Origin of the sequence: Arthrobacter sp. B6 (assembly GCF_001663775.1) — a bacterium.
Lineage (GTDB): Bacteria > Actinomycetota > Actinomycetes > Actinomycetales > Micrococcaceae > Arthrobacter.
In genome coordinates this window covers 2,718,780-2,776,450 of sequence record NZ_KV467168.1, presented here as the reverse complement: position 1 = coordinate 2,776,450, position 57,671 = coordinate 2,718,780, and the positions used below count along the sequence as shown (strand labels likewise).

At 65.0% G+C, this 57,671-nt stretch carries 40 protein-coding genes, 1 tRNA gene, 3 rRNA genes and 1 riboswitch (1 of these 45 only partly in view); of the genes, 18 read left to right on the top strand and 26 right to left on the bottom strand.

From position 1 onward, the window contains the following. On the bottom strand, positions 1-991 hold the 5' portion of the coding sequence (locus AU175_RS12255; RefSeq protein ID WP_066289180.1) for an ABC transporter ATP-binding protein. 554 nt of this gene lie to the left of the window's left edge; the window shows 991 of its 1,545 coding nt (coding positions 1-991); it begins with the start codon at positions 989-991; its stop codon lies off the left edge, out of view. Further along, entirely contained in the window at positions 991-1,611 is a 621-nt protein-coding gene (locus tag AU175_RS12250) for an ECF transporter S component (RefSeq protein ID WP_066289178.1), read from the bottom strand. The genes AU175_RS12255 and AU175_RS12250 overlap by 1 nt, the downstream gene beginning before the upstream one ends. 62 nt (positions 1,612-1,673) lie before the next feature. Continuing rightward, positions 1,674-1,816, bottom strand: a riboswitch (TPP riboswitch). A gap of 57 nt (positions 1,817-1,873) precedes the next feature. Here AU175_RS12250 and AU175_RS12245 point away from each other — a divergent pair. The 3 genes from AU175_RS12245 (at position 1,874) to AU175_RS12235 (ending at position 5,061) form a co-directional block, all read left to right on the top strand. After that, entirely contained in the window at positions 1,874-2,416 is a 543-nt protein-coding gene (locus AU175_RS12245) for a heme-degrading domain-containing protein (RefSeq protein WP_066289177.1), read from the top strand. A gap of 147 nt (positions 2,417-2,563) precedes the next feature. Next, the gene (locus AU175_RS12240; RefSeq protein WP_066289174.1) at positions 2,564-4,711 is read left to right on the top strand and encodes a hypothetical protein; all 2,148 of its coding nucleotides are present in this window, start codon (positions 2,564-2,566) and stop codon (positions 4,709-4,711) included. Between the two features lie 86 nt (positions 4,712-4,797). Next, entirely contained in the window at positions 4,798-5,061 is a 264-nt protein-coding gene (locus tag AU175_RS12235) for a DUF4235 domain-containing protein (protein ID WP_066289172.1), read from the top strand. 106 nt (positions 5,062-5,167) lie between these two features. Here AU175_RS12235 and mnhG read toward each other — a convergent pair whose 3' ends face one another. From mnhG to AU175_RS12205, 6 genes are read right to left on the bottom strand one after another with little or no spacing between them, the layout of a single operon-like run. Next, positions 5,168-5,578: a monovalent cation/H(+) antiporter subunit G gene (mnhG, locus tag AU175_RS12230; protein ID WP_066289166.1), complete on the bottom strand. Its 411-nt coding sequence runs from the start codon at positions 5,576-5,578 to the stop codon at positions 5,168-5,170. Continuing rightward, positions 5,568-5,846: a monovalent cation/H+ antiporter complex subunit F gene (locus AU175_RS12225; RefSeq protein ID WP_066289162.1), complete on the bottom strand. Its 279-nt coding sequence runs from the start codon at positions 5,844-5,846 to the stop codon at positions 5,568-5,570. Before AU175_RS12225 ends, mnhG begins: the two co-directional genes overlap by 11 nt. After that, a complete protein-coding gene (locus AU175_RS12220; RefSeq protein ID WP_066289158.1) occupies positions 5,843-6,388 on the bottom strand; it encodes a Na+/H+ antiporter subunit E in 546 nt (181 codons plus the stop codon). The genes AU175_RS12225 and AU175_RS12220 overlap by 4 nt, the downstream gene beginning before the upstream one ends. Next, positions 6,385-7,989: a Na+/H+ antiporter subunit D gene (locus AU175_RS12215; RefSeq protein ID WP_066289154.1), complete on the bottom strand. Its 1,605-nt coding sequence runs from the start codon at positions 7,987-7,989 to the stop codon at positions 6,385-6,387. The genes AU175_RS12220 and AU175_RS12215 overlap by 4 nt, the downstream gene beginning before the upstream one ends. Further along, a complete protein-coding gene (locus tag AU175_RS12210; protein ID WP_066289151.1) occupies positions 7,986-8,594 on the bottom strand; it encodes a Na(+)/H(+) antiporter subunit C in 609 nt (202 codons plus the stop codon). Before AU175_RS12210 ends, AU175_RS12215 begins: the two co-directional genes overlap by 4 nt. After that, complete coding sequence (locus tag AU175_RS12205; protein WP_066289149.1) at positions 8,591-11,596, bottom strand: Na+/H+ antiporter subunit A; 3,006 nt, start codon at positions 11,594-11,596, stop codon at positions 8,591-8,593. The genes AU175_RS12210 and AU175_RS12205 overlap by 4 nt, the downstream gene beginning before the upstream one ends. Before the next feature lie 191 nt (positions 11,597-11,787). Between AU175_RS12205 and AU175_RS12200 the strand changes: the two genes are divergently transcribed. The 3 genes from AU175_RS12200 to AU175_RS12190 all read left to right on the top strand — a co-directional run bounded on the left by AU175_RS12200 (position 11,788) and on the right by AU175_RS12190 (position 14,996). Further along, positions 11,788-13,191: an MFS transporter gene (locus AU175_RS12200; protein WP_066289147.1), complete on the top strand. Its 1,404-nt coding sequence runs from the start codon at positions 11,788-11,790 to the stop codon at positions 13,189-13,191. A gap of 135 nt (positions 13,192-13,326) precedes the next feature. Further along, positions 13,327-13,809, top strand: coding sequence for a cation:proton antiporter regulatory subunit (locus AU175_RS12195; RefSeq protein WP_066289145.1), 483 nt, complete (start codon positions 13,327-13,329; stop codon positions 13,807-13,809). 5 nt (positions 13,810-13,814) lie between these two features. Next, the gene (locus AU175_RS12190) at positions 13,815-14,996 is read left to right on the top strand and encodes a cation:proton antiporter (RefSeq protein ID WP_066289142.1); all 1,182 of its coding nucleotides are present in this window, start codon (positions 13,815-13,817) and stop codon (positions 14,994-14,996) included. A 52-nt stretch (positions 14,997-15,048) separates the two neighbouring features. On the opposite strand, the gene dcd is transcribed toward AU175_RS12190, so the two are convergent. Next, on the bottom strand, positions 15,049-15,624 hold the full coding sequence (dcd, locus tag AU175_RS12185) for a dCTP deaminase (protein WP_066289140.1): 576 nt from the start codon (positions 15,622-15,624) through the stop codon (positions 15,049-15,051). A gap of 248 nt (positions 15,625-15,872) precedes the next feature. Between dcd and AU175_RS12180 the strand changes: the two genes are divergently transcribed. Further along, complete coding sequence (locus AU175_RS12180; RefSeq protein WP_331711945.1) at positions 15,873-17,501, top strand: CAP domain-containing protein; 1,629 nt, start codon at positions 15,873-15,875, stop codon at positions 17,499-17,501. A 50-nt stretch (positions 17,502-17,551) separates the two neighbouring features. Here AU175_RS12180 and AU175_RS12175 read toward each other — a convergent pair whose 3' ends face one another. Next, positions 17,552-17,995, bottom strand: coding sequence for an SRPBCC family protein (locus AU175_RS12175; protein WP_066289137.1), 444 nt, complete (start codon positions 17,993-17,995; stop codon positions 17,552-17,554). Positions 17,996-18,235: 240 nt separating this feature from the next. Here AU175_RS12175 and AU175_RS12170 point away from each other — a divergent pair. Next, positions 18,236-18,309 (top strand) — tRNA-Gly (locus AU175_RS12170). A 41-nt stretch (positions 18,310-18,350) separates the two neighbouring features. On the opposite strand, the gene AU175_RS12165 is transcribed toward AU175_RS12170, so the two are convergent. Continuing rightward, positions 18,351-18,728 (bottom strand): hypothetical protein, encoded by a 378-nt coding sequence (locus AU175_RS12165; RefSeq protein ID WP_066289132.1) that lies wholly within the window; start codon positions 18,726-18,728, stop codon positions 18,351-18,353. Positions 18,729-18,929: 201 nt separating this feature from the next. On the opposite strand from AU175_RS12165, the gene AU175_RS22015 reads away from it, so the two are divergent. After that, a complete protein-coding gene (locus AU175_RS22015; RefSeq protein ID WP_197497090.1) occupies positions 18,930-19,070 on the top strand; it encodes a hypothetical protein in 141 nt (46 codons plus the stop codon). Further along, complete coding sequence (locus AU175_RS12160) at positions 19,067-20,221, top strand: N(5)-(carboxyethyl)ornithine synthase (protein ID WP_066289130.1); 1,155 nt, start codon at positions 19,067-19,069, stop codon at positions 20,219-20,221. The genes AU175_RS22015 and AU175_RS12160 overlap by 4 nt, the downstream gene beginning before the upstream one ends. A 53-nt stretch (positions 20,222-20,274) precedes the next feature. On the opposite strand, the gene AU175_RS12155 is transcribed toward AU175_RS12160, so the two are convergent. Continuing rightward, positions 20,275-21,642: an MFS transporter gene (locus tag AU175_RS12155; protein WP_066289127.1), complete on the bottom strand. Its 1,368-nt coding sequence runs from the start codon at positions 21,640-21,642 to the stop codon at positions 20,275-20,277. Positions 21,643-21,813: 171 nt separating this feature from the next. Here AU175_RS12155 and AU175_RS12150 point away from each other — a divergent pair, with 171 nt between their 5' ends. Together AU175_RS12150 and AU175_RS12145 are read left to right on the top strand one after the other, a co-directional pair. Beyond that, entirely contained in the window at positions 21,814-22,668 is an 855-nt protein-coding gene (locus AU175_RS12150) for a LysR substrate-binding domain-containing protein (protein ID WP_066289124.1), read from the top strand. A gap of 176 nt (positions 22,669-22,844) precedes the next feature. Beyond that, positions 22,845-23,153, top strand: coding sequence for a hypothetical protein (locus tag AU175_RS12145; protein ID WP_066289122.1), 309 nt, complete (start codon positions 22,845-22,847; stop codon positions 23,151-23,153). Positions 23,154-23,284: 131 nt separating this feature from the next. Here the strand turns inward: AU175_RS12145 and AU175_RS12140 are convergent, their stop codons facing one another. Together AU175_RS12140 and AU175_RS12135 are read right to left on the bottom strand one after the other, a co-directional pair. Then, positions 23,285-26,791, bottom strand: coding sequence for a proline dehydrogenase family protein (locus tag AU175_RS12140; RefSeq protein WP_197497089.1), 3,507 nt, complete (start codon positions 26,789-26,791; stop codon positions 23,285-23,287). A gap of 315 nt (positions 26,792-27,106) precedes the next feature. Next, on the bottom strand, positions 27,107-28,570 hold the full coding sequence (locus AU175_RS12135; RefSeq protein WP_066289121.1) for an amino acid permease: 1,464 nt from the start codon (positions 28,568-28,570) through the stop codon (positions 27,107-27,109). A 154-nt stretch (positions 28,571-28,724) separates the two neighbouring features. Here AU175_RS12135 and AU175_RS12130 point away from each other — a divergent pair, with 154 nt between their 5' ends. From AU175_RS12130 to AU175_RS12115, 4 genes are all read left to right on the top strand, one after another. Beyond that, positions 28,725-29,639 (top strand): LysR substrate-binding domain-containing protein, encoded by a 915-nt coding sequence (locus AU175_RS12130; protein WP_066289117.1) that lies wholly within the window; start codon positions 28,725-28,727, stop codon positions 29,637-29,639. Between the two features lie 108 nt (positions 29,640-29,747). Continuing rightward, positions 29,748-30,173, top strand: coding sequence for an aspartate 1-decarboxylase (gene panD / locus AU175_RS12125; RefSeq protein WP_197497088.1), 426 nt, complete (start codon positions 29,748-29,750; stop codon positions 30,171-30,173). A 52-nt stretch (positions 30,174-30,225) separates the two neighbouring features. After that, positions 30,226-31,152, top strand: coding sequence for an AEC family transporter (locus AU175_RS12120; protein WP_066289109.1), 927 nt, complete (start codon positions 30,226-30,228; stop codon positions 31,150-31,152). Positions 31,153-31,172: 20 nt separating this feature from the next. Next, entirely contained in the window at positions 31,173-32,315 is a 1,143-nt protein-coding gene (locus AU175_RS12115) for an FAD-dependent oxidoreductase (RefSeq protein WP_066289106.1), read from the top strand. 77 nt (positions 32,316-32,392) lie between these two features. Here the strand turns inward: AU175_RS12115 and AU175_RS12110 are convergent, their stop codons facing one another. The 3 genes from AU175_RS12110 to AU175_RS12100 form a co-directional block, all read right to left on the bottom strand. Beyond that, positions 32,393-35,032 carry a trehalase-like domain-containing protein gene (locus AU175_RS12110; RefSeq protein WP_066289104.1) on the bottom strand — a complete coding sequence of 880 codons (2,640 nt, stop codon included), beginning with the start codon at positions 35,030-35,032 and terminating at the stop codon, positions 32,393-32,395. A gap of 341 nt (positions 35,033-35,373) precedes the next feature. Then, the gene (locus tag AU175_RS12105) at positions 35,374-36,363 is read right to left on the bottom strand and encodes an LLM class flavin-dependent oxidoreductase (protein ID WP_066289102.1); all 990 of its coding nucleotides are present in this window, start codon (positions 36,361-36,363) and stop codon (positions 35,374-35,376) included. Between the two features lie 205 nt (positions 36,364-36,568). Next, positions 36,569-38,614 (bottom strand): PxKF domain-containing protein, encoded by a 2,046-nt coding sequence (locus AU175_RS12100; protein ID WP_156642288.1) that lies wholly within the window; start codon positions 38,612-38,614, stop codon positions 36,569-36,571. Between the two features lie 335 nt (positions 38,615-38,949). Between AU175_RS12100 and AU175_RS12095 the strand changes: the two genes are divergently transcribed. Then, complete coding sequence (locus tag AU175_RS12095; RefSeq protein WP_066289098.1) at positions 38,950-40,683, top strand: helicase HerA-like domain-containing protein; 1,734 nt, start codon at positions 38,950-38,952, stop codon at positions 40,681-40,683. Between the two features lie 131 nt (positions 40,684-40,814). Next, positions 40,815-41,807, top strand: coding sequence for a hypothetical protein (locus AU175_RS12090; RefSeq protein WP_197497087.1), 993 nt, complete (start codon positions 40,815-40,817; stop codon positions 41,805-41,807). Positions 41,808-41,811: 4 nt separating this feature from the next. Here AU175_RS12090 and AU175_RS12085 read toward each other — a convergent pair whose 3' ends face one another. From AU175_RS12085 to AU175_RS12045, 9 genes are all read right to left on the bottom strand, one after another. Then, entirely contained in the window at positions 41,812-42,072 is a 261-nt protein-coding gene (locus AU175_RS12085; protein ID WP_066289091.1) for a hypothetical protein, read from the bottom strand. 98 nt (positions 42,073-42,170) lie between these two features. Continuing rightward, positions 42,171-44,180: an NHL domain-containing thioredoxin family protein gene (locus AU175_RS12080; protein WP_066289090.1), complete on the bottom strand. Its 2,010-nt coding sequence runs from the start codon at positions 44,178-44,180 to the stop codon at positions 42,171-42,173. Then, positions 44,180-46,321 carry a cytochrome c oxidase assembly protein gene (locus tag AU175_RS12075; RefSeq protein WP_066289086.1) on the bottom strand — a complete coding sequence of 714 codons (2,142 nt, stop codon included), beginning with the start codon at positions 46,319-46,321 and terminating at the stop codon, positions 44,180-44,182. The genes AU175_RS12080 and AU175_RS12075 overlap by 1 nt, the downstream gene beginning before the upstream one ends. A gap of 99 nt (positions 46,322-46,420) precedes the next feature. Beyond that, complete coding sequence (locus AU175_RS12070) at positions 46,421-46,708, bottom strand: HU family DNA-binding protein (RefSeq protein ID WP_056341443.1); 288 nt, start codon at positions 46,706-46,708, stop codon at positions 46,421-46,423. Positions 46,709-47,230: 522 nt separating this feature from the next. Further along, positions 47,231-47,347, bottom strand: a 5S ribosomal RNA gene (gene rrf, locus AU175_RS12065). Between the two features lie 221 nt (positions 47,348-47,568). Further along, positions 47,569-50,707, bottom strand: a 23S ribosomal RNA gene (locus AU175_RS12060). A gap of 501 nt (positions 50,708-51,208) precedes the next feature. Beyond that, a 16S ribosomal RNA gene (locus AU175_RS12055) occupies positions 51,209-52,734 on the bottom strand. Together the 16S, 23S and 5S rRNA genes form the textbook arrangement of a ribosomal RNA operon. Before the next feature lie 592 nt (positions 52,735-53,326). Then, positions 53,327-56,365 (bottom strand): glycoside hydrolase family 2 TIM barrel-domain containing protein, encoded by a 3,039-nt coding sequence (locus AU175_RS12050; protein ID WP_082979129.1) that lies wholly within the window; start codon positions 56,363-56,365, stop codon positions 53,327-53,329. 118 nt (positions 56,366-56,483) lie between these two features. Further along, positions 56,484-57,488, bottom strand: a complete 1,005-nt coding sequence (locus AU175_RS12045) for a LacI family DNA-binding transcriptional regulator (protein ID WP_066289084.1) — start codon at positions 57,486-57,488, stop codon at positions 56,484-56,486. Positions 57,489-57,671: the final 183 nt, after the last annotated feature.

The window sequence follows — 57,671 nt, the reverse complement described above, 5'->3', positions numbered from 1 at the left end:
GACCCGTGATGGTCAGGGCCTGCCCGGCGCGGACCTGGGCTGAAATGCCGTGCTGCACCGGAACTGGAGGGATGGATTTGAAGCGGCGGCGGCGCGGCCGTTCGCGGGAGACGGCAAGTTCCTCAGCCGCAAGCAGCAAGTCGCCGGAGCCGTCGGAAGCGCGGTTCCGGGTGGCGGGAACAAAGCCGGGCACCCAGACGCCGGCAGCGGCCAGCATGTCCCGGGCCTCGGCGAGCACACGGTCCGGCGGTCCGTCCAGCAGCACCGCTGGATCGGACGCGGAGCCTGGCTGCAGCACCACGATCCTGTCCACCAGGTCCTTCCAGACGGACACCCGGTGCTCCACCACAACAAGCGTTGCCCCGGTCTTGTCCAGGCAGCGGCCCACGGCGTCGCGGACCTCGAGCACACCCGCGGGGTCCAGGTTGGCAGTGGGTTCGTCCAGCAGGATCAGCCCCGGCCGCATGGCCAGGATGCCGGCCAGCGCCAGGCGCTGCTTCTGCCCGCCGGACAGGGCCGACGTCGGATGGTCCAGCGGCAGGTGGGAGAGTCCGACGTCGTCCAGCGCCTCATGCACGCGCGCCCAGATCGCATCGCGGGGCACAGCGAGGTTCTCTGCGCCGAAGGCGACGTCGTCGCCGAGCCGGGAGAGGACCACCTGGGTTTCGGGGTCCTGCTGCATCAGACCGGCGCGGCCGCGCCGCTCACGTGGGGCACCGCCGTCGATCAGAAGCGAACCGGACTCGTCCGAATCGCCGGCTTCGCCGTCATCGTTCACATCGCCCAGCACCCCGGCCAGGGCGTGGAGGAGCGTGGACTTGCCGGCCCCCGAGGGGCCGAGCAGGAGCACGCGCTCTCCGGGCCGGATGTCCAGGTCCAGTGCGTGGACCGCAGGCCGGGACCGGCCGGCGTGCCGCCAGCCCCAGCCGCGGGCAGTGACGGCGGCGGGCCGCGTCGGAGAGGAGGCGCCGCCGTCGGAAGCTGCGGGCATCAGGAGAAGACGGGCTCCGCCGCAGCCTTGCGGGACGCGAAGGAGCTCAGCACGCCGGTCCGGGCCAGGCCGCGGGTGGCGATCCAGGACAGGGCACCGGCGATGATCGCTCCGGAGATGGCGGTGAACACGATGTATGCGAGCTTGTCCCCGGCGGCATAGGCGATGTTCCAGCCCCAGGGGGCGAAGGAGTCGTTCAGGCCGCAGAACAGTCCGGCAGCAGCGCCCGCCAGCAGCGCAACGGGCAGGTTGAACTTCTTGTAGACGAAGATCGCGAAAACGATTTCGGCACCAAGGCCCTGGACGAGGCCGGAGAACAACACGGAGGCGCCGTACGGCGAACCCATGATCAGTTCGCCCATGGCGGCCACCGTCTCGCAGAAGAGCGCTGCCCCCGGCTTGCGGATGATAAGCATGCCCAGCACCGCCGGGATCATCCAGCCGCCGGCGATCAGGCCTGTCAGCGGCGGGTAGACGGCGTTAATGGGTGGCGAAACCGCGGCGGCGCCCTGGGACCAGGCCCAGAAGATCACGCCGCCGGCGATGGCGATGAGGGCGGCCACCACGATGTCCACGATGCGCCAGGTGTTGCCGGTCTTTTTGATTGCTGCAGTGCTCATGTGATCCTCCTGAGGAACAGGAGGGGAAAGTGTCCCGGCGATGGGCTGGCCGCCCTGCCGGACACTTCGAGAACTCGACTCCCTTGCGCCGGTACTAACCGGATCAGGTTCGAGGGTCTGCGGCTGTCCCGCACTCTCAGCGCCCACCTGCGGTCCCCTGGCAATGCCAGCGATGCCCGACGGCGGCGCTCCCCTGTCGTTTATTAATCTGCCCTGATGGGCGTGGTCCAGTTTACACCGCAGGGAGAGTAGATTGTGGGCCATGACTGCCAATAACCCGACTGTGACTGTGTTCAACCCCGACTCGAGACTGGCCCAGGGGGAAGGGTTGCTGGAGGCATTGATTGCCCGGATCGAAGCGGAGATCAGCGAGCTGCAGTTTCCGCATTTCACTAAAGACGATTCCCTCAATCTGGGGCTGCTCCTGGTGGAGCTGGGAAAGACCCGCCGGCTTCCCATCGCAATCGACATCACCAAGGGTGAGCAGGTGCTCTTCCACGTTGCCCTGGACGGGGCTACCCCGGACAACGAGCACTGGATCCGGGCGAAGCAGCGCACAGCGGCCAGGTATGAAATCCCGTCGTTGCTGGTGGGACTGCGCGGCAGGCTGCACGGCGGCCGGATCGAGGACCACGGCTGGTTCGACGAGTCCACCTACGCCCCGCACGGCGGCTCCTTCCCTGTATACGTAGCCGGGGTGGGTGCCGTGGCCACTGTGACCGTTTCCGGGCTGCCGCAGCAGCGGGACCACGATCTCGCAGTGGAAGCCCTGCGCGAAATACTGGGCTCCATGCGCACGGGGTGAGCACGGCCGGCGGTCCATCTTTCCCAACTGCCGAGGTTGACACCCTGTCCGGATGCCACAAGGATGATGTCGTTTCGGAAAGCGTTTTCTCGGGCAGCGCCCGCGGGAAGCAGCAGTCAGAGCCGACAGCCTCAGGAGGGCGTGCGCATGCGCAGCCAGCACATCATCGACCGCAAAGCCCTGGTCCGCCGCCACAACGTGGAGCAACGGAGCCTGGACCCGCGCAGCCCCGTTTCCGTGGGCAACGGCGAGTTCTGCTTCACTGTGGACCTTACCGGGCTTCAAACGTTCCCGGCCGGGTATCCCGTGGGAGCGCGCAGCGAACTTCCGCCCGGAACGTTGCTCGGCACACAGTCCCAGTGGGGCTGGCACTCCATTCCCGCGGCAGGGAAGTACAGCCTGGCCGGTTCCACGGTCCTCTACGACTCCCCCCGCGGCCCCGTACCGTATGTGGACATGGTGGGCGACATCGTGGACGGCCGGGAAACCGAAATCTCATCTGCTCAAACCTGGCTCCGGGCCAACCCGCACCGCCTGGACCTGGGCCGGATTGGGTTCGCGTGGGCGGATGCCGGCGGCACTGCCCTCCGCCTCGCCCCGGCTGACGTCGTCGCCCCTGTCCAGACCCTCGACCTCTGGACCGGAACCGTCACCAGCACCTTCAGCCTCCGGGGCCATCCGGTCAAAGTCACCACAGCCTGCCATCCGGACCGGGACCAGCTCGGCCTCATTGTGGAGTCCCCGGCCCTGCACCACGGGCTGGTGATCACGTTCGCCTTCCCCTACGGTTCCGATGCGTGGCACGACGCCGCGGACTGGAACCGTCCAGATGCCCACACCACCACCCTGGCGGGACCTGCAGGGGCCGGGGCCGGACTCGAGTACTGGACGGTGGACCGCAGCCTGGACGGATCGGGTTACCAGGTGACGGTGTCCGGGAAGGACCTCCGGCTGGAACAGCCAGGGGAACACGAGCTGGTGCTGCACGCGGCAGCGGGCCGGGACGTCCTGGACCTGGCAGTCCAGTTCACCAGCACCGGCCAGGGCGAATGCGCAACCCGGGGAACCGGCGGACGGCCGTGCCCTGGCACCGGATCCGGCGTCGCCCAGGCCTCCCGGGCATACTGGCCGGACTTCTGGCAGTCGGGCGGCGCCGTCGAACTGCACGGCACGCCGGACCCGCGGGCGGCTGAACTTGAGCGCAGGATCGTCCTCTCGCAGTACCTTACTGCGATCAACTGTGCCGGCTCCCTGCCGCCGCAGGAGACCGGCCTGGTGTGCAACTCCTGGCGCGGCCGCTTCCACCTGGAGATGCACTGGTGGCACGCCGCGCACTTCGCCCTCTGGAACCGCACGGAACTGCTGCTTCCCAGCCTCCGCTGGTACGCAACCATCCTCGAGTCGGGCCGCCAGACGGCCAAAGCCCAAGGGTTCGACGGCGTCCGCTGGCCCAAGCAGGTAGGCCCGGACGGGCGCGAAAGCCCCAGTCCGATCGGCACCTTCCTGATCTGGCAGCAGCCGCACCCCATCCACCTGGCCGAGCTGGCCTACCGCGCCGAGCCGTCCCGGGATCTGCTGGAGGAATTCGCGGACATCGTCTTCGAAACGGCCGGGTTCATGGCGGGCTTCGCGCACCCCACGGCGCGCGGCTTTGAGCTTGGACCGCCCCTGATCCCAGCGCAGGAAAGTTATGAGTCCATCCGGGGCGCCGTCACCAACCCCACCTTCGAACTGGCGTACTGGCAGTGGGGGCTCAACATTGCCAACACGTGGCGGGAGCGGCTGGGCCTGCCATCCCGCGAGGACTGGCGGGCCGTTGCGGACGGCATGGTGCGCCCGCGGACCGTGAACGGCGTCTACGCCGCGATCGACGTCGAGCCCTTCACCATCCGCACGGACCACCCGTCCATGCTGTGCGCGCTGGGCGTGCTGCCGCAGACGAGCCTGATCGATCCGGAGACCATGCGCGCCACGCTTGCCGATGTGCTCGCCGACTGGGACTGGGACAGCACCTGGGGCTGGGACTACCCTGTGATGGCCATGACGGCGGCCCGGCTGGAAGACCCGGAGACCGCCGTCGCTGCCCTCCTGCTGGGAGCCGGGAAGAACACGGTCCTGCCGAACGGGCACAACCGGCAGACGGATTCCCTCCCCCTCTATTTGCCGGGAAACGGCGGACTGCTGGCCGCCGTCGCCCTGATGGCGGCAGGCTGGGATGGCGGACCGGACCGGCATGCCCCGGGCTTCCCGGCTGGCTGGACGGTTGCCTGGGAAGGCCTGGTGCCTGCGCCATAAGCGGCAGGTCCGGGACGGGACGGACGGCGGGGGCGATGACGCTAGGCTAGGAGAAGTCCTGTATTTAAGACGCAAGGAGCACGGGAATGAACTTCTTCATCAAGCTGCTGGGCACGGGCATCAGCCTGCTGGCCGGATTCGCCGGCACCAAGGCCGTTGACGCGATCTGGGAAAAGACCACCGGCAACAAGCCGCCGAAGGGCGGGAAGGACGATGTTCCCACGACCCTGCGGACGGCGCTGACGTTCGCACTGGTCTCCGCCTCCGTGAGCGCCGTTATCCAGGTCCTCGCCAACCGGGGCACCCAGCGGGCGATCACACGCTTCGCCAAGAGCCAGGACATCGTCTAGGGGCCTGAATTCCCGCCCACCCCTTGGAGTTTTTGTCCAGATACGGCGACTTGATGGGTCCTGAAGTCGCCGGATGTGGACAAAAACTCCAAGGGTTGGGCTGAGGTCAGTCCTGCCGGCCGCCGTCCGAGGCATCCTCCCGGGATGCTTTGGCGGCGGCTTTCTGCACTACGGCCTCGAGGTCATCGGAACTGAGCAGCTCGCGGTGCAGGTGCTTGGTCCGGTAGCCAGCCCGGCCCACCATGTGCGCCGACACGGGCACGGTGAGCAGCTGGAAGATCCAGGCCACCAGCAGCACGGGCCACACCCACCAGGTGCGCATTTGCAGGCCAATGGACGCCAGCAGCAGGAACAGCCCCAGGACCTGAGGTTTCGTGGCGGCGTGCATCCTGCTCAGGAGGTCAGGGAACCGCAGCAGGCCGACGGCTGCGGCCAGGGACATCAGGGACCCCACGATCATGAAAACGGCGGACACAGTGTCAATGACGGTGTCCAGCGCGGCGGGCTCAGGACTCATGGAGCTGCTCCCGCCGGTCGGCCACAAAGCGGGCAACGGTTACCGATCCGATAAATCCGATGATGGACAGTGCCACCAGCAGCATGAGGTTGTTCAGGTGCCTGTTCACGGCCATGTCCACGCACAGGGCCGCCCCGAGGATGGACAGCAGGACGTCCGAGGCCAGCACCCGGTCCAGCAGTGACGGCCCCCTCGCGATCCTGAGGATGGCTCCGGCGGCCGCCAGCGAAAGGATGACTGCCGTGACGGCCAGGACGATCTCCATCATGCTGCGTTCTCCTGCCTGATCGCGTCCAGTTCTTGCCGGGTGCCCATGATGCGGATCAGCCTGGCCTCAATGTTCCTGACTTGCCGGCGCAGCTTCTCAACGTCCTCCGGCGTGCTCATGTTGAGCCCATGGAGGTACAGCGTGGACGTCGAACGGTCCACCTCCACCACAAGGGATCCCGGAATCAGGGAGATGACATGGCCGGTGGCGGTTACCATCAGGTCCTCGTGGCTCCGCAGCGGAACCGCCACGACGGCGTTCCTCACCCTCGGGCCACGGAGCACCGCCAGGTACATGACCTGGAAGCTTGCGGCCACCACCTTGGCAAGGAATCCCAGCGCGAATGGCACTGCGTGCAGGACGTTGAAGCGGCCGCTGAGATCCACCGGCGGAAGGTAGAACATCCGTGCCACGGCGACCGCCAGGATGGCCCCGAACAGGAGGTTGCCCGGGCTGAAATCCTGCCACAGCGCACCCCAGACAATGACCAGCCAGACCAGGAGCGGCAACTCCTGGCGCAGGGAGACACGCCGGCGGCTCACTTGCCGCCTCCGGACGTCAGGATCAGCGGCACGGATGTCTCTTCGCCCAGGACTGCCTGGATGTAGGAGGACCGGTCCAGCATGTCCTGGGCTGCCTGGTCCGAAACCTTGAACAGCGGGCCGGCGAAGACCGTGAGCGAAACGCCCAGGAGCACCAGTCCGAGGGTGGAGCCCACCATGGTCCGCGGGAGCAGCGTGACATTGTTGCGGCCGCCGCGGCGACCGGTGTCAGATGTCTCGCGCGGAGCGAGAAGCACGGCATCGGGGTGGTCTGCGTCGGAGGGTTCCCGCCAGAAGGCACGGTTCCAGACCCTGGCGACGGCCAGCAGGGTCAGCAGGCTGGTGAGCACGCCGCCGATCACCAGTGTGTACGCCAGTGGTGTGCCGAGTTCGATGCCGGCCTGCATAAGGCCCACCTTCCCCAGGAACCCGGAGAACGGGGGGATGCCGGCCAGGTTCATGGCCGGGACGAAGAACAGCAGCGCCAGCAGTGGCGAGAGTTTGGCCAGGCCCGCCAGCCTGTCCACCGAGGAACTGCCGCCGCGGCGTTCAATCAGGCCGGTGACCAGGAAGAGGCTGGTCTGGATGGTGATGTGGTGGGCCACATAGAACACGGCCGCACCCAGCCCGGCCGCTGAGGACATGGCCAGGCCAAACACCATATAGCCGATATGGCTGACCAACGTAAAGGACAGGAGGCGTTTAATGTCACTCTGGGCCAGGGCACCCAGGATTCCCACCACCATGGTGAGCAGCGCAGCAACCATTAATGGCGTGTTGAGGGAGTCGCCGGGAAACAGGAGCGTCTCGGTCCGGACCATGGCGTAGACGCCCACCTTGGTGAGCAGGCCGGCGAACACCGCCGTGACCGGCGCCGGCGCCGTGGGGTAGGAGTCCGGAAGCCAGAAGGAAAGCGGGAACACGGCAGCCTTGATGCCGAACGCCACCAGCAGCATCACGTGCAGGAGGGTTCTAGTGCCCTCGTCAAGGTCCGCGAGCTTGATGGCCAGGTCTGCCATGTTCACCGTACCGGTGGCGCCGTAAACCATGGCGATGGAAATGAGGAACAGGACCGAGGAGACCACGGACACCACCACGTAGGTGACGCCCGCGCGGATCCGGGGGCCGGTGCCGCCCAGCGTCATCAGGACATAGCTTGCGGTCAGCAGGATCTCGAAGCCCACATACAGGTTGAAGAGGTCCCCGGACAGGAAGGCGTTGGACACGCCCGCCACCAGGATCAGGTACGTCGGGTGGAAGATCGACACGGGTGCGTCCTGGTCGCCGTCGGCCATGCCCTGCCCGGTGGCATACACCAGCACCGCGAGGCTCACGGCGGAGGACACCACCAGCATCAGGGAGGAGAACTGGTCCACCACCATCACGATTCCCCAGGGCGGCAGCCAGCCGCCGACGTTCACCGCCGCGGTCCCGCCCTCCCAGACGGAGGCGAGGAGCAGGCATTCGAGCCCGAGGGTGAGGGAGAGCAGCGCGATACTGACCGTCCGCTGCGCCCGTGAGTGCCTGATCAGCACAAACGTCAGGGCGGCGCCCAGGATGGGAAGTACGACGGCGAGCGGGGCAAAGCTTGCGATGTTCACTTCACACCTCCTTCGGGGCCTGGGTTTACATTCCGGGAGCCGGGCTTCTCTTCGGCGGCGGCGTCGGTCGCGGCGATCTCCCTGGCGCCGGCCGTGACGGTTCCCCCGGATGCCGGAATGCCTTCCGCCGTGCCCTGGTACGCCACGGGGCCGTGGTCGGAAACGGAGCGTCCGTTGCTGCCGAGCATGGTCAGCGGAAACTCGGACGTCTCCATGGGGATTTCGGCATCGTCTTCGGCGTCGAAGCTGGGCGTTTCGGCGACGCGGAGGTCTTCAACGTCGTCCTGGATCTCGTCCTGTCTGGCCAGGACCCAGGTCCGGTAGATGATGCCGAGCATAAAGGCCGTTACCGCGAACGAGATGACAATCGAGGTCAGGATCAGCGCCTGGGGAAGGGGATCGTTGTAGTCCTGGGCGGGCGTGTCCTTGGCGTAGAGCGGCGCCAGGCCCGCGTAACCACCGGTCGCCAGGAGCAGCAGGTTGGTGGCGTTGGCCAGGAGCATCAGGCCCAGCAGCACGCGGGTGAGGCTGCGTTCCAGGAGGAGGTAGATGCCGCACGCGTAGAGTGCACCCATCACGGCGAGGAGGGTCAGGTTAACGCTCATGGTTGGCCCTCGGCCGTGGCTCCGGCAGGGACACCCAGCGGCTCCTGCTCCTCGGCAGGAGCAGACGACTGGGTTTCGACGTTCTCGTCGATCTCGGCACCGAGGCTGCGCAGCACATCCAGCACCAGGCCCACCACCACGATGTAGACGCCGATGTCGAAGATGGTGGAGGTGACGAACTTAATGTCGCCGAAAACGGGCAGCCACAATTCGATGATGGCCGTCTGGAAGACCTGGCCGCCCAGCAGGAGCGGCATCACACCCGAGGCGGCCGCCGTCGCGAGTCCGATGCCCAGGAGCGTTCCGGCGCTGATGGGGGTGGCTTCACGCAGTTCGAAGCGTCCGCCGGCCAGGTAGCGGATGGTGAGCGCCAGGCCCGCGGTCAGCCCGCCGGCGAAACCGCCGCCGGGCAGGTTGTGCCCGGCCAGCAGCAGATACAGGGAAAAGATGATTATGGAGTGGAAGATCAGCCTGGTGACGACTTCGAAAATGATGGAGCGCCGTTCCGGCGCCAGCGTCCGGCCTGCCACGATCCAGGCGTCGCGGGTGGACGCTGCGAACTTCCTGCTGATGGCCAGGGCGGCAGCGTCACGGGAACCCGGATCGATGCCGGTGCGGCGGCCCACACTCCCCTCCGCAACATCGGCGGACATCAGGATGCGGTCGCCGCGGCTGCGGACGAAGATCAGGCTGGCAACACCGGTGGCGGCGAGGGCCAGGACCGCGATCTCGCCAAACGTGTCCCAGACCCGGATGTCCACGAGCGTCACGTTGACGATGTTCAGCCCGCCGCCGCCCTCGTAGGCCAGTCGGGGGAACTCCAGGGAAACAGGGGTGGCAATCCTGGCGCCCATGGCGTAGATGGCAGCGAAAATCATGGTGACGCCGAAGCCCAGCCCGATGATGACGCGGACCACCCGGTATTTGCCGCCGGTTCGGTCCCGGAGTTCGGGGGGCAGGCTGCGCATGGCCAGGACGAAGGCCACCAGGATGATGGTTTCCACCAGCATCTGGGTAAGGGCCAGGTCCGGTGCACCCTGGAGGGCGAACATGAGGGCGATGCCGTAGCCGGTCACGGAAACCATCAGGACCGCAAGGAACCTTTTGTTGGCCTTAACGGCCGCGAGGGCGCCGATCACGATGCCCGCCGCCGCCACCAGCTGCAGCGGCGAATTGGGGTCGATGAAATAGAGGTTGTCGGGCAGCGGCTTGCTGTAAACCAGCATGGCGGCGAGGGGAAGGACACAGGCCACCGTGAGGATGACTGCCAGGTAGAAGTACAGCGAACCGCGCTGCGTGCGGCCGGTGATCCAGACGGCGGTGTCGTCCAGCGCCCCAATGGTGTACTGGTAGGCACGGTCGCCGTCGATCCAGCCGGGCACGCGTTCCTGCGCCCGCGCCACGAGCGTGCGTCCGAAGTACATCGCCAGGCCCAGCGCGAAGGTGACCGCCGTCAGTCCCAGGGCTGGAGTGAACCCATGCCACAGCGCGAGGTGGCCGGCCTGCTCGGCCGCTGTTCCGGCGTCGGGCTCGGTGGAAGCGAAGAGGGCCGCGTACGGCTGGATCCACGCGTCCACGGGGGCCGGCCACAGGCCGTAAGCGATGGTGAGGAGGCTCAGGAGGGCGGGGGCCGCGAGGAATGATGGCCTGACCGCCTTGAACGGGGTCCGCTCAACTCCGGGCTTGGCGGCGAATGCGCCCCACATAAAGCGGGCGCTGTAGGCGAAGGTCAGGATGGATCCCAGGACAATGCCCGCGAGCACCACTGCGCCCCACGGGCCGCTCTGCGCGTGGTGGACAAAGGCTTCCAGGACCGATTCCTTGGCCACGAACCCTGCCAGCAGCGGGACGCCGGCCATCGACGCGGCGCCGATGCCGGCCACGATTCCCAAGGCTCGGGACGACCTAAACACGCCGGAAAGCTTCCGGACGTCGCGGGTCCCGGACTGGTGGTCGATGATGCCCACCACCAGGAACAGCGTGGCCTTGAACAGCCCGTGCGCAAGGAGCATCGCGAGTCCGGCCAGTGCGGCGTCGGGCGTACCGAGTCCTACCACCATGGTCAGGAAGCCCAGCTGGCTGACGGTGCCGTAGGCGAGGATCAGCTTGATGTCCGTCTGGCGGAGCGCCCGGTACCCTCCTACCAGCATGGTGGCCAGCCCGAGCCCCAAGACAACGGGCTGCCAGTAAGCGGTCTCGGCGAAGCCAGGCGCCAGCCGTGCCACGAGGTAGATCCCCGCCTTCACCATCGCCGCGGCGTGCAGGTAGGCGCTGACCGGGGTGGGCGCCGCCATGGCACCCGGGAGCCAGAAGTGGAAGGGGACCAGCGCGGATTTGGTGATGGCACCCACCAGGATCAGTACGACGGCGGCTCCCACCGTTGCGCCGGAGGGTCCCGTAACCAGCTCGGAAGCCTGCGCCAGGATGGCCGAAAGCCGGTATGTGCCGGCGCTGTAGCCGAGCATGATCAGGCCAACCAGCATCGCCAGTCCGCCTGCGGTGGTGACCATCAGTGCCTGCAGGGCGGAGCGGCGGGCCGCAAGCCGGGTGCGGGCGAAGCCGATCAGCAGGTAGGAGAGGATGGTGGTGAGTTCCCAGAAGATGAACAGAAGGAGAAGATCGTCCGCCACCACCAGGCCGAACATGGCGCCCGCGAAAGCCAGGAGCTGGGCGCCGAAGCCGCCGAGGTCCTGGTCCTTTTTCTTGAAATACCGTCCGCAGTAGACCAGCACCAGGGCCCCCACCCCCAGCACCAGGAGCGACATCACCCAGGCCAGGGCATCCATCCGGAAGGCGAACTCCAGCTTGAGTCCCGGAATCCACGGGAACACCTCGGAAACCGAGCCGGAGTCGGAGTAGACCGCACCGTGCTGCAGCGCCAGCCAGAGGAATGACGCGGCCGGGACGGCAGCCAGCGCATAGAACGCGTTCCGCCCCCAGGCCCTGAACAGAAAGGGCGCCACAGCAGCCACCGCAAAGTGCACGGCAAGGACTGTGATCACTAATTTCTCCGCAACGTCAGGGATTCGATTGTCAAAAGTAAGAGCAGGCGGTCATCCGTAAGATTTGAGTGCCCTCAGTTTATCAAGGCGCAACAGGCACTCCTGCCGCGGGAGTGGGACGGCAGGCAGGATTCCCGGGTGTCCGGGGTTTGTCCGCCGGTTGTTCGCCAGGGGCGGATACCATTCAGCCTATGAACACCGCCAGCGCTCCCGAGGCCATGCAGCCGCCGTCGGAACTTGGGTCAGGAAACAGGTCCGCCAGCAAGGGCCGGGTCTTCGCGTGGGCCGCCTGGGACTGGGGCTCAGCCGCTTTCAACGCCGTGATGACCACGTTCGTGTTCACGGTGTACCTGACGTCCAACGCCTTCGGCGGCGAGGACCAGGCCTCTGCGGTCCTCGGCGGTGCACTAGCCGTCGCCGGCTTCGCCATCGCTGTGCTTGCCCCGGTGACCGGCCAGCGCTCGGATGCGGGCGGGCGGCGCAAGCTGTGGCTGGGGGTCAACACGGCCGCCGTCGCCATCCTCACCGCACTGTGCTTCTTTGTGTTCCCGCGGCCGGAGTTCCTGCTGCTGGGAGTCTCCCTCATTGCGCTCGCCAACGTGTTCTTCGAGTTCGCCGGCGTCAACTACAACGCCATGCTCACGCAGGTTTCCACCCCGAAGAACATCGGCAAGGTCAGCGGCTTTGGCTGGGCCATGGGGTACCTCGGGGGCATCGTGGCGCTCCTGGCGGTCCTGCAGCTGTTCGTCCAGCCAAGCTTCGACTGGTTCGGTGCGTCCACGGAGGACAGCCTGAACATCCGTTTGGTGGCCGTCTTCTCCGCCCTGTGGTTCTTCATCTTCGCCCTGCCGGTCCTTTTCGCAGTACCGGAACTCCCCCGGCCCGGACGGGCGAAAGCCCTGGATTTCCTGGCCTCCTATGGCCTGCTCATCCGCCGGATCAAGGCCATCTACGCCACGAGCCCGCACACCATCTACTTCCTGCTGGCCAGCGCGGTCTTCCGTGACGGCCTGGCCGCCGTGTTTACCTTCGGCGGAATCATCGCGGCCGGCACGTTCGGGTTTGAGCTTTCGCAGGTCATCTTCTTCGCCATCTTCGGCAACGTGGTGGCTGCTTTGGGCGCAGTTATCGGTGGCTTCCTGGACGACCGGGCGGGGCCCAAGTCCGTGATCATCGGGTCTCTGGTGGGCCTGCTGATCGCCGGGACCGTCATCCTGGTGCTGGGCAACGGGGACTACGTCTTCTTTGGTATGGAGTGGGCCGGCAGCACCACTTTCTGGGTCTTCGGGCTGTTCCTCTGCCTGTTCGTCGGTCCTGCCCAGTCCTCCTCGCGGGCTTACCTGGCCCGGCTCGCTCCGCACGGTGAGTCCGGCGAGTTCTTTGGCCTGTATGCCACCACCGGCCGCGCCGTCAGTTTCCTGGCGCCTTCGCTGTTCACGCTCTGCATCGCGCTTGCCACTCCCCTGGTGGCACCTGGCGAGGCCCAGCGCTGGGGCATCCTGGGCATCATGGTGGTGCTCCTGGCCGGCCTGCTGGTCCTCCTCCCGGTCAAGTCGCCGGACAAGGCTCCCATTGCCGTGGTCCCCGCCGTCTAGCGCGAACGTACACTTAAGCCCCCCGCGGCCTGGATGAATCCGCCCGCAAACAGCGCGAACGTACACTTAAGACCCCGCATCCGCGTCCTGAGCGGCGGACGCCCCAAACAGCCGCGCGCGGATTAGGCTGGAGCCATGAACGTGGATGAGACGGACCTCCCTGGCCTCGGCCGCCGGAAGGATTTTATGACTGCTTCAGGACGCCGCATTGGCGTGGTGGAGCTGCGGGAAGGCCAGACGGAGCTGATCGTCTCCACCTGGGATGACCCCGACACGTGCCAGGCTTCCATACCCCTCACAGGGGATGAAGCAGCCACCCTCGGCAACCTGCTGGGTGGACAGCACCTGGCCATGAAGCTGGCCGAAGAGCACAGGGAGATTCCCGGCATCGTCACCCGCCAGTTCTCCATCGCCCCGGGTTCCCCCTTCCAGGACCAGCCGATGGGCAAGGCGTGTATCCGCACGCGGTGCGGTGTCTCCATTGTGGCAATCATGCGTGAAGGCGAAGTTCTCCCGTCGCCGGGTCCCGACGTCGTACTCCACCCGGGCGATCTGCTCATCGCCGTGGGTACGCAAGAAGGCCTTGACACGGCAGCCGATATCCTGCGCAACGGCTGAACGGCATGGACCCGTTGGCCCTGACCCTCATTGAACTGGGGGCCGTTGTGTTCTGCCTTGGCCTCCTGGCCAGGCTGGCCGGACGGATCGGAATGTCTCCTATCCCGCTTTACCTCGTGGGCGGCCTCGCCTTCGGGGCGGGCGGGATTGTTGAGCTGGAAGGCATGAAGGAATTCGCCCACCTCTCTGGTGAAATCGGCGTCATCCTGCTGCTGCTTATGCTCGGATTGGAATATACGGCTGCCGAGCTCTTCACCGGTCTGCGCAAATCCTGGCAGGCCGGTGTGCTGGACCTGGTGCTGAACTTCATCCCCGGTGCCGGGCTCGCGCTGCTGCTGGGCTGGGGCCCCGTGGGCGCCATGGTCATGGGCGGCGTAACGTACATTTCCTCCTCCGGCATCGCCGCCAAGGTGATCACCGACCTGGGCCGGATCGGTAACCGTGAAACACCTGTGGTGTTATCCATCCTCGTGTTTGAGGACCTGGCCATGGCCGTCTACCTGCCTATCCTCACCGCCACCCTTGCCGGCGTCAGTTTCCTCGGCGGGCTGACCACGGTGGCCATTTCCCTGGCCGTGGTCACGGTGGTCCTGATGGTGGCGCTCCGGCACGGCCACCGGGTCTCGCAGGCGGTCCACAGCGAAAACTCCGAGGTGTTCCTCCTGAATCTCCTGGGTTTGGCGCTGCTGGTGGCGGGCATTGCCTCAGCCCTGCAGGTCTCAGCGGCGGTGGGGGCGTTTATGCTCGGCATCGCCATTTCAGGGGCCACCGCCCATAGCGCCACCCGCATTCTTGAGCCCCTGCGTGACCTGTTCGCGGCCCTCTTTTTTGTGGCTTTCGGACTAAACACCGATCCGTCGTCCATCCCCCCGGTCCTTGGATGGGCCCTTGTCCTGGCCGTCATCACTGCCGCCACCAAGATGCTCACCGGAATCTGGGCAGCCAAGAGGGCAGGAATCGCCCGTCCCGGGCGATTCCGCGCAGGGGCGGCGCTCATTGCCCGCGGCGAGTTTTCCATTGTCATTGCCGGCCTGGCTGTGGCCTCGGGTGCGGTCCCGGATGAACTTGCCGCCCTTGCCACGGCCTACGTCCTGCTGATGGCCATCATCGGACCGCTGGCAGCCCGCTACGTGGAGCCGGTACTGAAGGCCTTCGTCCGCCCGGTCCGGGTGCCGGCGCAGGCTTAGCCCGCTCTAAGGGCAACCTCGCGTGCCCGGCCCGCCAACCTGCGCCTCGGGCTTAGATCTCCGTGCGGTGGAAGTTCAGGTGGCTGCGGCTGGCAGTAGGGCCGCGCTGGCCCTGGTAGCGGTTGCCGTACTCACCGGAGCCGTACGGGAATTCTGCGGCGGACGACAGCCGGAAGAAGCACAGCTGGCCGATCTTCATGCCCGGCCACAGCTTGATGGGCAGCGTGGCCATGTTGGACAGTTCCAGCGTCACGTGCCCCGAGAATCCGGGGTCGATAAATCCGGCGGTCGAGTGGGTCAGCAGGCCGAGGCGGCCCAGTGAGGACTTCCCTTCGAGGCGCGCGGCGATGTCATCCGGCAGGGTGACCGTCTCGTAAGTGGAGCCAAGCACGAACTCGCCGGGGTGCAGGATGAACGGCTCGCCGTCCTCCACTTCCACCAGGCGGGTCAGCTCCGGCTGCTCTTCCGCGGGATCGATGTGCGCGTATTTGTGGTTGTCGAAGAGCCGGAAGAACCGGTCAATCCGTACGTCCACCGAGGACGGCTGGACCATCACGGCATCGTACGGTTCAAGGACAATCCGTTGGGAGTCTATTTCGGCACGAATATCGCGGTCAGAGATCAGCACGCCTCCCAAAATACCGCATCTATTGTTACCACCGCGTGCCGGGTCTAACGTTGGCTCAGAATGACAGCCGCCGGATGGTCTCCCGGTTGGTCCGACTGTAGCTGGGGATAGTTTTGAGAAAATTTGCGCCGCCCGCGATTATTGCCATGTTGTGCGCCCTGGCGCTTGCCTCCCCTGGCGGGGGTATCCAGGCCGGTCTCACCGGACAGCCACCCGGTCAGTCCGCGGGCGCATCAGGCACAGGGGCCGTGGCGTTGGGTCCTGCCGTAGTGACGGACGACGGCGGAGCGGCCTTGCCGGACAGCGGCACCGGGGCGGTGCTCGCCCCGGCCGTGGAACCGGACATCCGCCCGGCTTCCCCTGCCGAAGAACCTGACAGCCACCCGGCTTCCAATGCCGAAGACGCACCCTCGTCCGGCACATCTTCTGCGGTCACAGCGGAGCAGCTGACCGTTTCCCCGGCGCCCACCGAAACCGTCAATTCGGAACCAACAGCGCCCGAGCCAGCGTCCATTCCGCCTCTATGGGCACCCGATGCCGAACTGGCCCAGCCCACGGCCCCAACCGGACCGTACCCCGAGTCAACAGTGGAAGCCCCTGCCCCGCAGGCCTTGGTGCCGGACAGCAACGCCGCAGCCATCCTCACGGTGTTCAACCGCATCAACGAATACCGGGCGGCCAAGGGCCTTGCGGCGGTGAAGTACCACGCCACTGTGGCAGGGATGGCCCAGGAGTGGTCCAACAACATCGCCACCAGGGAGGTCATTGAACACCGTGCCAGCTTCTGGACCGATCCCCGTGCGCTTAAGCCGAACAATGGTGCCGGCGAGGTTATCGCCGTCCGCTGGGACCGGGACGCAGCGCAACTCGTGGAGTGGTGGAAGACCTCGCCAGGCCACAACGCCATGCTCCTGGATCCGCGCTTCAACGTGATGGGCGCAGGCATCACGTACACCGACGGCAACTGGCAGACCACACCCAACCGCTACACGATGTGGGGCGTGGTGAACTTCTTTGGCTACACAACCCTGCCGGCCGGCACCACCACATCCCCGGGCGGCAGCGCGGAACTGCCGCCGCCTGCGCCGAGCGCCTGCGATGCCCCCGGCAAGCACATGCCACCCACTTTGAACCTGGCTAACGCAGCCATCACCAGCCCGGCCGACCTTGTCACCATCAACGCTTCCGGCCAGCTGATCAACCGCCCCTCAACCGGCAACAGGACCTACGGCGCTGCGAGGCAGATAGGGTCCGGCTTCGGAACCGCCAAGGAAGTTTTCATCACTGACTGGCAGCGGGACGGCGCGTACGACCTCCTGACACAGTGGGCGGATGGCCGGCTCACCATGCATCCAGGCATCGCCGGCGGTGGCTTCGGCGCTTCCGTCACGCTTGGCCAGGGCGGCTGGTCCGGCATGACGCTGGCCGTCGGAGGCTGGTGCGCCAACAACAGGCTGCCCCAGATCGTGGCCATGGACACCGCAGGATACGTCTACCTGTATCCGAACAAGGGCTTGGCCGACCTCTCCTCCCGCTCGCTGATGGCCGGCGGCGTGGCTGCCAACAGGCTGGGTATGGTCGATTATGACGCAGACGGATTCCAGGACCTCCTCGCCCTGCAGAGCACCGGTGCCGTCCAGCTCTACCGCGGCGCGGGAATCCCCGCTCCCCGTGCGGAAGCAAGGACCACCGTGGCCACCGGCTGGCAGGATGTCACAGCGATCCGGCCGCTGAAGGATGTCACGGGGCTGAATTCCACTGGAGTCGCCCTGCGCCGGGCTAACGACGTTGTGCAGTACTGGGACCTGAGCGGCGGAAGCCTCGCAGCGCCGTCGAACATCTCTGGAAGCTGGTCAGGCCAGCGCCTCGCACAATAGGGGCGGACACCGGGGCCGCATGGTGGAAATACCGACGCCGGCAATGGCTCCTAGGCGGCCGGCTGGAGTTCCAGGACGTGCTTCAGCCGCTCCAGCTGGGCCACTTCGGCCTTCAGGGTCCGCTGGATCATGGTCTTCAGAAGGCCCTTGAGTCCCTTCGGCTGGAACTCGAGGGCGAACCTGACCCTGGTACCTTCCGCCTCTGTGCTGAGGTAATACCCGCCCGAGGGCCTCGCGGGCCCGGCGATGACCTGGAACTGTATTTCGGCACCCGGCCGTGCCTGGGTAATTTCGAAGTCTCCGGCAACGGGCCGTCCGGATCTCCCTGCCAGGGTCTGCTGGTAAACGGCGCCCTTGGTTCCGACGGCCCCTGCGGCGAGGCCAATGCTGCGGATCCCGTCCCGCCACTGCGGAAGATTCAGCCCATCAACCAGGAAAGTGTAAACAGCCATCGCGTCACGACGGATGAGTACCTCGTGCTCTGCGAATGCCATGGGAATCCTTTTGTTTGACGACCAACTTCAATAGCCCGTCTCCCCCATGACACCGCAGCTATCCGGTTCAGAGTAGTCAGTCGTTTCACCGCGCACCTAGCTACGGACGGGTACGTTATTGAAGAGTTACTGGATGACGCCGGTTGCACGGCAGACACGGTGCCGGCCCAAACGCGCCGGTGACGGCGGGGCCGCGCAACTGCGCTAAGCTAAGTTCTGCCCCGCCCAAATCGGGGTCATGCGGCTGTAGCTCAATGGTAGAGCGCTAGCTTCCCAAGCTTGATACGCGGGTTCGATTCCCGTCAGCCGCTCCACATCACCGATCCGGAACAGATACACGCGGACGACGCCGGAACTAACCCTTCTTTCCCAGCCTCACCTGGCGCTCCAAGGCCTTCTTGAGCGCAGCCAACCGTGCCGCCTCCTGCTTCCGGTAGGCACCTTCCTTTGCGCCGGAAAACATGCGCCCAAGTCCCTTCGGGGCGTACTGCGCGGTAACGGTCATGCGGGTGCTGTCTGCCACCGGATACACCACATAGGAGCACGTAATCGTTTCGGTGCGGCTCTCCATCGTCTCCGACCAGGACCGGTCCGTCACCAGGTCCTTGAACTGCGGCATCAGGCCCTCCTGCCCCGGCACTGCCGAGCGCGCCTGCGCGTCGACGCAGAACGCGTAAACTTCCGACCGGCCGCAGGGGATAAGGACGGTGCTGTTAATCTCGATGGTTCCCATGGTGCCCTTCCCGTGATTCCGCGATGGCCTGCCCGGCGCAGTCCCCAGAGCGTCATTTTCACACCGGGAACCTGTGGGCACCATGACCGCCGCGCCGGCCGCCGCCCACTGAACGCGTCCGGCCGCTGCCGGATGCCCGTTAGGTGCTGCCGTGTATCGTCAGAAGCCAGGAACCTCTTCGGTTCCGCTACAGGAGCACACATGGCTGACAAGTCCCCGCGTCAAGCAGCATCCAAAAAATCCGGCAAATCCATCAAGGAAAAGCGCGCCGACAAGAGGGCCGCTTCCGCGCCGGCCAGCTCCCTGGACATCACGTCCAGCAAGGCCGCCAAAAAGAAGTGAGTGGCCATAAGACCCAGCTGGGCCTGGGCGTCCTGGCATCCACGCGGAAACCCGACGAGCGCCGCCTCCCCATCCATCCCCTGCATTTCGAGCGTATTGCCCCTGAGGTGCGCGGGCGCATCATCCTGGAGGAGGGCTACGGCGAGCGCTTCGGCATCTCGGATGAGCACCTCTCCACCCTTGTGGGGAAAATGGCAACCAAGGAAGCGTTACTGGCGGAGGCCGACGTCGTGCTTCTGCCCAAACCGCAGCCGGAAGACCTCGCCGAACTGCGTGACGGCCAGGTCCTCTGGGGCTGGCCGCACTGTGTGCAGGACCGCGCCATCACGCAGCTGGCCATCGACAAGAAGCTCACGCTCATCGCCTTCGAGGCGATGAACCACTGGGCCAGCGACGGCGGCTTCGGCCTGCACGTTTTCCACAAAAACAACGAGCTGGCCGGGTACTGCTCGGTCCTTCACGCCCTCGCACTTTCCGGTGCAACCGGCGATTACGGGCGGCGCCTCAGCGCCGTCGTAATCGGTTTCGGGGCCACAGCCCGTGGGGCGGTGACCGCCCTGAACGCCCATGGCATCCATGACGTCCAGGTGCTGACCAACCGCGGAGTCGCCGCGGTGGGCGCGCCGATCCACTCGGTCAACATCGTGCAGTTTGATCACGACGACGAAGCCCCCTTCCTCAGCCAGGTCATCACGGAGCGGGGCCGGGTGCCGCTGGCACCGTTCCTGGCCGAGAGCGACATCGTGGTCAACTGCACGCTGCAGGATCCCAACAATCCGCTCACCTACCTGCGGACCCAAGACCTGGAAGCGTTCAGCCCCGGAAGCCTGATTGTCGACGTTTCGTGCGACCAGGGCATGGGCTTCAGCTGGGCACGGTCCACCACGTTTGCCGACCCGATGTTCACCATAGGCGACCACATCAACCACTACGCGGTGGACCACAGCCCCTCCTACCTCTGGAATTCCTCCAGCTGGGAGATCAGCCAGGCCGTGCTGCCGTTCTTGGAGACCGTGATCGGCGGCCCCTCGGAGTGGGACACGAACGAAACCATTTCCCGGGCCATCGAAATCCGTGACGGTGTTGTCCTTAACAAGGACGTCCTGGAGTTCCAGCGGCGCCGGCCGGAGTACCCGCACCTGCCGGCCTAGGCCGGCAGGCAGCGGCTTGCGGCCTATTGGAGCTGCGCTGAGGGTTGGCAGGCTCAGGCCGCCGCGGGCCGGTTGACGATCCGCACGGGGTGGCGGCGGTCCTTCAGGTCAACCCGGAGTTTCAGCGCGCCTTTGCGGGCCAGGACCACGCCCACTGTCAACGCAGCGAGCGCCGGCACGCCGCCGGACACAAGCAGTGCCACGTGCGGATCTGCGTGTTCGGCGATCCAGCCGAGCATGGGCCCGCCGATGGCCTGGCCGCCGATCAGCACCATGATGTACAGGCTCATGACGCGGCCGCGGATGCCCATGTTGGAGCTGATCTGGACCAGCTGGTTGGATCCGGTGAGGAACATCAGGCACCAGAAGCCGGACAGGACCATCACCACGCTGAACCACACCATGGACGGCGCCAGCGCGGCCAGGCACAGCATCAGGCCGTACATTCCGGCACAGAACACCACGGAGCGGAGCCGAAGCCGGCGGCGGCGGGTGGACGCGATGGCACCGCACAGGGCGCCCAGCGCCACGAGTGCATTCAGCAGGCCATAGCCGCCGGCGCCGACGTCGAACACGCGGTCCGCAAACGCTGCCAAAAGCACCGGCAGGCTCATGGCGAAGACGGCGATAAACCCGGCCATCAGCCACGGCCAGTAAATAGTGGGTTTGCTGAGCGCGTACTGCAGCCCTTCGCGCAGCATGCCCTTTTTCTTGGGGGCCGGGGTGCTGACGAAAAGCTGGTCCTTCCGCAGGAGCAGCAGCATTGCCACCGTGGAGCAGCAGGCCAGGGCGTTCGCGGCGAAGGCCCAGCCGGCGCCGACGGCGGTCAGCATCAGGCCCGCGAGGGCCGGCCCGATCAGCCCGCCCAGCTGGAACGTTGTGGAGTTGACGCTGATCGCGTTCCGGAGGTACCTGGGGCCCACCAGCTCGTTGACGAAGACCTGCCGTGCGGGCTGGTCCAGTACGGTGACAAGGCCCAGCACCAGGGCGATGACGTACACGTGCCAGACCTGCACCGCACCGCTGAGGGAGAGGATGGCGAGCGCCGCCGCGAGGACCCCGGCCAGGCATTGGCACACAATGAGGATCTTCCGCTTGGCGAACCGGTCCGCCATCATGCCTCCCCAGGGACCCAGGATGAGGGACGGCAGGAACTGCAGCGCCACGGTGATGCCCACAGCGGTGACCGAGCCGGAGAGTTCCAGGACCATCCAGTCCTGGGCAATTCGCTGCATCCAGATCGCTATCACTGCCACAAAATGGCCGATGGCGAAGATGCGGAAGTTGGGGACCTTCAGGGAGATGAAGGTGTGCCGCCACGGGAGCCGTTCGGTGACGACGGCGATGGGCTGGGTTTCGGAACTGGCGGAGTCGATGACGGGCTGGCTGACGGTTGCCGATGATGGCGGTGGGGGTGCCACAGGGGTGTCCTCAAGTAATGGGGCGGGCTGGGATGCCCTTAACGCTAGGGTGAGCGGCCTCGATTATGTAGGGTTATTGTGTCTATAACTCGCATTGCGGAATGTAATAGTCACGGGCCCGCCCTCCGAGGGCTGTCCGCCCGGGCCCGTCCTCCAGCAAAGGAACCATCCGTGTTCGAACCCGCCCAGCTCCGCTCCTTCCTTGCCGTGGCGGAAACGCTCAGTTTCACCAAGGCGGCTGAACGGCTGGGGCTTGCGCAGCCAACAGTCAGCCAGCACGTGCGGAAACTGGAGGCGGCTGCCAAGCGTGTCCTGATCACCCGGGACACACGCGACGTCCGGCTGACGGACAACGGAGATGCGATGGCCGGATTTGCCCGCACTATCCTCTCGGCCCATGACGCAGCCTCGCGCTACTTCTCGGGCTCCGCCATGCGCGGGCGGCTGCGTTTCGGCACCGCGGACGACCTCGCCATCACCGGACTGCCCCGGATCCTGCGCGAGTTCCGGCAGATCTATCCACAAATCAACCTCGAACTGACCGTCGGCCAGAGCGACCAGCTGTATAAGAGACTCAACGCCGGCCAGCTGGACCTGGTGTTCGTGAAGTGGGTTGCCGGCGCCAAGGACGGCACGGTGGTGCAGCACGATTCCTTCTCCTGGGTGGGGTTGGAGCAGACGTCGCTGGAGCCCGGAAACCCCGTCCCGCTGATCGCCTACCCCTCCCCCAGCCTCAGCCGGAAACTGGCCATCGACGCCCTGGAATCGCACGGCCGCACGTGGCGGATCACCTGCACAACCCGGCAGATCAGCGGCGTGCTGGCGGCGGTCCGGGCCGGCATCGGCGTCGCGGTAATGCCGTCGTCGCTTGTCCCGGAAGACCTGAAGATCATTACCAGGCGTTTCGACCTCCCGCCGGTGGGGGATGTTGATTTCACCCTTATCCGCAACCCGCTAGCCAATGCCGAAGTCATCGACGCCCTGACCCAGGCCATCGTGGGCAGGACCCTGAAAAAGTCCGCCTAGGGCGGCCGTGAGCCCCACCGGACTTCGGTCCTCAGGCACCCGCCTTGGCGCAAACCATTGATGCCGAAGCCCGCTTCGCCTATGCTGGATTCCCATGGGTCAAGCAGAGGCCGGTTTTTACACAACGAGCGCGCGCCTGCTACCCATGGGCCGGTCGCGCTCGGGATAGGCAGCCAATGAAGACAGCCAGTAACTCCCATTTCCACTCAGCACGTTCACATACCGCCCGCCCGCTGGTCACGCACCATTCCCATTTCGGGGCAGGAATGCCCACCGCCGCGTCCGAGTACGTCGGTAAGCCCACCTGCGACAAGTGCGGCACGGACGAATTCATCTATCTCGAGTCCTACATTCCTCCGGTTTACCGGCGCGACGGGGTAGTCAGGACCCTGGGTGAAGTCGCCTACACCTGCACCCGCTGCGAGGAGTTCTCAGCCCACAGCGTTCCCGCATCGTGGACTCCCCCGGGCTGGTACCTGGGCTGACTACGACAGGTCTCCAGGCTCGTATCCCGCGCAGCCGGCCCCTACTGGAGCGAAACTACTGAAACAAAGAGGCCCGGCGGTCCCCGAGAGGTGGCCGCCGGGCCTTTCGTTTGTCCAGGTATTGGAGTGTCCTAGATCAGGGCATCCGAGAGATGGTTCGGCGTACCGAAGCGATGGGCCGTGATGCTGATGGCCTGCTCATGCAGGAACGGCAGCAGCTCTATCCGTCCGGCCTCCGTCACCGGGTGGGCGTAGATCGCCAGGTCCGGGCGGCCGTCAGTGGCTTCGGCCAGGGCGGTGGCGTCGCCGCCGATCAGGCGGATCCGCGCCCCGGACAGCTTGCCCGCAGCGGCGAGGCGTGCCGCCGAAGCCAGCCAGCCGGCGTCGGACTCCACGCTAACGGTGATGTCCAGGCCGGTAAGCACGGAGCGGAGCTGGGCGGGGAGTTCGACGGCGGTGGACACTGTCAGTGCCGAGCCTGCCAGGACGCCGGCAGCCACGGTCCGCGCCAGATGTGCCAACGGGGCACCCTCGGAAAGCCGTACGGTGACCGGCAGCGCACGGTACCGGAAGATGTTCCGCTCCGCGCTGAGGCCGGAGACGTCCTTGGCCGTGCCAAACTCCTCCGCCCAGGCCTGGGCGTCGGAGGCCAGGGAGCGCTGCAGGGTTTCAAGCTCGGCCGGCTGCAGGGCACCGGCGGCCGCGTTCAGGATACGGCGGACAGCGGCGTTGGTGATGGCCGCCGTGGAGGACGCTTCGGCGCTGACCCAGTCGCCGAGGCCGGCCAGGTAGTTGGGGCCGCCGGCCTTGGTGCCTGCGCCCACTGCGGACTTCTTCCAGCCGCCGAACGGCTGGCGCTGCACGATGGCACCGGTGATGCCCCGGTTGACGTACAGGTTTCCTGCCTGGATGGAGTCCAGCCACGTGCCGAGCTCGTCCGGGTTGAGTGAGTGCAGGCCGGCGGTGAGGCCATACTCGATCTGGTTCTGGATGGCGATTGCGTCCTCCAGCGTTTCAGCCGTCATCACGCCGAGGACCGGTCCGAAGAATTCGGTCAGGTGGAAATAGGATCCGCGGCGGACACCGTGGCGCACACCCGGGCTCCAGAGCCGGCCCGTGCTGTCCAGCTTCTTCGGTTCCACGGCCCAGCTTTCGCCTTCGCCCAGGGTGGTGAGGGCGTTGAGGAGCTTGCCGCTGGCAGGTTCGATGATCGGACCCATCTGGCTGGTGGGATCCTCCGGGTAACCAACCTTCAGGGAGGTGACGGCGTCGATCAGCTGGTTGTGGAAGCGCCGGGACTTGGCCACGGAGCCCACCAGGATCACCAGTGATGCGGCGGAGCACTTCTGCCCGGCATGGCCGAAGGCCGAATACGCCACGTCCTTCGCGGCCAGGTCCAGATCCGCGCTGGGGGTGACGATGATGGCGTTCTTGCCGCTGGTCTCCGCCAGGAGCGGCAGGTCCTTGCGGAAGGAACGGAACAGCTCGGCGGTCTCGTAGCCGCCGGTGAGGATCACGCGGTCCACGGCAGGGTGGGAGATCAGCTGCTGGCCGAGCTCCCGCTCGCCGAGCTGGACCATGGTCAGCACGTCCTTCGGGACGCCTGCCTCCCACAGGGCCTCGATCATCACGGCGCCGCTGCGGCGGGCCTGCTTCGCGGGCTTGATCACGACGGCGGAGCCGGCGGCGAGTGCCGCGAGGGTGGACCCTGCCGGGATGGCGACCGGGAAGTTCCACGGCGGGGTCACCACGGTGAGCCGGGCCGGGACGAACGTGGCGCCGTCGACCTTTTCCAGCTTGCGGGCGGACTCGGCGTAGTAGTGGGCAAAGTCCACGGCTTCGCTGACCTCGGGGTCACCCTGGTCGATGGTCTTGCCGGTCTCGCTGGCCATGACCTCGAGCAGGTCCGCGCGGCGGGCTTCCAGGACGTCGCCGGCGCGGTGCAGGATTTCGGCACGCTCGTCGCCGGACAGGGCGCCCCAGGCCTTGCCCTTGTCAACGGCGGTCCCGATGACCTTGTTGAGTGTCTCCGCGTCCGTGATGGTGGCGGCTTCCACGGCAGTGTTGCCCAGGGTGGAGGACGGGACGCGGTCCAGGATGGCGCGGCCCCAGTCGCGGTTGGACGGCAGCGACGGGTCGGTGTCCGGGGTGTTCTCGAAGCCCTTGTGCGGCAGGGGCTGCGGCGGAAGGTTGCGGTTCTGCTGCCGGCTGGCCGGCGGCACGGCGTCGTCGAGCCTGTCCAGGGAGGCCAGGAAGCGCTGCTTCTCGCGCTCGAAGAGAACTTCGTTTTCGCTGAGCTCGAAGACGGCGGACATGAAGTTGTCCTGGCTGGCTCCCTCTTCGAGGCGGCGGATCAGGTAGGCGATGGCGACGTCGAACTCGGCCGGGTGCACCACCGGCGTGTAGAGCAGGAGCGAGCCGACGTCCTTCTTGACGGCTTCTGCCTGGCCCTGGGCCATGCCCAGGAGCATCTCGAACTCGATGCCCGATTCCACGCCCCGCTGCTTGGCGAGCAGCCAGGCGAACGCGATGTCGAAGAGGTTGTGGCCGGCCACGCCGATCCGGACGTTCCTGATCCGGTCCGGGTGCAGCGAGTAGTTGATGACGCGCTTGTAGTTGGTGTCCGAGTCCTGCTTGGTGTCCCAGGTGGCAAGCGGCCAGCCGTGCAGCGAGGATTCCACCTGCTCCATGGGGAGGTTGGCGCCCTTGACCACGCGGACCTTGATGGCGGCGCCGCCGTTGGCGCGGCGTCCGGCGGCCCAGTCCTGGAGCCGGATCATGGCGGAGAGGGCGTCCGGCAGGTAGGCCTGCAGCACGATGCCGGCCTCGAGGTTCTTGAACTCGGGCTTGTCCAGGATCCTGGTGAAGACCGCGATGGTCATGTCCAGGTCCTTGTATTCCTCCATGTCCAGGTTGATGAATTTGGCCTGCTGCCCCGCGGTTGCGAAGGAGGCCGCGCGGGCGAAGAGCGGGGTGAGCTTGTCGACGACGTGCTCAACGGCCTCATCGAACGCCCAGGCGGAGTGCGGGGCCACGGTGGAGGAGACCTTGATGGAGACGTAGTCCACGTCCGGGCGGGCCAGGAGGGAGTGGGTTCCCTCAAGCCGGCGGGAGGCTTCGTGCTCACCCAGCACGGCTTCGCCCAGGAGGTTGACGTTGAGCTTGATGCCGTCCTTGCGGATCTTGGCAATGGCCGGGCCAAGCTTGGCATCGGTGGCGTCCACGATCAGGTGGCCCACCATTTCGCGGAGCACGCGGCGGGCGACCGGGATGACCACCTGCGGCAGGACCGGGGCCATCGCACCGCCGAGCTGAACAGCGCTGCGCATGTACCAGGGCAGGAACGCCGGCACCCTGGGAGCGAGGGCCGCGAGGTTCCGCGCAGCAACGTGAAGGTCCTCGGGGCGGACCACGCCGTCCACGAAGCCGACAGTGAACTCCAGGCCGTTCGGGTCCTTGAGGACTCCGGCAAGCTGCTGGGCGGACGCGTCCACGGGTACCTTCGAAGCTTCGGTCAGCCAGCGGCGCACCAGTCCGATGGTTTCCGCCGCGAGGGCACGCGCCTGGGGCACGTCAACGTCAGCTGAGCGGGCGGCGGATCCGGAGTTCACACCGGGCTCCATAGCAGTGTTGGTCATGGCTGGCACTCGTTCTTTCCTTGGGTTCTGAAGGGCTCTCATTCATCAGTATGAGCCTGGAATCACATAAGATAAAGCGATGTTTTCTAAGCAATACCCATTAGGAAACCCAACTCTTTTCTTAGCCGTCCAAACGGTCAGAAAATCCCCGGACGCTCTCTCACTTCCTGCACGTTTTGGGCCAACCGTCTCTCACTTCCTGTGCCATTCCCGGCAGCGTTCTCTCTTCCCGCACAACAGATAAACCCTCCCTCACAGGATGTGAGGGAGGGTTTATCTGTTATGCCCCAAAAGTGAGAGAGCGTCCGGGCGGGGTCAGCCTACGGGGCGGTGCATCTCCACAATTTCCTCGTGGCGGGGGCTCTCGGGGTTCATCAGCGAGTTCTTCTTGCCGTAGAAGAAGTAGATGGCCAGGCCGATGACGAGCCAGACGCCGAATCGGGCCCAGGTTTCCCAATGCAGCTGGAACATCAGGAAGGCGGAGGCGAGGACACCGAAGGCCGGAACCAGGGGCATCAGCGGCAACCGGAAGGTACGCGGGGCATCCGGGCGCTTGTACCGGAAGATGATCACAGAAAGGCAGACGACGACGAACGCGGCGAGGATGCCGATGTTGGTCAGGTCCGCCACTTCCTTGATGGGGAACACCCCGGCCAGGAAGGCGGACGCGATACCCGCGATCCATGTGACCCGCTGCGGCGTGCCGTGGGTGTCAGTTTTGGCGAACCAGCCGGGCAGCAGCCCGTCACGGCTCATGGCGAACCAGACCCGGGTGACACCCAGGAGGAACGTGAGCATAACGGTGAGGATGGACAACACCGCGAAGACGGAGATGATGGTGGCGATCACCGGGAGGCCCACGCTCGTGAAGGCCGAGGCGAAGCCTGCCGTCGGATCAATGTCCTGGTAGTTCTGCATGCCGGTAAGCACCAGGGTGGCCGCCACATAGAGGAGCATGGCCACGATCAGGGAGAGGATGATGGCCTTGGGCATGTGCTTCTTGCCGTCGGTGGCTTCCTCTGCCGCCGTGCTCATGGCGTCATAACCAAAAACGGCGAAGAAGACGGTGGCCGCGCCTGCCAGGACCGGGCCAAAGCCGCTGGGCATGAACGGGTTGTAGTTGTTGGTGTCGATGTAGAAGACTCCGAGGCCGATGATGAACAGAATCAGGATGACCTTGATGGCCACCGCCACGAGTTCAAACCGGCCAAATGCCTTGGTACCGCGGGACAGGATCCAGGTGACGAGGAGGCAGACCAGGATGGCTGGAATGTTGATGATTCCGCCCTTGCCCTCATCCGCCGTCGACGTCATCCAGACCGGCAGGTGGATGCCGATGCCGGACAGGAAAGCCTCAAGGTAGCCGGAGATGCCGATGGCCACCACCGCCACAATGGCGATGTATTCGAGCAGCAGGTCCCAGCCGATGAACCAGCCGACAATTTCGCCCAGGGCGACATAGCCATATGTGTAGGCCGAACCTGCCCTGGGGATCATCCCGGCGAACTCAGCGTAGGACAACGCCGCGGCGGCGGATGCAAGACCGGCCACCAGGAAGGAAATCAGCACCGCGGGCCCCACCCCGGGTGTGCCTTCGCTGCCGGCGGCCACCAGGCCGGCAAGGGAGAAAATACCGACGCCGATGATGCCGCCGACGCCGATGGCCGTGAGCTGCCACAGCCCAAGGGACTTGAATAGCCCGCTGTGCTTGTTTTCTTCTTCGATGTCGTCGATCGGCTTGCGCCGCATGATCGACTGGGACATGTCTCTAGTGCTCATCAGGAACTCCTGCTTGGGGTGCGAGCCCATCACCGGTACGCGGAAAACGGCTTGTGACGGGGCTAACTCGGTCACAACAGTATGCAAGGGTGCTTGAGTTAGATAAAGTGACTACTTCTAACGTATATTGATTAGCTTTGGTAAGGAATGCCTCATGCTTGACGTCCGCCGGCTCCGGCTGCTCCGGGAATTAAGTATCCGGGGAACGCTCGCAGAGGTGGCGGAGGCACTGCAGTACAGCCCGTCGTCGGTCTCCCAGCAGCTGGCATTGCTGGAAAAGGAAGCCGGCGTGGAGCTGTTGCGGAAGACCGGGCGCCGGGTCCAGCTGACGCCCCAGGCGGAAGTCCTGGTGGCCCACACAGCCCAGCTCCTTGAGACACTGGAGCAGGCGGAGGCGGACCTGGCGGCGTCGCTGACCACTGTCACCGGCACGGTCCGCATCGCCGTGTTTCAGTCCGCGGCCCTGGCGCTGATGCCGGAAACCCTGTCAAGGATGGCCACAGCGTACCCCGAGGTCCGGATTGAAATGATCCAGCGTGAGCCCGAAACCGCGCTGCATGAGACGTGGGCCCGGGACTTCGACCTGGTGATTGCCGAGCAGTATCCGGGCCACGCCGCCCCACGCTATCCGGAACTGGACCGCGTGAAGCTCACCACCGACGCAATTCGGCTCGCGGTCCCTGCCGAGGCCACTGATCGGCCCCGGATCACCTCGATCGAGCACACTGCCGGACTCGCCTGGGTGATGGAGCCGCGCGGCGCGGCGTCACGGCACTGGGCTGAACAGGCGTGCCGGAGTGCCGGCTTCGAGCCCGACGTGCGCTTCGAAACCGCAGACCTGCAGGCCCAGATCCGTCTCATCGAGTCAGGGAACGCCGTGGCCCTCATGCCGGACCTCGTCTGGACCGGCCGCGGCACCACGGCCCAGCTGCTGGACCTGCCCGGCAACCCGCACCGCACCATCTTCACGTCGGTGCGCCGCTCCAGCGCCAAGCGCCCCGCCATCCTCGCCGCCCGCGAGACACTGGCCATCACGGCGGAATCGGTCCGGAATCCCGACGACGATTAGCGGCTTCGGCGGCTGTCCCGCCCCGCGCAGGTGTTCCTGTGACGCCCCGGCAGCTATGTTTCCTGCGTCACTGCGCGATCCGGTCCCCGACGCTAGACTGATCGGGTTATGAATCGCACAATGTTCAAGTCCAAAATCCACCGGGCCACCGTCACGCACGCTGACCTGCACTATGTAGGTTCGGTCACCGTCGACCTGGACCTCCTCGATGCTGCCGATATCCTGCCCGGCGAGCTTGTTGCCATTGTGGACGTCACCAACGGTGCCCGCCTGGAGACGTACACCATCGCCGGCGAGCGCGGCTCAGGGGTCATCGGCATCAACGGTGCAGCCGCGCACTTGATGCATGAGAACGACATCGTCATCCTGATCACGTATGCCCAGATGACCTCGGAAGAGGCGCAGGCGTACACCCCGAAGGTTGTCCACGTGGATAAGGACAACCGGATTGTGCAGATTGGAAACGATCCCGCGGAGGGCCACACCCCGGGACTAATGCGCCCCCCTTTCGCTCTCAATAACGCTTTCCTGTAACCAGGAGCGTGAGACCCGGCCCCCTCCGGCGCTGCGCCGAAGGGCATAGTCCTTGCTAGGCGTACTGGCGGGCTTTTTTGTTGTCTGGTGCATCATCCTGGTGGGCTGGTTTGTGGGCCGCCGAGGAATCCTGGGTGATAACGCCCGGCAGGTCCTCAGCGGCCTGACCTTCTTTGTGGCCAGCCCCGCGCTGCTCTTCGAAACCCTCAGCAAGGCAAAGCTCCAGGAAGTCTTCGCGGCTCCCCTGCTGGTCGCGGCGGTGTCGGCCATGGCCACGGCCACAATCTTCTTCGCGATCGCCAAGTTCCTGCTCAAACGCCCGCTTTCCGAGGCGCTGATGTCCTCCATGGCTGCGTCCCTGGTCAACTCCGCCAACCTGGGCATCCCCATCGCCGTCTATGTCTTGGGCGATGCCAGCTACGTGGCGCCGCTGCTGATATTCCAGCTGGCTTTCTTCACGCCGCTGTTCCTCATGATCCTGGACTCAAGCACCAGCTCGCACCGCACAACGCCGCTGGGCTTCGTATTGATGATCCTGAAGAACCCGATGATCGTGGGCTCGGCGCTGGGCCTGGTGGTGGCCGGGACCGGATGGCAGGTTCCGCCGCTGGTCATGGAGCCGATCCACCTCATCGGCGGCGCGGCAATTCCCGCCATGCTGATTGCCTTCGGCATGAGCCTGAACGGCAGCCGGCCGCTGCAGGCGGCAGCGGAACGTCGCGTGGACACCGTGCTGGCGAGCGCATTCAAGCTGATAATCCAGCCTGCCCTCGCTTACGTTTTCGCGCGTTTTGCCCTGGGGATGGAAGGGCACGCACTCTTCGCCGTGGTGGTCACGGCTTCCCTTCCCACGGCCCAGAATGTCTTTGTGGCCGCCAGCCGCTACAAGACCGGCCTCACGGTGGCCAAGGACACCGTGCTGATCACCACGGTGGTTGCCGTGCCCGCCATGATCGGTGTGGCGCTGCTGCTGACCTGATGCGAAACCTAAGGAGCCATATGGGAACAATCCTGGACACTGTTGTGATTGGCGGCGGAGCCATGGGCTCGGCTGCCGCGTGGGCCTTGGCGCGCCGCGGCCGCCAGGTCACGCTGCTGGAACAGTTCGGGCCCGGCCACCATATCGGTGCGTCCCACGGCACCACCCGCAACTTCAACCCCGGATACCACCGGCCGGAGTATGTGGCCATGCTCGCCGAAGGAGTGGCGCTCTGGGACGAGCTGGAGCAGGACAGCGGCGAACAGCTCCTGGCGCGCACCGGGATCGTCAACCATGGTCCCGATCCGCAGCTCGCGCTGATACAGGCCGCGCTTACCGGCGCGGGCCTCCAGGCAGAGTTTCTCCGCCCGGAGGAGGCAGCCGAGCGGTGGCGCGGCATCCGGTTCGACCAGCAGGTCCTGCACATGCCTGACGGCGGCCAGCTGAATCCCGAGGCGGCGCTCCCCGCCTTCCAGCGGCTGGCGGCAGCCCGGGGAGCGGAGATCCGGCACCACACCAGGGTGGTGGACCTGGCAATCATGGACGACGGCGTCCGCCTCACCCTGGAGGCCGAGGGCGCGGCAAACGGCACCGAGGTGGTCACCGCGGCCCAGGCAGTGGTGACGGCGGGCGGCTGGACGGAGAAGCTCCTGTCCGGCGCGGCAGGAAGCGGGAAGCTCCGGTTTCCCCGGCTCAGGGTCACGCAGGAACAGCCGGCCCACTTCCGCGTCGCCGATGAGGGGGCCGTGTGGCCGGGATTCAACCACATGCCCGGAACCGGTCCAACCTACAAAGGCTGGTACTCCCCCGTCTATGGGATGCGGACGCCGGGCGAAGGCATCAAGGCCGGCTGGCACGGAGCCGGTCCGGAGGTGGATCCGGACAGGCGGTCTTTCCTGCCCGAACCTGTCCAGCTGGCGGCCCTGCAGGACTACGCCCGGACCTGGCTGCCGGGTGTTGACGCCGATTCGCTGGAGGCCATCAGCTGCACGTACACCAGCACACCGGATGAGGACTTCATCCTTGACCGGATCGGCCCTGTGGTCATCGGCGCCGGTTTCTCCGGGCACGGCTTCAAATTCACCCCTGTGGTGGGGCGCATTCTTGCCGACCTGGCCACCGGCACTCGGCCCGCGCCACAGATCTTCTCCGCTTCCCGCTGACAACCCCTCCTCGTTAAGCGCGAACGTACACTTGGGGCCCCGTCCCACGAGGGCCCCAAGTGTACGTTCGCGCGGAACTATGGCACCCTGGCGCCCGGCTGGTGCTGGTCCAACAGCCGGGCGCAGCGGATGAAGCCCAGGTGCGAGTACGCCTGCGGGTGGTTTCCGAGGTGTGTCTCCGTGCCGGGATCGTACTCCTCGGGCAGCAGTCCGGTAGGCCCGAACAGGTTAACCAGCTGGTCGAAAAGGTCCCAGGCCTCCTCGATCCTGCCCACCGCAACGTACGCCTCAATGAGCCACGTAGTGCAGATGTGGAAGCCGCCCTCCAGGCCCGGCAGGCCGTCGTCGTACCTGTACCGGAAGACGGTTGGTCCCACCCGGAGTTCACGTTCCACGGCCGTGACGGTGTCCAGGAAGCGCTGGTCGTGAACGTCCAGCAGGCCGGACAGCCCGATGTGCAGGACGGCGGCATCAAGGTCGGGGCTGTCATAAGCCACCGTGTAGGACTGCGCGGAGTCATCCCATCCCTCGCGCAGGACCTCCTCCCGGATAGTCCGCGCCGTGGGCTCCCATGACGCTTCCGGCACCCTGCCGTGCCGCGCGGCAGTGCGGAGTGCCCGGTCCAGCGTGGCCCAGCACATCACCTTGGTGTAGACGTGGTGGCGCGGCGGCCGGCGGGCTTCCCAGATGCCGTGATCGGGTTCATGCCAGCGGGCCAGCACGGCGGACGCCATCTGCACCATCAGCTCCCAGTGCTCGTCCTCGAGCATCCCGGTCCGTTCGCCGAGCGCCTGGATGAGCTCCGCAATCGGGCCGAAAACATCAAGCTGGACCTGGTGGTCGGCGGCGTTTCCGATCCGGACGGGTCGCGAACCGGCGTATCCGGGAAGGCTGTCGACGACGGCCTCCGTGGACAACGGCGCCCCCGTGACGGAATACAGCGGATGCAGCCATTCCGGGCCGGGCGCGTGCTCAAGGATCCGCCCCAGCCAGCTCAGGAACCCGGCTGCCTCCGCGGTGGAGCCCAGGTCCACCAGTGCGTTCACCGTCATGGAGCCGTCCCGCAGCCAGCAGTACCGGTAATCCCAGTTCCTTGTTCCGCCAATTCCTTCGGGCAGGGAGGTGGTGGGCGCGGCCAGCACGGCGCCGGTAGGCTCGTGCACCAGGGCACGGAGCACCAGCGCTGAGCGGCGGACCAGCGACGGCTTTACGGAGGGCAACTCCAGTTCCTGCACCCAGCGGCGGGAAAGATGCGCGACGCCGGCCCGCCGGTCCGTCTCCCCGCCAGGATCGGCCGCCTCAGGTTCGGTGTCGCCGCAGCGCAGGTTCAGGACCACAGGACCGTCCTGCAGGTTTACCGATGCGGTGGCTGTGGCATGGCGGCCGTCCGAGGTGATGGTGAAGCTGACACCCGGGGCAAAAAGGATGATGGGGTCGGACGTGCCCACCACATGCAGCTCTTCGCCGCGGGCTTCCATGCTGAACGGGGCGTTGGCATAGTCCGGCCGCGGTGCGAAAACAATTTTGGCGGCGCCGCTTCCGGACAGCACCCGGACCAGGCTGGTGATGCCCTCCGGTGCCGGCTCCAGGTAGTCCGTCACGGTCACGTCGGCCCACCGGGTCTCCACGATCATGGTGCTGTCCACGTAGCGCTGGCCCAGCACCTGCGAGCTCTTGACCGGCTCCACGGAGAAGTGCCCTGCGGCATCCCCGCCCAGGATGTGGGCGAACAGCGATCCGGAATCCGGCAGCGGGTGGCTCATCCAGCAGATCTTGGCATCCGGCGTGAGCAACGCTGTGGAGGCTCCATTACCGATCATTGAATGCCGTTCGAGCCCCACCGCATCCTCGCCGAAGAGCCAGGCACGCCGCAGTTCAAAGAGGATCGCCAGGACGCGGGCAAAGGACTCCGGGTCCCGCAGCCGGTGGCTGGCACGGGTGTCCCCCGGGCCCACGCGCAGCCCCATGTCCGGGCCGCGGAGCGTGGCGATGGCCAGCTCGTCGCTGTAGGCGTCCCCGGCGTACAACGCCGCGCTGGCGCCGAGCCGGGACCGGAGGGTTTCCAGCGCCTCGGCCTTGGACGGTTCCACCACCGAGAGGTCCAGCACGGAGCCGTCCACAATGAAAAACATCCCGTTGGCCCGGGCGATTTCCCGCGCCGTTTCCGTCACGGCCTCCACCACGTCCGGCGTGGCTGGCCGGGTATGTACGGAAACGGCCACGGGCTTGCGCTCGATCCAGATGCCCTCCTGGAAGCCCACTGCCTCGGACAGGTCCGTGCTGACCTTCTGGAGGGTGGCTTCAGTGGCCAGGGTCTGGACGTGGGCGAACTCCATGTCCGACTCGGCGCCGTGCGATCCAATCAAATGCACTTCCGCGGGCAGCCGGGACACTGCGGCGAGGTCCCGCAGCGAGCGCCCGGAGATGACTGCGGCGTGCGTGTTGGGCAAGGCGGCCAGGGCGCGGAGCGCGATTGCAGCGCTGCCCAGCGGCAAAGTTTCGGTGGAGATGCCCTCCGCGTCGCACAGTGTCCCGCCGTAGTTGCAGGCCACCAGCAGCCCGGGAACGCGGGCCAGGACCTTGAGCTCCGTCAGCAGGCTGGGCGTGAACCCCTCGTCCGCGGCATCCGACTGAACGAACGCCCGGAGCAGGCCCAGCGGAAGTGATCTGGTCAGCAGGGCGGAATCCGCCACACTCTGGTTCAACGGAGTAGGCATGCGTAACCCTTCGAGCAGACCCGGCCCGGAAAAGCAGCCGCTGGATTACCTGGCGGACTTCCTGGTGGTGCCCCTCCCTGGAAGTCCGGATGGAATTCCAGAGGGGGCAATTGTCATTCTTCGCCGTTGCGGTTTCCCCCGAAAGTCCCTTTGATTGCAACTGTGTAAAGTTGCGGGACCGCCCCGGCAAACGTGGGTCCGCACGTCACGCCGGGCAGCTTTTGCGACCACGACGGCGGCTCCGGCCGCGTGTTTCCGGGGAACCCGCCGTCGTGCTTACCCAAAAACGTGCCGGGCGTGACGCCCGCCGAAGGACTGGAGGCGGGGCGCCGGCGGAGGGCCTAGACCCGGGCCAGGCCGGCAGCCTGTGCCAGCAACTCCACGGAGCGGATCCGCGCTTCGGTGCCGGTGCTCTGGTGCGCAACGATCAGCTCATCGGCGTCGGCGTGCTTGCCAAACTCATCCAGGTATTCGATGACCGCGTCCGGGGTGCCGACCGCTGAGTACGTCATCATCTGCGAGACATGCTGGCCCTGCGGTGAATCCAGGATCATGTCCGCCTCGTCGTCGGTGAATTCGCGTCCGCCGCCAAAGAACAGGGACACACGGGCACGCTTGGTGGCCTGGAAAGTCGCCTGCGCCTCGGCGGCTGTATCCGCGGCGATGACGTTGACGCCGGCGATCACGTGCGGTGCGTCCAACTGGGCCGACGGCTTGAATTCCCGGCGGTAAACAGCCACGGCGTCCTGGAGGGCGTTCGGCGCGAAGTGCGAGGCGAATGCGTACGGCAGGCCCAGCTGGGCAGCCAGCCGTGCACCGAACAGGGACGAGCCCAGGATGTACAGCGGCACGTTTGTCCCCTTGCCCGGGGTGGCTTCCACGCCCTGGACCCGGGTGGGGCCGGTGAGGTAGCCCTGCAGCTCCAGGACGTCCTGGGGGAAGCTGTCGGCGGACATCGGGTCCCGCCGCAGTGCGCGCATGGTGTTCTGGTCGCTGCCCGGGGCGCGGCCCAGGCCAAGGTCTATCCGCCCTGGGTGCAGCGTCTCCAGGGTGCCGAACTGCTCGGCGATGGTCAGCGGCGAGTGGTTGGGGAGCATGATGCCGCCGGCACCCAGCCTGATGCTCTTGGTGTGAGCTGCCACGTGGGCGATCAGCACGCTGGTGGCCGACGACGCAATGGAGGACATGTTGTGGTGCTCTGCATACCAGATCCGGCGGTATCCCAGTTCCTCCGCCCGTAGCGCCATGGCCACGCTGCCCGCGAAACTCTCCGCCGCCGTCTGGCCCCTGCCGATGGTTGCCAGATCGAGAATGGAGAGGGGAAGAGTCACGTCAGTGCCGGCCTTTCGATGCGTTGCGTAGGGTGCGCCGGCCGGGTGGCGACGGGCACACTGTGGACAACGACGGCGGCGCCCGGGATATTTCAGCTGGCGGCGGTGGGGTGGCCCACACTATCCGTCCGCCACGCGGCGTTTGAACGGCAGGTGGGGGGCGCAGCAGGGGCCCGGCTGGCGGCCGGGCCCCTGCTGTTTGGTCCTACTTCAGTTTGAAGTTGGCGCTGATGGAACTGCCGTCGGACGCCGTCATGGTGAGGCGGTAGCAGGTACCCGCACCGGCGGGCGTCTTCCAGTTGTAGACGAACTGGCCGGCCGTTGCGTCGTAGCGGAGCGACGTGCTGCCGGTTGCAGTTGTTTCTATTTCGTCGGTGGGCACAACCGGCGAGCAGGAGATCTTGGCCATGGTGAACGACATCTTGCTCGTGTCGATGATCTCCGTCGTGCCAGCGAACACTTCGAACTTCGCCGGCACGGTGCTGCCGCCCTTGACGGTGTTCAGCACGCCGTTCATGTCCACCGGCTGGTAGAAGCCCTTCAGGGTCCAGGCCTTCACTGTGTACTCATGAGTTGTGGTTGCTGTGTTGCCTGCCTTGTCGGTGGCGGTGGCGGTCAGACTGTGGGTGCCCACCGTGGTTTCGTAGCCGCTGACGGTACAGCTACCAGCGAGCCCGGAAAGACTGTCCCATGCCACGCAGTCCGGTGCGGCGGGGGTGGATCCGTAGTAGCTGTCGGCCGGCAGTGAGGCGAAGTTGACCGTCGGAGGAGTTTTGTCGATCTTGAAGCTCGCTGCAGCCGCGCCGGCTGGCGTGACGTTGCCCGCGACGTCTTCAAACTCGGGGCTCCCAACGACGACGGCCGCTCCCTCACCGTCTGAGGTGGAGGTCTTGGTGGCAGAAGCCGGGCCTGACGTTGCATCGGCACCGATGAATGTGGCCACCACGTTGCTCCGGTACCAGCCGTCCGTGCCTTCTGTGCCGGCCGCTGAGGTGTAGGAGACCTCCGGCGCTGTCTTGTCGATCTTAAACGTTTGGGAAGCGGCACCGGCCGCGGTGGTGTTGCCGGCGACGTCCGCAAATTCAGGACTCGCGACCGTAATGGCAGGTCCTTCTCCGCTGGAGCTCACCGCCTGAGTGTTCGAGACGGGACCCGACGTTTCGTCCGTAGCCGTGAACCAGGCGAGGACGTCCGATACGTACCAGCCGTCGTTGCCCACGGTGCCTGTTGCACCCGTGTAACCGACTGTCGGTGCCGTTCCGTCCTTCATGATGGACACTGTGACCGGACCGGCGCTCCCGGCGCTGCTGGTGGCTGAACAGGAGTAGTCACCGGGCAACTGGTCGGTAGAGACAAGAGTGTCATCGCAGCCGTCTAGCTGGAGCGTGCTGGGTGAGTCTGGTTCGGTAACGGTCCAGGTCAGCTGGACAGAGTTCCGGTACCAGCCTGCCAACCCATCCGGTGTGGCGGGGCTGAGTGTGTAGCTGATCTTCGGCGCGGTGGCATCGACGATGTTGTAGGTCACCGAGCTCGATGCCGTCAGGCCGCCGCCGTCCGTGTAATCGCAGCTGGCTTCCTGAGAACCGACGCCCGTGGCTTCGTCGGGCCCCGTGATGGCGCTGAGCAGGGGTGGGAAGGAGCTGGCCCCGTCTTCGGCATCGATCACGTTACAGACCGCCGCGGGAACAGATCCCTTGGCGTAGGAGGCGCCAGCTTCGACATCGCTGATGCTCAGAACCGGCGCGGTGTTTGCAGGAGCCGGGGCAACGACGTTCACGGTGAACGTCGCCGGCGCGAGATTGAAGGAATTGCCGGTGTTATTGCTGAGGATTGTTGCAGTCACTGTGGCCGATCCGGCGGCAAGCGGCGTGACGGCGAGAGGTTGAGTGAAGCCGCAGGATGTAAACGTAGTTTCGGCCGGAAACACACTGGCCACCGCCGGGTTGCTGGATGCCAGGGCGAGCCTCAGGATGGTCTGTCCCTGAAGGTTGCAGCCGTTTTTTCCGTCTCCGTCGGTTGTGGACAACGCCAGCGTGGTGGCGCCATTCGGCCCTCCCACATTCAGGGGCATGACCTCGGCAACCGAGTCGATGGTCCCGTCGAGATTGTTGTAAATATCGTCCGCGTAAACCACCCCGGCACTGGCCAGGAGGAGGCTCCCGGCGGCCACAGCTGCCGCCGTCCTGAAGCCTGCGGGGCGGAGCGATCTCGTCCCCGGGCCGGGGCCCTGGATTGCCGCTGAATACTTCATGAAATGGCCTCCCTCATCCACGGTGCGGCCAGTCCCGGACGCACTGTAATCCCACCGTAGGGATCGCCCCCGTCCCGCACACGCGTAATCCACACCCGTCTTTCCGGCCCGAGTACTCGTTTTCCCGGAGGTAGCCCGGTGCACTACTCGGTTTGCCCGGGCGGGACCGCCAAACACGTGCTGAGTACACCTAAGGTGCTATGCCGTCCTCCTTCGCGGGCCATCGCCACCGCCTGGCACGGCGGCCCGTGTGGTGCGAACACAGGCTGATCCGGAGACGATAAAGTCGCTGGCACTCACCGGGAATCTCCCGCGGCCGCCGCTAAGCTAGCGGCATGGCCAACAAAACCACCGCAGAGAAACTCGCCACCATCCAGAAGGGCTACACCCTGGAAGGCGCCACCATCGAGCTCGGGGCCGCAATCATCGACGGCGAAGTCCACACGGAGGCCCCGGTCCGGTTGCCGCTGGCCATGATGAACCGCCATGGGCTGGTGGCCGGCGCCACGGGCACGGGCAAGACAGTCACCCTCCACATGATGGCGGAGCAGCTGTCCACCGCTGGCGTGCCGGTGTTCCTGGCGGACATCAAAGGCGACCTCTCAGGCCTGGCCACGGCCGCTGCCGGCAGCGAGAAACTCACCGCACGCACCGGGAGCATTGGCCAGGAGTGGGCCGGCAAAACGTTCCCTGTGGAATTCCTGGCCCTGGGTGGCGACGGCAACGGCGTGCCTGTCCGTGCCACGGTCACCTCATTTGGCCCCATCCTGCTGTCCAGGGTGATGGAGCTCAACGACACCCAGGAGTCCAGCCTGCAGCTGGTCTTCCACTTCGCGGACAAGAACAACCTGGAACTCATCGACCTGAAGGACCTTCGCTCGGTCATCCAGTTCCTGACGTCGGCCGAGGGCAAGGACGAACTGGCTGAGCTGGGCGGCCTGTCCAAAGCCACGGCCGGCGTCATCCTGCGGGAGTTGGTAAACCTGGAAGCGCAGGGGCTGGAACGGTTCTTCGGCGAGCCGGAATTCGACACCGCTGAACTGCTCCGCACGGCGCCGGACGGCCGCGGCGTGATCACCTGCCTGGAGTTGCCAACGCTCCAGACCAAACCGATGCTGTTCTCCACGTTCCTGATGTGGCTGCTCGCCGACCTGTTCGAGGACCTCCCGGAGGCAGGCGACCTGGACAAGCCCAAACTGGTGTTCTTCCTGGACGAAGCCCACTTGCTGTTCAACGATGCATCCAAGGCGTTCCTGGACGCCATCACCACCACGGTCCGGCTCATCCGTTCCAAGGGCGTGGGCATCTTCTTCGTCACGCAGACGCCCAAGGACGTGCCGGCGGACGTCCTCGGGCAGCTCTCCAACCGTGTCCAGCACGCCCTGCGCGCCTTTACCCCGGAGGATGCCAAGGCGCTCAAGGCCACGGTGTCCACGTTCCCTGTCAGCGACTACAACCTCGAGGAAACACTGACCTCCGCAGGGATCGGCGAAGCCGTCATCACGGTCATGAACGAGAAGGGTGCCCCCACACCGGTGGCACACACCCGGCTGCGTGCGCCTGAGTCCGTCATGGGTCCCAGCTCGGACGACCTGGTCAAAAGCACGGTGGCCGGCTCCGCGCTGCTAGCCAAGTACGGCACGGCCGTGGACAACGTCTCCGCCTACGAAAAGCTCACCGGCAAGGCTGCCGCCCCCACGGGCGCGGCGGCACCGGGCGAACCACCGGTTCCAGGCGGATCCCCCTCGCCGGGCGGATCCAGGAGCCAGGACGACGTCGACGCCGAGGCTCGCAGGATCGAGGAAGAGATCCTGGGCCGGCCCAGCAGCCGCCCCGCGCCGGCTCCATCACCGGCTCAGGACAGCGTTGATGCCGGGCGGGACCAGCGGGCACCCCGCGCACCGAAACAGTCTGCCCCGGCCGGCGGCGACATGGTGGGGGACCTCGCCGGAGCCCTCGGCGGGGCGCTGGGCGGAGGACTGAAGAGCATGGTCCGTTCCATGGGAACCCAGCTTGGCCGCGAACTGCTCCGAGGCGTGTTCGGCACGTCGTCCCGGCGCCGCCGCTAGGCAGGACCCGGCGGTGTTCCGCGACCTGGGGTGCCGCCGTCGGGCGTTGGGAATGCGGCCGTTCCGCGTCATGCAGGGGTGCCCCGGCACCGGAAATCGGCGGGCTTGCAGGTAACGTGGGGGACGTGCAGATGAGTCAAGCGTTGGTGAGGATCGCGGCCGGATGGCTGTTGGGCCTCATGCTCGCCGTGGCCGGGGCCATCGTCGCGGTGAACGTGGTGAACAATACGGTGGCCAGTCCGCAGCAGCCCGTGCGTGAGTATCTTGACGCGCTCCACAGCGGGGACGGCGGCAAGGCACTGGGCCTGTTGCGCGCCACCGTCCCGCAGGCCAACGCCGCCATGCTCGACGGAACCGCCCTGCAGACAGCAGCCTCGCGGCTTGCCAACGTCAATATCGGCGAAGCCGAAGAACGTCCCCGGAACCAGGTGATGGTCCCGATGGAATACACCATCGACGGCAGCCGGCTGCGCACCGAATTCATGCTGGAAAAGACCGGCACCGAATGGCTGTTCTTCAACACCTGGGCCTTTGTCCCCTCGCGGCTTCCCACCGTGGACATCACGGTAGTGAATGCCAGCGAGGCCACCGTCAACGGTGTGCCGGTCAACATGCCCAACGGCCGCAACTCCTTTGCCGTCTTCTACCCCGGGGAGTACGAGGCGTCGCTGAACGGCGAGTACTTCTCCGCCCCGCCCACCCGTGCCACTGTCACAGCCGGCGGCGTCCCGGTCGCTCCGCTTAACCTGCTGACCCAGGCTACGGAGGATCTCCAGGAGGATGTCGGGGCGAAGGTCAAGGAGTTCCTGGACACGTGCGCCGCTGAGGCCCAGAAGCAGCAGAAACTCCAGCCCGACTGCCCCTTCTACTACGCCAGCAACAACACGGTGTACGACGGCACCATCAAATGGAAAATCACCGAGTACCCGGAGATCTCCATCGAACCCTTCGGCGGCCGCTGGGTGGTGGCACCACTCGACGGCAAGGCCCGGGTGGAAGCCGTCCAGCAGAACTCCTTCACGGGCGCCAACTTCCCGCTCAATGAAGAAGTGGACTTCAGCTTCACCACCCGTTTGGACGTCGCAGGCGACACCATCAAGGTAACCCCGCTCCTGAGCTACTAGGCGGCTACCGGCGCCTCGCCAGGACCTCCAGTACCTGCGCCACCATGTCCGCCGGCAGGTCCACGTATCCCACCCGGTCCACGTACACCTGCGTTACGACCTTGATGCCCGCCTGCCTGGAGGACGTCCTGGCGAGCGTCTCCAGAAGGGATTCAGCACCTCGGTCCACCCATCGCAGGACCTCCCGGGCAGGTCCGTTCCGCTTTCCCGGAAGCCTGCTGGGGGCCGCTCCGCCGCACAGCTCCGGGGCTTTCGGGAGGTCCATAGCCGGGGCCCGGACATGGACGGGGAACGCAAAAGGCTGCCTCCCGTGACGCCAAGTCCGGGGAGGCAGCCTTTTCAGCTAACGCACGACGGCGGCGCTCAGTCCATGCCGCGCAGGTCCAGGACCAGCTCAGTGTCGCCGTCGTCCTGCATCAGCACGGGAATCCCCCAGTCCTGCTGGTACAGGTGGCAGGCTGCGTGGTCCGGGATCTCGCCGTCCTCGGTCTCGGGTCCGTCGCAGGCCGCAGCGCGGGCCGTAATGTGAAGCACGCCTTCGGGGATGTCAGCGGAGAGCTCCAGCGTCCGGAGCAGTCCCACCGAGGTTCCGCCGCCGGACACCAAAAGTTCGGGCGGCGTGGAGGAGATCTTGAGCTGGGTGGGGTCGCCCCAGCGGTCATCCAGCTTCTGCCCCGTGGGGGCAGTGAAACGGACCGTGAGCTCCAGGGGGCCGGGGGCCACAGGGCTCTTGGGCCGGTGGGTCTGGGACGCACCTTCGTCCACCTGCTGGGCTTCCTTGGGGATCGGCACGTATACCAGCTGGTGCTTGTTGGCCTCCACCACGACCAACAGCGGCTCGGAGCCGGCTGACTGTGTGTGATCCACAATCACGTCCGACGGTTCGAGCAGCCCGCGCGCCAGCGTGGACACCGTTCCCGTGGTGGGGTCGTAGCGGCGAACCGCGCCGTTGTAGGTGTCGGCGATGGCCACGGAGCCGTCCGGCAGGACCGTAACGCCCAGTGGGTGCTGCAGGCGGGCCTCGGCGGCGGGCCCGTCGCGGAAGCCGAAGTCGAACAGCCCCTTCCCGACGGCGGACTCCACGGTGAGGGTGCCGTCGTCGTCAATCACGAGCTTACGGAGGGCGGACGTTTCAGAGTCGGCCACCCAGATGTTGCCGGCCGCGTCTTCCGCAAGGCCGGACGGCTGGGCGAACCAGGCCTCGTGGGCGGAACCATCCAGCAGGCCCTCCAGCCCGTTGCCGGCGGCAATGGCGACGGCGCCGGTCAGCGGGTCGAAGCTGAAGATCTGGTGGGTGCCGGCCATCGCGATCACCACGGCGTTGAGCTTCCTGGACCACACAAGATCCCACGGCGAGCTCAGGGAGACCTCAAGCGGGTGCTCGCTCAGGCGGCCAGTGAACCCGGCGGCGTCCTCGTCAACGCGGGCAGGGCCCGTTTCCAGAAGCCGCTGGACGCCACTGCCCACGAGGGTGGAGGCCTTTCCATCCTGCAGCGACAGACCGCGCAGCCGGTGGTTGACGGAGTCAGCAATAACGACGTCGTAGCCCACCTTCCCAGCCACGTCCTCCGGCAGCAGCACCAGGCCCTGGGGCTCGTTGAACTGGGCGGTGGCCGCGTCACCGGCGGCAGGGCCGTCAGCGTAGCCCTTGATGCCGGAGCCGTAAGTGCCCAGGACGGTGTGGAAGTCGGTGCCCAGCTCCACAAGGCGGTGGTGGCCCGTATCGGTGACCAGCCACGAACCATGTGTTGCGGCACCTGCGGCAGTGCCGGCGTCGGACGTTTCATCCAAGGCGGATGCGCCGCGTCCGGCAGGCAGGTAGAGCGCCTTGCCGGGGAAGTGCAGCGTGCCCGACGTGGGCTCGGGCGCCACGTACGGGCCTGAGCCGCGGTGCAGCGTGCCCTTGGCCTCGTGGGCGGCGATCAGTTCCGGGATCAGCACCGCCAGGCCGTCGGCGTGGCCTTCACCGGAGAGGTGCGCCACGATGTACCCCTCGGGGTCGATGACCACCAGGGTGGGCCAGGCGCGTGCGGTGTAGGCCTTCCAGGTGTCCAGTTCGGGGTCGTCCAGGACGGGGTGGTGGATCTCGTAGCGCTCAACGGCGGCGGCCAGCGCCACAGGGTCTGCCTCGTGTTCGAACTTGGGTGAGTGGACGCCCACGGTGACCAGGACGTCGGAGTACTGTTCCTCAAGGGGCCGTAGCTCGTCCAGGACGTGCAGGCAGTTGATGCAGCAGAAGGTCCAGAAGTCCAGGAGCACGATCTTGCCGCGCAGGGCTTCCAGGTCCAGCGACTTGCCACCGGTGTTCAGCCAGTTGCGGCCCACCAGTTCGGAGGCGCGGACCCGGAGGTGGGTGCGTACGGTTTCGCTCATCAGCGTCCTTCCAGCTTGTTTCGTTCAGCCAGCTTGGCGTCGCGTTCAGCCAATTTGGCAAACATATCGTTGTAAGCGGTCAGATCGGCGTCGTTATTCCTGTCTGCCGCGCGGTCCACGCGTTTGGTTTCACGCGCGTCGGACCGGGACCACATCACGGCGACGCCGATTGCCACCAGCAGGGTGGGCACCTCTCCGATGCCCCAGGCCACAGCGCCACCCATCTGCTGGTCCAGCAGAGCAGATGGACCCCAGGCCCGGCCGAGGTTGCCGAAGTAATCAGCCGCCAGCAGGTTGGTGCCGCCCATGATGGCCACGCCGAAGAAAGCGTGAAACCCCATGGTGGCCAGGAGGAGCACCAGCCGCATGGGGTACGGTGCCCGGCGCGGAAGGGGGTCCGAGCCGATCATGCTCAGGATGAAGATGTATCCCGTGAGCAGGAAGTGCAGGATCATCAGCTCGTGGCCCACGTGCTCGCGCATGGCGAAGCCGAACAAGTCCGAATAGTAGAACAGGACGATGGAGCCGGCGAAGTTGCCGGCCGCGAAAATGGGGTGGGTCACGAGCTGCGAGAATTTGGAGTGCACAAACACCAGCAGCCATTCGCGCAGGCCGCGGGAGCCGTCGCCGCGGGCCGGCAGGGCGCGGAGCGCCAAGGTCGCCGGTGCACCGAGTACCAGGAAGATGGGTGCCACCATGGTCAGGGCCATGTGGTCCACCATGTGCGCGGAGAAGAGGACACGGCCGTAAACAGCTGGCGGACCGGACGTGATGTACGTCAACACCAGCAGTCCGATGACCCAGTTCACTGTGCGGAACCACTGCCACTTGTCTCCACGCCGCAGCACCTTCGCCACGCCCAGCAGGTATGAGACCAGCCCGAAGAGGGCGACGGCGATCCACAGCCAATCCAGGCGCCACTCCGTCAGCCAGCGCTCAGGCGTCAGCTCGGGGGGCAGCTCGTAGCCGGTAAGGATGAATGCGGGCGAGGCGTCGGGGGCAAAGGTGGTGGGCTGCGGGGGTGCGGAACGGCTCAATGCCACGGCCACGCCCGAGGTGGCACCCATGATGAGGAGTTCCGCCACCACCAACTGCCACAGGACGCGACGGGATGAGAGCCCTGACCCCTTGCGGCCCAGCTGCGGGATGACCCACTGCCGGTGCATAAATCCGATGCCGCCCAGGACCAGGGTGGCGGCGGTCTTCGCCAGGATCAGCTGGCCGTAGGCGGAGCCGAAGAGGTCACCCCAGTTGGTAATGCGGATGCTGGCGTTGATGACACCGGACGCAAAGACCAGGATGAATGCAAAGCCGGCGAGGGACGAGAACCTGCGAAGTGTTGGTTCGGTGATGTCGGCTGCGGTGCCAGGTTTTGACGCGGTCAGGGTCCCGGAAAGCACGGCCAGGATGATGATGCCGCCCACCCAGGCACTGACGCCGACGAGGTGGAGGCCCAGGGAATTGATGGCGCCTTCGTGATCCGAGGAGCTGGACGAGTGCCCAATCAGCGCGGCAGGCACCAGGCCGACGAGCGCCAGGACCAGGGTGAGCGCGAGGCCTCCCAGTGACCTCACTCCGAACAGCGCCGTGGTGACAACGGCAGCGATGATGGTGACGGCGAGCCACGCCCGCCCGGTCTCGATGTCCGTCATGAAGTAGACCAGCGCCTGGGTGAACTCGGCGTCCCCGGAAATGCCCTGGCCGGCGACATCTGAGTACGTGAACACCAGGACGGCGATGGCAGACAGGGTCCAGGCTGCGCCGGCGGCCGCCGCGGCCGCCAAAGCCCTGGCGAAGGCCGGATGTTCCGGACCGTCGTCGTCCCTGGACCGCCGGGACGTACTCCGGGGCAGGATGCCGACGGCGAAGATCAGCCCGCCCACTACCGTCGCCAGCGAGACGTTGTGGATGGCTTTGCTGATGGGAAGCCCCCAGCGGACCAGCGCGCCCGGGTCCGAGACGGCACGTGCTGCAGCCGCCCCGGAAAACAGGAGCGCCGCAGTCAGGCCCAGGAGCAGTGCTGCGAGCCCCGCGAACTGCCACGGCCGCGAAATTCCCAAGGCACCGGCCAGCAGTCCGGAGGCTCCCGTGTGGGGTGCTGGCCGGGGTGCGGTGGGACGGGATTTTGCTGCGGAAGGCACCTATCCATTGTCCGCTACACGTGCCGAGGCGGCGAATCGGCTTAAAGCAGTGGAGCGGCAACCACAAGGTTGCCGCTCCACAGATGCTGCTGAAGAAGACTACTTCTTCTTGGCGACTGCAGCCTTCAGCTTGGAACCAGCGGTCAGCTTGACGCTGTGGCCGGCGGCGATCTGGATGGTCTCGCCGGTCTGCGGGTTGCGGCCGGTGCGTGCTGCACGGTCGGTGCGCTCGACGGCGAGCCAACCCGGGATGGTGATCTTCTCGCCCGCGGCGACAGAGGTCTCGAAAACCTCGAACAGTGCATCGAGAACGGAGTTGACGGCTGCCTGGCTGGTGCCGGCCTTGCCTGCTACCTCTGAAACAAGTTCACTACGGTTCTTAGCCATTGATGTCCTCCTGGACGGTCATGATTTCTGGAGCCTGCACGCGGCATGCGTACAAGCCACTGTTCGAAAACTTACCAGCTTGGACCGGCGGGGACCGCAAATTCCGCGTGTTTCCGCGACTTTTTGACTAAAATCACCCGATTTTAGGGGATTTGTGCCGGGAATTGCGCCCACAGCGGACGCTCAGCCGAACGTCCTGCCCCGTCCCAGGGGATGCTCTCTCATTTGTTGCGGGTTTTGCCGGGATGCTCTCTCGCTTTTGTGCCGTCCGGACAGTGTATGACGGCGGTGCGGTGTTGGGTGCCCCTGGTCGGGTTCCGCGGGGTGCAAGAGGGTCGCGTGAAAAGGTGCAGGATGTGGGAGAGGGTCGCGCGGAAGGCTGCAGGGTGTGGGTGAGGGTCGCGCGGAGCGTTGCAGGGTGTGGGTGGGGGTTGCGTGGAAGGGTGCAGGTGATGGGTGGGGGTTTGGTGGGTTAAATGGGTCAGGCCCCGACGTGTTTGTCGGGGCCTGAGCCTAATTTATGTCCGGCGGTGACCTACTCTCCCACACCCTCCCGGGTGCAGTACCATCGGCGCTGTGGGTCTTAGCTTCCGGGTTCGGAATGGGACCGGGCGTTTCCCCCACGCTATGACCGCCGTAACCCTGTTACCCGTCACACGCCGCCAGGGGGCGGGTGTGTGGGAAGTCTGTGGTTACAACATGTTCCTGTTAGGGAACTGTGGTGTTGTTATTTAGTTGTGTTCCGCAAGCAACGTTTGGTTTGTTGTTTGGGAACCACATAGTGGACGCAAGCAGTCTTGTTTCTTTTTACCCTTTTCGTGGTGTGAACGTCTTTTGAATGCCGTTCACGAAAGGGGTGTGTGGTGTAAGTTATCGGCCTATTAGTACCGGTCAGCTTCACGAGTCGTTAGTCCTCGCTTCCACATCCGGCCTATCAACCCAGTGGTCTGGCTGGGGGCCTCTCACACACAAGGTGTATGGAAATCTCATCTCGAAGCGAGCTTCCCGCTTAGATGCTTTCAGCGGTTATCCCATCCGAACGTAGCTAATCAGCGGTGCACTTGGCAGTACAACTGACACACCAGAGGTTCGTCCGTCCCGGTCCTCTCGTACTAAGGACAGCCCTTCTCAAATTTCCTGCGCGCGCAGCGGATAGGGACCGAACTGTCTCACGACGTTCTAAACCCAGCTCGCGTACCGCTTTAATGGGCGAACAGCCCAACCCTTGGGACCTACTCCAGCCCCAGGATGCGACGAGCCGACATCGAGGTGCCAAACCATGCCGTCGATATGGACTCTTGGGCAAGATCAGCCTGTTATCCCCGAGGTACCTTTTATCCGTTGAGCGACGGCCATTCCACAATGTACCGCCGGATCACTAGTCCCGACTTTCGTCCCTGCTCGAGATGTCTCTCTCACAGTCAAGCTCCCTTGTGCACTTACACTCGACACCTGATTGCCAACCAGGCTGAGGGAACCTTTGGGCGCCTCCGTTACTTTTTAGGAGGCAACCGCCCCAGTTAAACTACCCATCAGGCACTGTCCCTGACCCGGATTACGGGCCGAAGTTAGATGTCCAAAGTGACCAGAGTGGTATTTCAACGATGACTCCACCCGAACTGGCGTCCGGGCTTCAACGTCTCCCACCTATCCTACACAAGCCACTCCGAACACCAATACCAAACTATAGTAAAGGTCTCGGGGTCTTTCCGTCCTGCTGCGCGTAACGAGCATCTTTACTCGTACTGCAATTTCGCCGAGTTTATGGTTGAGACAGCGGGGAAGTCGTTACTCCATTCGTGCAGGTCGGAACTTACCCGACAAGGAATTTCGCTACCTTAGGATGGTTATAGTTACCACCGCCGTTTACTGGGGCTTAAATTCTCAGCTTCGCCTTGCGGCTAACCGGTCCTCTTAACCTTCCAGCACCGGGCAGGAGTCAGTCCGTATACATCGTCTTGCGACTTCGCACGGACCTGTGTTTTTAGTAAACAGTCGCTTCCCCCTGGTCTCTGCGGCCCCGATCCCCTCCCACCAGCAAGTGGTGTTCAAGGTTGGGGCCCCCCTTCTCCCGAAGTTACGGGGGCATTTTGCCGAGTTCCTTAACCATAATTCTCTCGATCGCCTTAGTATTCTCTACCTGATCACCTGTGTCGGTTTGGGGTACGGGCGGCTAAAACCTCGCGTCGATGCTTTTCTCGGCAGCATAGGATCACCAAATCCCCCCAAACGGGGGTCCCATCAGATCTCAGGCATCATGAACAGCGGATTTGCCTACCGTTCGCCCTACATCCTTAGACCGGGACAACCATCGCCCGGCTTGGCTACCTTCCTGCGTCACACCTGTTAATACGCTTGCCTCCCAGGATCAGGTCCTGCGCTCCACCAAAACCCTCACACCACAAGGGTGATCGGGCAGGTCTCGGGCAGTTAGTATCCCCTGTTCAGCATGGGCGGTTTTTCGCCGGTACGGGAATATCAACCCGTTGTCCATCGACTACGCCTGTCGGCCTCGCCTTAGGTCCCGACTTACCCAGGGCAGATTAGCTTGACCCTGGAACCCTTGATCATTCGGCGGACGGGTTTCTCACCCGTCTTTCGCTACTCATGCCTGCATTCTCACTCGTGTAGGCTCCACCGCTGGTTTACACCGCGACTTCACTGCCCACACGACGCTCCCCTACCCATCCAGACGCCTGAACCACAAGGGCTTAGCTAATATCTGAATGCCACAACTTCGGCGGTGTACTTGAGCCCCGCTACATTGTCGGCGCGGAATCACTTGACCAGTGAGCTATTACGCACTCTTTTAAGGATGGCTGCTTCTAAGCCAACCTCCTGGTTGTCTTCGCAACTCCACATCCTTTCCCACTTAGCACACGCTTAGGGGCCTTAGTTGGTGGTCTGGGCTGTTTCCCTCTCGACTATGAAGCTTATCCCCCACAGTCTCACTGCTGCGCTCTCACTTACCGGCATTCGGAGTTTGGCTGACGTCAGTAACCTTGTAGGGCCCATTAGCCATCCAGTAGCTCTACCTCCGGTAAGAAACACGCAACGCTGCACCTAAATGCATTTCGGGGAGAACCAGCTATCACGAAGTTTGATTGGCCTTTCACCCCTACCCACAGCTCATCCCCTCCATTTTCAACTGAAGTGGGTTCGGTCCTCCACGACGTCTTACCGTCGCTTCAACCTGGCCATGGGTAGATCACTTCGCTTCGGGTCTAGATCACGCCACTGCAACGCCCTATTCAGACTCGCTTTCGCTACGGCTTCCCCACACGGGTTAACCTCGCGACGTAACACTAACTCGCAGGCTCATTCTTCAAAAGGCACGCCGTCACAACTACTATGCACACAAGGTGCGGCTGCTCCGACGGATTGTAAGCACACGGTTTCAGGTACTGTTTCACTCCCCTCCCGGGGTACTTTTCACCTTTCCCTCACGGTACTGGTCCGCTATCGGTCATTAGGGAGTATTTAGGCTTATCAGGTGGTCCTGACAGATTCACACGGGATTTCTCGGGCCCCGTGCTACTTGGGATACTCTCCAGGCGGCACTCAACATTTCGGTTACGGGGCTCACACCCTCTACGGCCGGCCTTTCAAGACCGTTCACCTATGCCAGCACATCACACCCCACTGTCCCGGCAGAGACAGTACGGAAAGTCCCACAACCCCGACCATGCAACGCCCGCCGGCTATCACACATGGAACGGTTTAGCCTGATCCGCGTTCGCTCGCCACTACTGACGGAATCACTATTGTTTTCTCTTCCTGCGGGTACTGAGATGTTTCACTTCCCCGCGTTCCCTCCACGCACCCTATGTGTTCAGATGCGGGTCACCAGGCAACTCGCGCCCCTGGCGGGGTTTCCCCATTCGGACACCCTGGGATCACAGTCCGGTTATCGACTCCCCCAGGCTTATCGCAGATTCCTACGTCCTTCTTCGGCTCCTAATGCCAAGGCATCCACCGTGTGCTCTTAAAAACTTGACCACAAAAGATCAAGGAGTAATTTTCGAGAGAACCACAGAAACCGCTCCACACACCAAAAAGGCATGCGAACCAGATCCAGGTTCATATTCTTGGAAATTGCTTCTTATAAAAGATGCTCGCGTCCACTATGTAGTTCTCAAACAACAACCCCAAACCACACACCCCACACACAACCCCAAAGGGCCAACGCATGCGATCGATGCAGCCAGGAAACCAGAAACAAACAAACACCAGAACCCTCCCTCACAGAAGAACCCCGGCCCTGTTGCCTCAGGACCCAACAGTGTGCCAAACACTAAACCACCCAAACCCCCACCCCGCCGTTCCAGAACACCCAAAGAGCATCCGTACTAGACCAGGACAAGAACCAGGCAGCCGCTATCCGTTGATATTCCACCCTTGAGCACCCGCCGCAGAACTTACGTCTGCGCAACGGGCATATACTCCTGACAAACCCCCACCAACGCATACACGCAGCAGGAACCTGTAGGTGCTCCTTAGAAAGGAGGTGATCCAGCCGCACCTTCCGGTACGGCTACCTTGTTACGACTTAGTCCCAATCGCCAGTCCCACCTTCGACAGCTCCCTCCCACAAGGGGTTAGGCCACCGGCTTCGGGTGTTACCAACTTTCGTGACTTGACGGGCGGTGTGTACAAGGCCCGGGAACGTATTCACCGCAGCGTTGCTGATCTGCGATTACTAGCGACTCCGACTTCATGGGGTCGAGTTGCAGACCCCAATCCGAACTGAGACCGGCTTTTTGGGATTAGCTCCACCTCACAGTATCGCAACCCTTTGTACCGGCCATTGTAGCATGCGTGAAGCCCAAGACATAAGGGGCATGATGATTTGACGTCGTCCCCACCTTCCTCCGAGTTGACCCCGGCAGTCTCCTATGAGTCCCCGCCATCACGCGCTGGCAACATAGAACGAGGGTTGCGCTCGTTGCGGGACTTAACCCAACATCTCACGACACGAGCTGACGACAACCATGCACCACCTGTGAACCGGCCCCAAAGGGGAAGGACTGTTTCCAGCCCGGTCCGGTCCATGTCAAGCCTTGGTAAGGTTCTTCGCGTTGCATCGAATTAATCCGCATGCTCCGCCGCTTGTGCGGGCCCCCGTCAATTCCTTTGAGTTTTAGCCTTGCGGCCGTACTCCCCAGGCGGGGCACTTAATGCGTTAGCTACGGCGCGGAAAACGTGGAATGTCCCCCACACCTAGTGCCCAACGTTTACGGCATGGACTACCAGGGTATCTAATCCTGTTCGCTCCCCATGCTTTCGCTCCTCAGCGTCAGTTAATGCCCAGAGACCTGCCTTCGCCATCGGTGTTCCTCCTGATATCTGCGCATTTCACCGCTACACCAGGAATTCCAGTCTCCCCTACATCACTCTAGTCTGCCCGTACCCACCGCAGATCCGGAGTTGAGCCCCGGACTTTCACGGCAGACGCGACAAACCGCCTACGAGCTCTTTACGCCCAATAATTCCGGATAACGCTTGCGCCCTACGTATTACCGCGGCTGCTGGCACGTAGTTAGCCGGCGCTTCTTCTGCAGGTACCGTCACTTTCGCTTCTTCCCTACTGAAAGAGGTTTACAACCCGAAGGCCGTCATCCCTCACGCGGCGTCGCTGCATCAGGCTTGCGCCCATTGTGCAATATTCCCCACTGCTGCCTCCCGTAGGAGTCTGGGCCGTGTCTCAGTCCCAGTGTGGCCGGTCACCCTCTCAGGCCGGCTACCCGTCGTCGCCTTGGTAAGCCATTACCTCACCAACAAGCTGATAGGCCGCGAGTCCATCCAAAACCACAAAAAGCTTTCCACCCCCCACCATGCGATGAGGAGTCATATCCGGTATTAGACCCAGTTTCCCAGGCTTATCCCAGAGTTAAGGGCAGGTTACTCACGTGTTACTCACCCGTTCGCCACTAATCCCCGGTGCAAGCACCGGATCATCGTTCGACTTGCATGTGTTAAGCACGCCGCCAGCGTTCATCCTGAGCCAGGATCAAACTCTCCGTTGAAGTAAAACAAAAACAGACACAACCACCAACCCCGGGAAAACGGGATAAAACGGCTGCACAAAATTTGAAACCAGCTGTAAAAACCAAACCACACCACAGGGGCGGCACGATCTGGCCAAAACAACCAATCAATAAAACAATTGGTATCAACAAACTTGGCACACTATTGAGTTCTCAAACAACAGACACACCCGGCACCACCACAACCAAACAACAGCCATGGATCGCTCCGGAGCAACTTTTCAAACTTACCCGGTTTCGAGGGGCTTTGCAAATCAGCGTTTTCGCGATTTCCTGCCCAGACGAACCGGCCCCGCCTGTGTCCGGCACGCTAAGAAACGTGCCGTTTTCAGGCTGTTGAAGAAGGGGGTTTGTCACTATTTTTCCGCTTCAGCGGCGGCGACTCAGAAAACAATACACGGCCGGACCCCCCACGGCAAATCCACATTGCGGGATGCCGCTGGCCCCCGAAATCCCTGTATTTACAGGGATTTCGGGGGCCTTATGCATTGCCCCGACGGTCCAGCCGCTCAAATCACCCGCTATGGGGTGGGTCACACGAGCACCACCCGCGGCGAGGGCAGTCAGACCATCAGTTCCGGACCCGCAAAACCACACTGAAATCAGCTTTCCGGGGTGTGAGCCGATACGCCTCGAGTACTCCTGGGCCGCACGCTGCCGTACCCACCCCCCGGCGCGCAGTGTCGATGTACACGTAGGCCCGGCCGTCAGGGACGAGGTCCGTCCGGTGCTTTGCGGCGTCGAGGACGTCCAGGCTGTAAGGCCGGACCGTCAGGGCGAAGGGAGCGCCCGCGATCTCCAGCGTGCCGGCGTCGAGCTCTATGGACGCGGAGTGCACGCCTGACCGTGCACCGGACTCTTGCGGCCGAACGTAGTCGACGTCCATACCCTCCAGAGGCATGGTGAACCAGCCGGTCTTTGTGCCCTGCCCGGTGTCGGGGTAGCCCTGGTGCGGCCCCTGGCCGAACCAGGCCACGGTACCGGCCTCGGCCCCCAGCACGAGCTCGAGACCGATCCGCGCCCACTCGACGGGAAATCCGGCGTTGGTCCAGTCCCCGTCCGGACGGACCTGGGTCCGCAGCCCCACAGCGTCTCCGTTGGTGCTCCACGAGTAGTCAACCAGCACTCCGTACTGCTTGTCCGCCGCGGCCAGCCGCGTGCGTACGGTCAGGATCTCCCCGCCACCCGGGGCCGGGTCCGCGGAGATGCCAAGCAACCGCGGGTGCAGCCGGTTGAGCCCGGCCTCGGCCCATTGGGTGGCAAGCGTCCGCCGATCGGGCCCCGCCCATTCGCTGCCCAAGTCGTTGTCCGTTGGTGCCCACCAGAGCACCAGGCGGAAGTCGTCGACAGGGACACTGCCAATGGAGAGGGGCCGCCCCGAGGCCCGGTCGAATACCACAGGTCCCAGTTGAAGTGCAGTCGGCGAAACGCCCACCGCCTCAATCGGCCCAGGCCTCTCGGCCAGCGCAACGTCGTGGACCGACTGGCCCCATGCGAGTTCATGGCCGGCCTCGGCCCAGTCCGTGCCGACGGCAAGGACGGCGCTGACGGTGAGGACGGCTGCGCGTCCGCCGGCGAGCGACGCCAGGCCGGCAGGAAGGTCAGCGAACGTTTCCCCGCGTGGCTCCAGCGGCAAAATGTCCACCAGGCCGTCCGCGAGCACCGAACCGCCGTCGCCCGCACCGCCGTCGGCCTCCAGCACGTACCGGAAGCTGAGCGCCGAGGTATCGGCGAAGTCGAAGCCGTTCCGTACTGTGAAGCCGGACCAGTCCTCTGCCACGGTGAGGCGCAGGGGTTCGATGACCTTCTTGAAGTCAAGCAGCCCGGGCCGCGGGTTGCGGTGCGCGTCCACCAGGCCGTCGGTCACAAAGTTGCCGTCGTGAACTTCCTCGCCGAAGTCGCCGCCGTACGCGAAGTGCTCACGGCCGCCTGCGTCCATGACCGTGATTCCGTGCTCCAGCCACTCCCACACGAAGCCGCCCATCAGCCGGGGATACCGGTCAAAGAGCTCCTGGTATTCGGACATGCCGCCGGGGCCGTTACCCATGGCATGGACGTACTCGCACAGCACAAAAGGCATGGCACGACGGCGGGCATCCAGCCCTGGATCCTCCAGCGGCTCCTCGATTCCCTTGCCGATCAGCTCCGTCTCGGCCTGGCTGGCGTACATCCGCGAATAGACGTCGACGTAGGCCGAGCTCCAGTCGCCCTCGTAGTGGATGGGCCGGGACGGATCCCTGTCCTTGGCCCAACGGGACATGGCCGCCAGGTTCCTGCCAGTGCCCGCCTCGTTGCCCAGGGACCACATAATGACGGCGGCGTGGTTCTTGTCCCGCTCCACAGTCCGCCGCATCCTGTCCAGCAGCGCCGGCTCCCATCGCGGGTCGTCGCTGGGATTCTGGTTCCAGCCCGCACTCTCAAAACCGTGGGTCTCCAGGTCGCATTCAAGCACCACGTAGAAGCCCAACTGGTCGGCAAGGGCCAGAAAGTCGGGGTGCGGCGGGTAATGGGAGGTACGGATGGCATTGATGTTGTGTTGCTTCATGAGCCGCAGCTCCGCCTCCACAACGTCGCGGGGCACCACACGGCCCAGCCTGGGGTGGTGCTCGTGGCGGTTTACTCCACGCAGCAGGATCCGTTGGCCGTTGACCTTGAATTGGGCGTCCTCGATAGTGATGCTGCGGAAGCCGAGCTGCAGCGTCACGGTCTCGCCGGGTGCGCTGACAGTCGCCTCGTAAAGCCGGGGCAGCTCCGCCGACCAGGGCGAGACGGCCGGGACTCGGTGTTCGGTGCCGGCGTCCAATTCCAGGCTGAGTTCCGGAACACGCACGACGGCGGCAATCGCCTCACCGGCGCGGCTCACCTCAACACGCAGGATGCCTTCGCCTGTCTTGTGGTCATAGTCGGCGTGCACAAATACGTCGTCGATTCCCTGGTCCGGCCTGGCCTGCAGGGTGACGTCGCGGAAGATTCCCGGCAACCACCACATGTCCTGGTCCTCCACGTAGCTCGCGGCGGAGAACTGCGCTACACGGACGGCCAGCATGTTGGCGCCGTTTTTCAGGATTCCAGTGACATCAAATTCGTGCGCCAACCGGCTCCCGCGCGTGGTGCCCAGTTCCGTGCCGTTGAGCCATACCGTGGCGGCGGAGTCGATGCCATCGAACCGGAGGATGGCCCGGGGGAGGAATTCAGGGCCCGCCTCGAATTCCACCAGGTGATCCCCAATTGGGTTTGCGTCCTGCACATGGGGCGGCTCCACGGCAAAGGGAAACTGCACGTTCGTGTACGCCGGTGCGCCATGCCCGTGCATGGACCAGCTGGAGGGAACCGGCAGTCCTGTGAACCCGCCGAGGTCCTCGCCAAGCTGCCAGCCGTCCCGCGCTGCCTGCCGAATTCCGGGGCTGAGGCGGAACTGCCACTCACCGTTGAGGGACTTCCTGGGGGCGTCGCTTTCGAGGTAGGCGCGGGCCGGCAGGGTGCCGCGGGCCGGTTCCAGGGACGCCAGGGCCTCGACGTCGTCGACGCCAATGTCCAAGGCGCGGCTCTGCGGCTGCGGGGAGGTCTTCGCCGGGGTCCCGGCCGGCGCAGAGGGAGACTGAACTGACATGGGATTTTCCTTGCTAAAGGGTTGCTTAGGGCCGCGTTCGGCGCCGTTCCAAATACTTCGTGAACGTTCACGAACTTGTTAAGACTATCCGGCGGCAGGCGATTTGGGTAGGGCCCTTCTAGGCCGAGCCGCGGATGGCGAGCTCATGGCGGAGCGTCAGGTGCGAACCCGCCCCGTACGGCGGCAGGGCACCCGTCAGCAGCCCGTCCAGAAGGTCGACGGCGGCCCGTCCCACGTCGCGCAGGTCCAGCGAGAGGGTGGTCAACTCCGGGGTGATCAGCAAGCCCAGCGGGATGCCGTCCATACCGATCACGGCACAATCGCGCGGAACCGAACGGCCGCTGGCTGCCAGCCCCTTCAGCGCACCTGCTGCCATCAGGTCATTGAACGTAAGGAGCCCGTCCACGGCCGGATACTCGGCCACGAGGGATCCGACGGCATCGCGTGCCCCCTCAGCGGAATCACGGGAATGGACCACTGTGAGTTCTATGCCGAGATCTGCGGCAGCCCGGCTAACAGCAGCACCCCTGGCGGAGAGCAGCGTGGCAGGCCCCGCATCAAGGTAGGCAAGACGGGTGCTGCCGATGGCGCCCAGACGCTCCAGAGCCAGTCCGGCCGCAAATGAGTAATCGAAGGAGATGCCGCCGGCGGTCAAGCCGGCTGGCTCATCCAGTACCACCACGGGGCGCTGACCCAGCAAAGCCTGGGCCTTGTCCGCACTGGGACCCAGGTAGCCGATGACGGCATCTACCTGTGGGGACAGCCGCTTCACGGCATCCAGGCTGCTGCCACTTCCGTGGCCAAAATCATCCACCACCACATTCCAGCCACGCAGCGTTGCCATCTCCACGACGCTGGAGGCAAAGGCGGGAAAGTACGGGTTGGTGAGGTCAGGTATGGCCAGCCCAATTGCGGTGCGGGCACCCTGGACGAGACCCTTAGCATAACGGCTGGGTGTGTAGCCCATCTCGCGGGCGAGCTGCTGGACGCGTTCGCGCGTATCCTGCCTGATCCCGGTCATGTCGTTCATCGCCCGCGTCACCGTCTGGCGCGAAACACCCGCTGCAGCGGCGACGTCGAGGATCGTGGCGCGCTTGGCGGACCGGCCAGGGGAGGAGCTCATAAACCGTAATTCTAGGGCTACGGTCAGGGGAGGCCCTCCCACTTGTTTGGTGGTTAAAGTGGGAGAACCCCCCGACACGTGTGTGTTGGGGGGTTCTCGACCTTAATGGTTGTCCGGCGGTGACCTACTCTCCCACACCCTCCCGGGTGCAGTACCATCGGCGCTGTGGGTCTTAGCTTCCGG

What these genes read in the sequence shown, in the direction of transcription:
- AU175_RS12250 (WP_066289178.1), bottom strand. Translation starts at nt 1,611, where the DNA reads ATGAGCACTGCAGCAATCAAAAAGACCGGCAACACCTGGCGCATCGTG.
- AU175_RS12245 (WP_066289177.1), top strand. Translation starts at nt 1,874, where the DNA reads ATGACTGCCAATAACCCGACTGTGACTGTGTTCAACCCCGACTCGAGA.
- AU175_RS12240 (WP_066289174.1), top strand. Translation starts at nt 2,564, where the DNA reads ATGCGCAGCCAGCACATCATCGACCGCAAAGCCCTGGTCCGCCGCCAC.
- AU175_RS12235 (WP_066289172.1), top strand. Translation starts at nt 4,798, where the DNA reads ATGAACTTCTTCATCAAGCTGCTGGGCACGGGCATCAGCCTGCTGGCC.
- mnhG (WP_066289166.1), bottom strand. Translation starts at nt 5,578, where the DNA reads ATGAGTCCTGAGCCCGCCGCGCTGGACACCGTCATTGACACTGTGTCC.
- AU175_RS12225 (WP_066289162.1), bottom strand. Translation starts at nt 5,846, where the DNA reads ATGATGGAGATCGTCCTGGCCGTCACGGCAGTCATCCTTTCGCTGGCG.
- AU175_RS12210 (WP_066289151.1), bottom strand. Translation starts at nt 8,594, where the DNA reads ATGAGCGTTAACCTGACCCTCCTCGCCGTGATGGGTGCACTCTACGCG.
- AU175_RS12200 (WP_066289147.1), top strand. Translation starts at nt 11,788, where the DNA reads ATGAACACCGCCAGCGCTCCCGAGGCCATGCAGCCGCCGTCGGAACTT.
- AU175_RS12195 (WP_066289145.1), top strand. Translation starts at nt 13,327, where the DNA reads ATGAACGTGGATGAGACGGACCTCCCTGGCCTCGGCCGCCGGAAGGAT.
- AU175_RS12190 (WP_066289142.1), top strand. Translation starts at nt 13,815, where the DNA reads ATGGACCCGTTGGCCCTGACCCTCATTGAACTGGGGGCCGTTGTGTTC.
- AU175_RS12175 (WP_066289137.1), bottom strand. Translation starts at nt 17,995, where the DNA reads ATGGCATTCGCAGAGCACGAGGTACTCATCCGTCGTGACGCGATGGCT.
- AU175_RS12165 (WP_066289132.1), bottom strand. Translation starts at nt 18,728, where the DNA reads ATGGGAACCATCGAGATTAACAGCACCGTCCTTATCCCCTGCGGCCGG.
- AU175_RS22015 (WP_197497090.1), top strand. Translation starts at nt 18,930, where the DNA reads ATGGCTGACAAGTCCCCGCGTCAAGCAGCATCCAAAAAATCCGGCAAA.
- AU175_RS12145 (WP_066289122.1), top strand. Translation starts at nt 22,845, where the DNA reads ATGAAGACAGCCAGTAACTCCCATTTCCACTCAGCACGTTCACATACC.
- AU175_RS12140 (WP_197497089.1), bottom strand. Translation starts at nt 26,791, where the DNA reads ATGACCAACACTGCTATGGAGCCCGGTGTGAACTCCGGATCCGCCGCC.
- AU175_RS12135 (WP_066289121.1), bottom strand. Translation starts at nt 28,570, where the DNA reads ATGAGCACTAGAGACATGTCCCAGTCGATCATGCGGCGCAAGCCGATC.
- AU175_RS12130 (WP_066289117.1), top strand. Translation starts at nt 28,725, where the DNA reads ATGCTTGACGTCCGCCGGCTCCGGCTGCTCCGGGAATTAAGTATCCGG.
- panD (WP_197497088.1), top strand. Translation starts at nt 29,748, where the DNA reads ATGAATCGCACAATGTTCAAGTCCAAAATCCACCGGGCCACCGTCACG.
- AU175_RS12115 (WP_066289106.1), top strand. Translation starts at nt 31,173, where the DNA reads ATGGGAACAATCCTGGACACTGTTGTGATTGGCGGCGGAGCCATGGGC.
- AU175_RS12110 (WP_066289104.1), bottom strand. Translation starts at nt 35,032, where the DNA reads ATGCCTACTCCGTTGAACCAGAGTGTGGCGGATTCCGCCCTGCTGACC.
- AU175_RS12100 (WP_156642288.1), bottom strand. Translation starts at nt 38,614, where the DNA reads ATGAAGTATTCAGCGGCAATCCAGGGCCCCGGCCCGGGGACGAGATCG.
- AU175_RS12095 (WP_066289098.1), top strand. Translation starts at nt 38,950, where the DNA reads ATGGCCAACAAAACCACCGCAGAGAAACTCGCCACCATCCAGAAGGGC.
- AU175_RS12090 (WP_197497087.1), top strand. Translation starts at nt 40,815, where the DNA reads ATGAGTCAAGCGTTGGTGAGGATCGCGGCCGGATGGCTGTTGGGCCTC.
- AU175_RS12085 (WP_066289091.1), bottom strand. Translation starts at nt 42,072, where the DNA reads ATGGACCTCCCGAAAGCCCCGGAGCTGTGCGGCGGAGCGGCCCCCAGC.
- AU175_RS12080 (WP_066289090.1), bottom strand. Translation starts at nt 44,180, where the DNA reads ATGAGCGAAACCGTACGCACCCACCTCCGGGTCCGCGCCTCCGAACTG.
- AU175_RS12070 (WP_056341443.1), bottom strand. Translation starts at nt 46,708, where the DNA reads ATGGCTAAGAACCGTAGTGAACTTGTTTCAGAGGTAGCAGGCAAGGCC.
- AU175_RS12050 (WP_082979129.1), bottom strand. Translation starts at nt 56,365, where the DNA reads ATGTCAGTTCAGTCTCCCTCTGCGCCGGCCGGGACCCCGGCGAAGACC.
- AU175_RS12045 (WP_066289084.1), bottom strand. Translation starts at nt 57,488, where the DNA reads ATGAGCTCCTCCCCTGGCCGGTCCGCCAAGCGCGCCACGATCCTCGAC.